Here is a 50,996-nt window from a genome sequence, read left to right as displayed (position 1 = left end):
CCGCAATCGCGAGCAGGCTCGCTCCTACAAGGGATTGTGTGATCTCCGAAAATCACTTCGGCGCCAATTGCCCCACCAGAAACTCGATAAACGCCCGGGTCTTCTGCGGCACCCGCCGCGCCGACGAATACACCGCATTGATAGTGATCGCCGGAGCCTGCCATTCGCACAGCACTGGCACCAGCCGCCCGGCCGCCAGCGCATCTTCGACGATGAAGTCGGGCAGCAGGGCGATGCCCATGCCGGCTTCGGCGGCCTGGGCGAGCAGGTCGCCGTTGTTGGCGTGCAGTGGGCCGGTGACGTTCACCCGTTGGGTTTCCCTGCCATTGCACAGTTGCAGGCTGACACCGCTCTGCAGATACCCGTAGTTCAAACATTGATGGGCGCGCAGATCCTGCGGAGTCTGCGGAACGCCCGCGCGCTCGAGATAAGCAGGGGACGCCACCATGATGCGCGGTGCGGGCGCCAGTTGCCGGGCGATCATCGTCGAGTCGGGCATGCTGGCGATGCGGATGGTCACGTCAAACCCACCCCGCACGGGGTCGACCTGCTGGTCGCTGAGCACCAGTTGCAGCTCGATGTTCGGGTGCTGTTCATGAAACAGCGGAATCAACGGCCCCAACCGCCGAAGACCGAACGACATCGGCGCATTGACCCGCAACACACCGCGTAACTCGCCGATGCCGTCACGGGCGCGTTGCTCGGCCTCGTCCAGTGCCGCCAACACCTCTCGTGCTGCATCGAAATACTCGGCCCCGGCCTCGGTCAGGTGCAGGCTGCGGGTGGTGCGTTGCAGCAATTGCACACCGATGGCTTCTTCCAGCGCCTGAATCTGTTTGCTGACTTTCGAGCGCGGCACGTCCATGGCCCGGGCGGCTGCGGCGAAGCCGTTCTCGCCGACCGTGACGACGAAGGCGCGCATGCATTCGATGCGATCCATATTGTCCCTATTTTAGAATCAATGATTCTCGATTTTAGGTAATTGTCCCTTTTATCGCCAGCCCCTAAAGTGACATCCAAGCCGACAACAACGCCGCTGAAGGCAAGGTCGACTAACCCCTTATCCATTCGAAGTATCGACATCAAAAGGAACGCGCCATGTCTATTCGTGAACTGCTCAACCCTACCAACTCCGCCCTGATCCTGATCGACCACCAGCCGCAAATGGCTTTCGGCGTGCAGTCCATCGACCGCCAGACCCTGAAGAACAACACCGTGGGCCTGGCCAAGGCGGCGAAGATCTTCAACGTACCGACTATCTACACCTCGGTCGAAACCGAAAGCTTCAGCGGTTACATCTGGCCCGAATTGCTGGCAGTGCACCCGGAGCAAAAGCCGATCGAGCGCACCTCGATGAACTCCTGGGAAGACAAGGCACTGGTAGACGCGGTGAAAGCCACCGGTCGCAAGAAGCTGATCATTGCCGCGCTGTGGACCGAGGTCTGCCTGACCTTCCCTGCGTTGGAAGCCCTGGCTGAAGGCTACGAGGTGTACATCGTCACCGACGCCTCCGGCGGCACCAGCAAGGAAGCCCACGACATGTCGGTGCAACGGATGATTCAGGCCGGCGCGRTACCGGTGACCTGGCAGCAAGTGTTGCTCGAATACCAGCGTGACTGGGCGCACAAGGATACTTACGAAGCGGTGATGGAACTGGTGCTGGAACACAGTGGCGCCTACGGCATGGGCGTGGACTACGCCTACACCATGGTGCACAAGGCGCCGCAGCGGCAGGTGAAGTAATCCGCAAATTCTGAAAACGATGTACCCCCTGTGGGAGCGAGCTTGCTCGCGATAGCGGACAGTCAGACGACACATATGTTGACTGACACGCCCTCATCGCGAGCARGCTCGCTCCCACATTTGTTTTTTGTGGGGTTACACCCTGCGTTTTTCAGCTTCGGGAAAATGGCTCGCTCCCAGCACCGCCGGCAATATCCCCGCACGCAAATCCGATCCGCTGGGCTGCTGATACAGGTTCAACCCAAACTCCGGCAGCACCGCCAGCAGGTAGTCGAAAATATCCCCCTGGATCCGCTCGTAGTCGGCCCACGCCGTGGTGCGGGTGAAGCAGTAGATTTCCAGTGGAATGCCCTGGGCCGTGGTCTGCATCTGGCGCACCATGCAGGTCATGTTCGGCTGGATCTCCGGGTGACTCTTCAGGTAGGCCAGCGCATAGGCGCGCAAAGTGCCGATATTGGTCATCCGCCGACGGTTGGCGGACATGGCCGCGACGTTACCCTGGGCTTCGTTCCAGGCCTTGAGTTCGGCCTGTTTGCGGGTCATGTAGTCGGTGAGCAAGTGCACCTGGGACAGCTTCAGCTCTTCGTCGTCACGCAGAAAGCGTACGCCGCTGGCGTCGATGAACAGACTGCGTTTGATCCGGCGGCCACCGGAAGCCTGCATGCCGCGCCAGTTCTTGAATGACTCGGACATCAGGCGCCAGGTCGGGATCGAGACGATGGTCTTGTCGAAGTTCTGCACCTTGACCGTGTGCAGCGTGATGTCCACCACATCGCCATCGGCGCCGACCTGAGGCATCTCGATCCAGTCGCCGACCCGCAGCATGTCGTTGCTGGTCAACTGCACGCTGGCGACGAACGACAGCAGGGTGTCCTTGTAGACCAGCAGAATCACCGCCGACATGGCACCCAGACCCGAGAGCAGCAACAGCGGCGAGCGGTCGATCAGCGTGGCGACGATGACGATCGCGCCAAACACGTACAACACCATTTTCGCCAGTTGCACATAGCCTTTGATCGAGCGGGTGCGCGCGTGCTCGGTGCGGGCGTAGATGTCCAGCAGGGCATTGAGCAGGGCGCTGACCGACAGCAGCAGAAACAGCAAGGTGAAGGACAGCGCGACGTTGCCGAGGAAATTCAGACTGGTCTTGCTCAGGTCCGGCACCAGATTGAGACCGAACTGGAGCACCAGCGAAGGCGTGATCTGCGCCAGGCGATGGAACACCTTGTTCTGCAGGAAATCATTGACCCAGTGCAGGGCCGGCTGGCGGCCGAGCATTTTCGCCGCGTGCAGTATGAGGTAGCGCGCCACCCGTCCGAGGAACAGCGCAATTGCCAGCAGCAACAACAGCGACAGGCTGGAATGCACGAGCGGGTGCTGGTCGAGGGCGCCCCAAAGGTCCAGGACGTTGGTCCAGAGCTGTTTGATATCCATGGTCGAAAACGATTCTTCTATAAGGCGCGAGAGGGGATTAGAGCATTTAAGACGCTTTGTATTACGTTTGAAGAAAAATCAGGCAACAAAAAACCAACTGTTTACCGCCATTTGTATAAAGAAACTCGGCCTGAGCGCTCGAAACCGTTACCCTATGCAGCTGTTTTTTTGCATTTCTTCGAGGTAGCACCCGTGTTTTCCCAATTCGCCCTGCACGAACGCCTGCTCAAAGCCGTGGCCGAGCTGAAATTTGTCGAGCCAACGCCTGTGCAAGCCGCGGCCATCCCGCTGGCGCTCCAGGGGCGTGACCTGCGGGTGACGGCGCAAACCGGTAGCGGCAAAACCGCTGCATTCGTTTTGCCCATCCTCAACCGTCTGATCGGCCCGGCGAAAATCCGCGTCAGCATCAAGACCCTGATCCTGCTGCCGACCCGCGAACTGGCCCAGCAGACCCTGAAAGAAGTTGAACGCTTCTCGCAGTTCACCTTCATCAAGTCCGGCCTGATCACCGGCGGCGAAGACTTCAAGGTCCAGGCCGCCATGCTGCGCAAGGTGCCGGACATCCTGATCGGTACGCCGGGCCGGATGATCGAGCAACTGAACGCCGGCAACCTTGACCTCAAGGAAGTCGAAGTGCTGGTGCTCGACGAAGCCGACCGCATGCTCGACATGGGGTTTGCCGAAGACGTGCAGCGTCTGGTGGACGAGTGCACCAGCCGCCAGCAGACCATGCTGTTCTCCGCTACGACCGGTGGTTCGGGCCTGCGCGAGATGATCGCCAAGGTCCTGAACAACCCTGAGCACTTGCAGCTCAACGCAGTCAGTCAGCTGAACGACACCACCCGCCAGCAAATCATTACCGCTGACCACAACCAGCACAAAGAACAGATCGTCAACTGGCTGTTGGCCAACGAGACCTACCAGAAGGCCATCGTGTTCACCAACACCCGGGCCATGGCCGACCGTATCTACGGCCGCCTGGTGGCGCAGGAATACAAAGCGTTCGTGCTGCACGGCGAGAAAGATCAGAAGGATCGCAAACTGGCGATCGACCGCCTGAAGCAGGGCGGCGTGAAAATCCTCGTGGCCACCGACGTCGCCGCTCGCGGCCTGGACGTGGACGGTCTGGACCTGGTGATCAACTTCGACATGCCGCGCAGCGGCGACGAGTATGTGCACCGCATCGGTCGCACCGGTCGCGCCGGTAACGATGGCCTGGCCATCTCGCTGATCTGCCACGGCGACTGGAACCTGATGTCGAGCATCGAGCGCTACCTCAAGCAGAGCTTCGAGCGTCGTACCATCAAGGAAGTCAAAGGCACCTACGGCGGACCGAAAAAGGTCAAGGCTTCGGGCAAGGCCGTCGGCGTGAAGAAGAAAAAGACCGACGCCAAGGGCGACAAGAAGAAAACCGCCGCCAAGACCCCGACCAAGCGCAAGAGCGCCAACCGGCCGAAGACCGATTCGCTGGTCAGCAAGGACGGCATGGCCCCGCTCAAGCGCCGCAAGCCGGAAGCGCCAGCGGCTGAGTAAGCCGATGCCGTGACCAAAAAAAACCGGACTGATGTCCGGTTTTTTATGTGCGCCCAGCCCGCTCCCACAGGAGCCTGGTGTGAACACATATCTTGTGTACGACACAAAATTTGTGGGAGCGTGGCTTGCCCGCGAAGGCCGCGCCTCGGTGTCTGGGGCTAACCACCATGACAGCAGCTTGACTTCTCCTGTTCCTCATATTTGTCGTGATGCCGCACCCATTCCATGATCTCCTCCTCATTGCGGCCCTTGGGCGTCAGGTCGAGGTAGTTGTAGGCGCCGACCAGCATGTCCAGGCCCCGGGCATAGGTGGAGTAGGTATGGAAAATTTCGCCGGCGTCATTGCGATAAAACACGCTGAGACCAGGGAGTTCCTCCTCGGCGCCGTCGGTTTTTTCGTAGTTGTACGTAGCCTTTCCAGCGACTACGTCTTCGGCCCGGGCACAGACGCCAAAGTCGTAGTTGAAATCGCAGCCATCGGACGACACCCAGTCGAACTTCCAGCCCATGCGCCGCTTGAAGGCCTGGAATTCGGCGAACGGTGCGTGGGAAACCGCCACCACGGCCACGTCATGGTGGGCCAGGTGCTGATTGGCGCCGTCGATGTGATCGCTCAGGTACGAGCAACCGGGGCAGCCCTCGTCCCAACCCTCGGCGAACATGAAGTGGTAGATGACCAACTGGCTGCGGCCGCCGAACAGGTCTGCCAGTTTCAGTTCGCCATTGGGCCCCTGGAAGCGATAGTCCTTGTCGATTTTCACCCAGGGCAGGGCGCGGCGTTCGGCGCTGAGTCTGTCCCTTTCCCTGGTGAAGGCTTTTTCGTGGGCCAGGTGTTGTTTGCGGGCGGCGAGCCATTCTTCCTGCGATACGACGGGATGGTGCTGAATGTTCATGTTGTTTTCTCCTGCGTGGGGCGGGGAGGTGACTTACACAGCCTAGTCGTTTGGCTTGCGTGGAATTCGACATGCCGCCTGTCAGTCGTCAGCAGAAGCCCGGCTGAAGGCTTCACCTCAACCATAGGGTCTCCCACAGGGGAATTGTGTGGGGCTTAACTTTGTTTCGCCGTTTTTAAACACTTCAAGTCGCTGAAGTCCTTCCTCACACCTTCAATTTTCTTCAGCAAACGCGCGCGCTGGTTCGGTGTGCTTTCAGCCATCAGATCCACGAACAGTGAACGCGCCTGGGCCTCGGTGTTGGCAAAGGCCTGACGATAGGCGGGCGTCCACAAACTCTCGCGATTGACCAGAAGTGTCTCGATGCGTTGTGGGAATTGGGGGCTCTGGCGTTGGGCAACAGCTGCGCTGAACTGCTTCTGCCAATGGACGCGGTTGGCAAGCCACTGGGTGTTCTGCTCGCCCAAGGCGCTGGACCATGTGGCTACCCGCTGTTGCTGGGCGGTGCTCAGTGGCCCGAGCCAGTCATTCAAGCGCTTCTCCATGCGCGCGCCGCGCTCCTTGATCTGCTGGTCGAGGGAAGGCTTGAGGTATTCTTCCTGGCGTTTGCGCTGATCCCTGGCAAAGGCTTGGTTCATTTCGGCGACTTGTTTGTCATCCAGCCCTTGCAGCAACTCGATGGCCGACGGGGTGATCTCCCGTGCGATCTCGGCGATCGCCTGCTCGGCTTCACGGGCGCGGGCCTGCAAGGCGGCATCGGTAACCTGATTGGTGGCGATCATGGTTTGCAGGCGGTCCAGCCAGTCGAGGTAGCCGGGCAATTGAGTGGTGCAGTGCCAGCTCAGGTGTTCCTTCAGGCGTTCGTTCAGCCAGCTTTTTTGCTCGCCGTTCATGTCCAGGTAGTCGCTGAGCGTCCACGGGATGATCACATCGAGATTGCGGTAGGCCAGGCCCACGCGGCTGCACGCGCCGAGGGCGAGGGCAATGGTCAACACAACCGCGATATGTTTGAACCAGCGGGACATGGACGAATCCTTGCGAAAGCCAGCTTTCGGGGGCTGATTCTCATGTGAACCCGGGAGGAGTCCGGCAGTTCAGCCGATCAATAGAACGCGTGTTCGGCCTTGAGCGTCACCAGCCCGTCGCACTGGCTGTTGTGCCCGGCATAGGCCGAGCAACCGCTGCCGCTCAGGCTGGAGTCACTGTAGATCAGGTCGAGGTCGATGCCCATGAACGGGCGGGACAATTTCAGCGACCAATCGGTAAAACTGCCTACGTTCCCTCTATCCACCGCCACTGGCGTATTGAATTGGTGGGTGGTGTATTTCAGGCTGATGCCGACACCGAACGGTTGATTGCCGCTCAAGTCAGCGAACAGGGTGTTGTTCTGTTTGTCCGGGTCATTGCTGAAGGCGATGCCGAAACGGCTGCCGAGCAAGGTCAGGCCGCCGAACAGTTCCTGGCTGTCAGGGGTCGTAACTTCGGGGTAGCTGTAGCGGATCAGGCCCACTTCGTAGCCGAGGGTTTGGTCGAAGGGTTGTTTAAAGCCCATGTAGGAATCGAGCTCGAGGTTTTTGCCCGGGCTGATGCCCATGCTGGGCGACCATTGGCCCACGTAGAAACCGCTGTCGTGGCTCAGGTCCAGGCCGCCATGAAACGAGCCGACGGCCGAAGGTTTGACCAGGCCCTGGGCCATGCTGCGGGTGGGGGTGGTGCCGAGCTTGAGGTCGAAGCCCCCCAGCTCACGCTGAAAGATTTGTGCGTGGGCTACGGAGCAGGCCAGCAGGCTGGCGAGCAATGCCGAGAGATAGAAAGGTTTGAACATGCGTCACTCCATGAACCGCGAAGGCAGGCTGTTGAGCCCGCTGGAACGCTTGATCCAGACGCGTGCAAGGATACCGGCGAATGATCGGCAATGAAGGCCGTTCGTCGATTTCCAACGGATTTGATGGCGTGGCGCAGGGGAGAAACGAGGGTTCCAGTCCAAGCGCTTCGAAGCTCAAAGCGCTTTGGGACCAGGTGACGCGAGGGTATTACTTTTTGCCCAGGGTGATCTGCTTGGACGGGCCGAATGTCTGGCCGCTGACGCCTTTGGCAATTTGCTGGATTTCACCGCCGGACTTGAGGAACGCAGCGATCTGGCTGTTGATCGATTCGCTGGTTTCGACGGCTGGAGCTGGCTTTGCTTTGCTGGTGGATGCTTTTACGCGCATGGCGGCCATTAACCTGTAGAAAATTAACTTGGCCAGGCATCGTACAGGAATTACCTGATAATTGCTTGGCAAATATCCCCTCGGCATATTCGTGAGGACGGGGTAATCAGTCGCCGGCCAATATTCGAAATATGCACCTAAGCCGCTGTTTTAACTAATAACATTGCCTGACAAAATACCGCGTCACGCTTGCCAGGGCATGGCGTAAATGCCCGGAACGGCCTGACGAGCGGCCGGGCGCGGGATGAAAACCCGGAAAAATTAAGGGTTTCAGAGGATTTTCTCGCGCCACCGGGCCGGCTGCCGAACGCGGCGCCTAAAACCGGGTAGAATGCCGCCCACGCAATGAGGGTATTGGACATGGCTTTAGTCGGGCGTTACAACAGTTTGCAAGTGGTTAAACACACTAACTTCGGTTTATATCTGGACGGTGGTGCGGATGGCGAAATCCTTCTGCCTAATCGTTATATTCCAAAAGATATTCCTAGCGAAGATGAAGACTGGCTCAACGTTTTTATTTATCTGGACAGCGATGACAAACTCATCGCAACTACTGAAAAACCGAAAGTTCAAGTCGGTGAATTCGCCAGTTTGAAAGTTGTTGAAGTCAACAGCATCGGTGTATTCCTGGACTGGGGGTTGCCGAAAGACCTGTTGCTGCCGTTCTCCGAAGAGAAGCGCCAGATGACGGCGGGCGAATATGTGGTAGTGCACGTCTATCTCGACAAACACACCCGTCGCATCACCGCGACCGCGCGCCTGGACCGCTACCTGGACAAGACCCCGGCCAATTACACCGCCGGTCAGGAAGTGGACTTGCTGGTGGCCGAAGCCACTGACATGGGCTTCAAGGCCATCATCAACAACAAGCATTGGGGCCTGATCCACAAGAATGAAATCTTCAAGTTCATGCGCGCCGGTAAAGAAGAAAAGGGCTTTATCAAGGAAGTTCGCGCCGACGGCAAGATCAGTCTGAGCCTGCAACCGGTCGGCCAGGAAGCGGCCACCAGCCTGAACTCGAAGATCCTCGCCAGGTTGCGCGAAAACAACGGCACCCTGGCGGTCAGCGACAAGAGCGATCCGGCGTTGATCAGCAGCCTGTTCGGTGTCAGCAAGGGCAACTTCAAGAAGGCCATCGGTGCGTTGTACAAGAATGGCCAGATTGTCATTCATGCCGATCGCATTGAGCTCAGTTGATGCGCTGACAAGACAGAGGGCCAGGATGGCGCAAGCAGAGAAGTAGAGGTCTCTGGCGGGCGGCATTTTCTGGCCTTCTGGTTAATAATCGACAACATGATTTTTCGCCCCGGTGTGTTCTTTTCAACGAGAAGGCCGGGGCTTTGCTTTTACTGCCGAGTCGTTGCCATGGATTGTGTCTTCGAGGTGTTCCGGTGAGCGCCACCCGGCGCAGCGCCGACGGGTTTGCCCTGCAAGTGATGGTCGGGTTGTGCCTGGTCTGGGGCGTTCAACAAGTGATGATCAAGTGGGCGGCGGCCGATATCGCGCCGGTGATGCAGGCGGCCGGACGTTCCGGCATGTCGGCGTTGCTGGTCGGGTTGTTGATCTGCTGGAAGGGCGGCTGGAGCCAGGTGGGTACGACCTGGCGCGGCGGCTTGTTGGCCGGTGCCTTGTTCGCCCTGGAGTTCTTCTTCATTTCCGAAGGCCTGCAACTGACCACGGCGGCGCACATGTCGGTGTTCCTCTACACCGCGCCGATCTTTACCGCATTGGGTGTGCACTGGTTGCTGCCCAGTGAGCGTTTGCGCCCGTTGCAATGGCTGGGGATTGTCCTGGCTTTTATCGGGATTGCCATCGCGTTTGCCGGCGGGGTGTCCTGGGACAACCTTGATTACCGCATGTTGATGGGCGATGCCCTGGGTGTGCTGGCGGGCGCGGCCTGGGGCGCGACCACGGTGGTGGTTCGCGCCTCGCGCCTGTCGGAAGCGCCAGTGCCCCTGACGCTGTTCTATCAGTTGATAGTCGGTTTCTTCGGATTGTTGTTGATTGCGCTGCTCAGCGGCCAGATCACCCATGTCAGCCTGACCACTGTAGCGGTCGCCAGTGTGCTGTTTCAGGGCGTGGTCGTGTCGTTCTTCAGTTACCTGATCTGGTTCTGGCTGCTGCGCCGGTACCTGGCGGCGAACCTCGCAGTGTTTTCGTTCATGACGCCGTTGTTCGGCGTCACGTTCGGTGTGGTGCTGCTGGGCGAGGTGCTGAGCCTGAACTTCGTCATCGGTGCAGTGCTGGTGTTGGCGGGCATCACCTTTGTCAGCGCTGAGCAGTGGTTACGCCGTCGTTTGCGCAAAGCCCTCGGTCAGCACTGAACGGCGCGAGCAACAGACCGCCGGCGATCAGCAAGCCGCAACCGGCGACCACCAGCGCCGGTTGTAAACCGCCACTGAAATGACTGCTCAGCGCCGCCAGCAATGGCCCGCTCAATTGGCCCACGGCGAAGCAGGCCGTCAGCAGGCCGGCATTGCGCTGGGTAGCGTGGGGCGCCAGTTCCCGGGAGCGTTGCATCACCAGTTGCATGCAGGCCAGGAATGGCGTGCCGCACAGGATCACACCCAACGCCAGACCTGGCCCGTTGCCCAGCAGGCAGGCGAACACGCCAGCGGCTTGCAGCCATAACGTCGCCATCAACCAGTGGCGCGTTGCTCCCGGCCTTTGGCGACGCAGACTCACCAGCAGCACCCCCGTGGCAGCCGCCAGGCCAAAGCACGGCCAGAACAGGTCGGCCTGCCATTGGCCATGGAATTGTGCGTTGGCCATCTGCGACAGAAAGGTCGCCGGGATGATGTAGCCCAATCCGTACAAGCCGTAGATCCAGCCCAGACGAGCGATGCCTTGGGTGTGCGATGCGATGGCGCTGGGCGCAGCAGTCGCGGTTGCGCTCGGTTGTGGCAGGAACGGCAGGATCCCCAGCAGCATCGCCAGCCCTGCGGCGGCGTACACCAGCCACAAGGTAGCGGAAGTCTGGCCCAGCAGATTCGAGCCCAGAGCTAGCAAGCCGGTCAGAAAAATTCCCAAACCCGGTCCGGCGAAGACCAGGGCGCCTAATCGTGGGCGACCGGCCGCTGCCGCGAGCGGCTGGCTCAGGGCGGTGATCATCACCAGCACCCAGGCGCTGGCCACACCGGTGCCGAAGCGCAGCAGCAGGTGCGACCAGAAACCATTGGCCCAGAACGACGCCAGGGTCAGCAGTACGCAGAGCCACAATCCGCCGAGCAAGCGTCGGTGCACTTGCGCGGGACGCCGGGAGAACATGGCGTCCACCGCGCCGATGAAATAACCGAGGTAATTGGCGGCGGCAATCAGTCCGGCTGCGGTCAGGTCGATCTGACCCTCGCTGAGCAGGTGCGGCAGTTGCGGTGTCAGGGCAAAACGGCCGATGCCCATGGCCATCATCAGGGCAACGAAACTGGCGGATAAGCGAATCAAGGGAGACATGGTCTGGATTCCGTTTAGAGGATCGATGACCGTCAGGCTAGGATTGATTGACTTTCTTTAAAAATGAATAATAGTGAGTAACTTGTTCTTTTTTGGAGAATGCCGTGGAATTCAGCCAATTGCGCATCTTCCAGGCGGTGGCGGAAGAAGGGTCCATCACCCGGGCCGCCGAACGGCTGCATCGAGTGCCGTCGAACCTGTCGACCCGGCTCAAACAGCTGGAAGAGCAACTGGGTGTCGAACTGTTCCTGCGCGAACGTCAGCGCTTGCAGTTGTCGCCTGCGGGAAAAGTCCTGCTGGACTACACCGCCAAGCTGTTTGCCTTGCGCGACGAAGCCAGCGCGGCAGTGCAGGGCGGGCAACCGGCGGGCGACTTCGTGCTCGGCACCATGTACAGCACGGCGGCGATTCACCTTCCGGGGCTATTGGCGCGCTACCACCGTTTGTATCCGGCCGTGAACCTGCAAGTGCAATCCGGACCCAGCGGTGAATTGCTCGAAGGCCTGCTCACCGGACGACTCGATGCGGCGCTGGTGGATGGCCCCATGGAACTGGCCGGGCTCGACGGAGTGCCTTTGTGCGACGAGCGGCTGGTGCTGATCAGCGAGGCCGATCATCCACCCGTGCGCAGCGCGCTGGATGTGCAAGGTCGTTCGGTGTTCACCTTTCGCCAGGGCTGCTCCTACCGCATGCGCCTGGAGGCCTGGTTCGCCCATGACCACGCGGCCATGGGCCGGGCCATGGAGATCGAGTCCTATCCGGGGATGCTGGCGTGTGTGATTGCCGGTTCCGGTGTGGCGCTGATGTCGGAGTCGATGCTCGCCAGTTTACCGGGCCGTGAGAGTGTGGCCGTGCATCCGTTGGCCGAGCCGTTCGCCAGCGCTACCACCTGGCTGATGTGGCGCAAGGGCATGGTCGGGGCCAACCTGAATGCCTGGATCGAGCAGCAACAGGTGGTTTTTCCACCGGCACGGGTACAGGCGCGGGAAATTGCCTGAACACAGGCTGATTGTGATGGATTCAGTAACAGATCGTTGCGACTTTGCGCGAGCATTGCGTAGGACTTCGGACTATTATCTGTGCGAAGGGGCTACAGAATTTTGGCCGCTCGGCACTACCCTGAAGGGGGCACCATGAAAGAGAAAATTCAAAACTGGCTGCATGACCTGGGCGTGGCTCTCGGTTTGATCGAACCGCCTCTGCAACCGGTGCCTGTTCGCACTGACGACGAACAGCGCCGACGTCAGCAGCGTCGCCGGTAATGGCAGATAACACCTGACAGGTGAAAGGTGTTTCCGTGGCGAGGGAGCAAACTCCCTTGCCGCTTCGTGTACGTTTGATCACCCGCCTTAGTACCGCCCAATCTCCAGCAAAAACCGGCTCAAATCATTCGCCGTCCTGGCGGTCTTGAGCATCTGGTCTTCCTTGGCGGTAAACGCCGTCACACCCAGTTCATCTTCCAGATGGAAGATCAGCTCTTCGATATCTTCTTTATCCAATCCCAACTGCGCCAGGCTGGCGTTGTCGTCGAAGTCATCCCGGCCTTCCAGCAGGCGGCTGATGTAGCGGTGCACGACAGCACGAACGGCAGCTTTTTTCATGAGCGTTCTTCGAGGAGGAGGCGGTTTTGTTCTCCGTGCCGGAGCAGTTCCTGTCGTTGAGTACAGCAGGCTTTAGCCATGTGAGCGCTGCCATTGGTCAATCATGCTGCGCAAATACTCCCCGGAAAAACTGCCGAAATGCCCGCCATGCACCGTGCGGATCGACAACTCACACAAGCGTTGCAGGCTGTGGGCGTAATCATCGAGGTTGGAATGGTAGGCGTCTTCGATCAGCGGGCCGTCGTAGATGATGTCGCCGCTGAATAAAGTCTCGGTGGCGGCTTCGTACAGGCAGATGCCACCCGGCGAGTGTCCCGGTGTGTGCACGACCTGCAATACCCGGTTGCCCAGATCCAGCACATCGCCATCTTCGACAAACCCCGTGGCCGGTGCGGCTTTGACCCGGTATTCGGCGTAGCACAGCGGGCAATCAGGGTGGGCTTCGAACATGTCGTCGCCGACAAAGGCTTTGCTCAGGTCGTTGTCGCCGTCCGGTGCGGCAAGAATGTCCGCTTCAGCCGGATGCACCAGTCGTTCAGTGAATTCGTGATGACCGGCGATGTGATCGAAATGGCAATGGCTGGCCACCGCCACCAGCGGCCGTTCGGTGATCCACGGCAGTTGCTCGCGCAGGCTGACCAGGCCCGAGCCGCTGTCCAGCAACAGGTCTTTGTCACGGCCCTGGATGTGCCAGAGGTTGCAGCGGTAGAAGGGGCGGATGTACGGCTCGTGAATCAGGCGGATGCCGTCACTGAGCGGTTTCACTTCGAACCACTGGTCGCGGCTGACGATCTTCATGTGCAGTTTCCTTCAGACGAAAAAAAACGGGTGTGGCAACCGACGCCACACCCGTCGAAGAAAGCATCAAGTCGTTATGTTCAGCTTAGGCGGCGCTGACCACTGCTGCCGTGCGGCGGGACATCAAACTCACCACCACGAAACTCACCAGGCCTACACCGAGGCTGTAATAGATCGGGGTGTTGGCGTCCAGACCGTCCTTGAACATGAACAGCAGCGCAGTGGCGAAGCCCATACCCATGCTGGCGATGGCGCCAGCAGTGGTGGCGCGCTTCCAGAAGATGGCGCCCATCAGCGGGATCAGCATGCCGCCTACCAGCAGGTTGTAGGCCAGGGTCAGGGCGCTGATCACGTCGTTCACGATCAGGGCGATGCCCAGTACCACGATGCCGGTCAACAGGGTGAACAGGCGGTTGATCGCCAGGCTCGACTGTTTGCCGCCACGCAGTTTCGGCAGCAGGTCTTCGGTCAGGGTAGTGGCAGCGGCCAGCAGGCCGGCGCTGGCGGTGGACATCATGGCGGCCAGTGCGGCGGCGATCACCAGGCCACGGATACCGTCCGGCAGGGACAGTTTCACAATCGCGGCGAAGGCGTTGTTGACGTTGTCCAGATCCGGGATCAGCACGTGGGCAGCCATGCCGATCAGGGCGCAGGCCAGGCCGTAGAGGATGCAGTAGATACCGGCGGCGGTACCGGCAACCTGAGCCACTTTGGCGGTCTTGACGGTGAACACCCGTTGCCAGATGTCCTGACCGATCAGGATGCCGAAGAAGTAGATCATGAAGTAGGTGATGATGGTGTCCCAGCCGATGGTGGTGAAGCTGAAGCTCGCCGCCGGCAGTTTCAACACCAACTCATCCCAGCCGCCAACGCGGTACAGGCAGATTGGCAACAGGATGAACATCAGGCCTACGGTCTTGATCACGAACTGGACGATGTCGGTCAGGGTCAGGGACCACATGCCGCCGATGGCGGAGTAGATCACCACGACGCCGCCACCGAGCAGGACCGAGATCCAGAACGGCAGGCCGAACAGCACTTGCAGCACGGTGCCGATCGCCAGGATCGAGGTCACGCCGATCATCAGTGCGTAGGCCAGCATGATCACCGCGCTCGCGGAGCGGGCCATCGGGTTGTAGCGTTTTTCCAGCACCTGGGTAACGGTGTAGATCTTCAGTTTAAGCAGCGGTTTGGCGAGAAACAGGTTCAGCGCCACGATCCCGCAACCCAGGGCCGCACACAGCCAGAAACCGGAGATGCCATGCACGTAACCCAGACGCACGGTGCCCACCGTGGACGCGCCGCCCAGAACGGTGGCAGCCATGGTGCCCATGTACAGGCTTGGGCCGAGGTTACGACCGGCGACCAAAAAGTCTTCGTTGGTCTTGGCCTTGCGCATGCCGTAGTAGCCGAGTATCAACATCGCGGCGGCGTAGATGAGTACGACGAATAAATCCAAAGCCATTGTTGCGTGTCTCCGATTGTCTTTTTTATGGTGGAACAAAATTGGTTCGATGTAGCTGCTTTCTGTGGGAGCGAGCTTGCCCGCGATAGCCGTGTGTCGGTCACATTGATGTTGAATGTGCCGCTGTCATCGTCGGAACGCCGCCCGGAGCAAGCTCRCTCCCACAGGGAGAATGCGTCAGGCCGTCTGACGTAGTTCTGGTTTCGCCGTGATGCTTGCGCTCTGGCTGCGAGGGTCGTTCGGGCCGAACACTGCGCTCGATTCCGGGAACAGGCTCAGCAGAACCAGGTACACCACCGAGGCCAGGCCCAGGGTCACCGGCAGGCTGATGTCGATACCACCGGCCATTTCGCCCAGCGGCCCGACAAACTGCCCCGGCAGGTTCACGAAGCACAGGCCGACGGCCGCACTCGGGATCCAGGCACCCAGGCCACGCCAGTTCCAGCCGTGGGTGAACCAGTAGCGGCCACCTTTCTCGCCGCGGGTGAACACTTGCAGGTCATCCGGGCAGTAGAAGCCGCGACGCACCAGCAGGCCGATGATCATGATCACCATCCACGGGGTGGTGCAGGTGATGATCAGCACGGCGAAGGTCGACACGCTCTGCACCAGGTTGGCCGCGAAGCGCCCGATGAAGATGAAGGCAATCGACATCACACCGATCAGCAGCGTGGCCTTGACCCGCGACAGCACTCGTGGGAACACGCTGGACATGTCCAGGCCGGTGCCATAGAGCGAGGTGGTACCGGTGGACATGCCACCGATCACCGCGATCAGGCATACCGGCAGGAAGAACCAGCTCGGCGATACCGCCAGCAGGCCGCCGACATAGTTGTTGGCCGCGATGTAGTCCGGCGCCTTGATCGCTACGATGGTCGCGGTGGTCAGGCCGAACAGGAACGGGATGAACGTTGCGATCTGCGAAATCACCACCGCCGCCATGATGCGGCGCTTGGAGGTGTCACGGGGAATGTAGCGCGACCAGTCGCCGAGGAACGCACCGAAGGAAATCGGGTTGCTCATGGCCACCAGCGCAGCACCGATGAACGCGGCCCAGAAACCGGGTTGCCCCATGTTCACGGTGCCGGCGTAGTTCACATCGAAGGGACCKGCGAAGGCGAAGGCGCCCAGCAGGAACAACAGGCTGGCACTCCATACCGCGATCTTGTTGACCCACAGCAGGAAGCGGAAGCCATAGATGCACACGGTCAGTACCAGGATCGCGAACAGACCGTAGGCCAGGCCCAGGGTCAGGTCGGTTTCCGGCAGGCCGATCAGGCGTTTGGCGCCACCGATCAGCGCATCACCCGAACTCCACACCGAGAGCGAGAAGAAGGCAATGGCGGTCAACAGCGACAGGAACGAACCGACGATCCGCCCGTGCACGCCGAAGTGCGCACCGGAAGACACGGCGTTGTTCGTGCCGTTGATCGGGCCGAACAGGCCCATGGGCGCGAGGATCAGCGAACCCAGCAACACGCCCAGCACAATCGCCCAGACGCCCGCCTGGAAAGACAGGCCGAACAGTACCGGGAAGCTGCCGAGGACGGCGGTGGCAAAGGTGTTGGAACCACCGAAGATCATCCGGAACAAGTCCGTCGGGCCTGCGGTGCGTTCGTTGTCCGGGATCTGTTCGACCCCGTGGGTTTCAATTTGCGTAAGGCTTTGGTCTTTGTTGTTGTTATTCATGATCAGCTCCGATCATAAAGGCGCGCTCATCGTGCGTGAGCGTCACCTGTGTTGGCTAAGGGGGTGGCAGCCCTTCCGGCATCGCGGACAAATGTTCGTGGCAGGCCAGCCATAGGCCTTGTTGTTCTTGGCCAGACGCTTGTTTCTTGAAAACAATCGTCTCGCGCTCCTGGCTGAAGTGTTGCTCCCCTTGCATGCGCAACTCAGTGGCTACGTCATGGATGAAAATCGCCACGTCACCCTGCAGGCTGACGAAAGCGTTGCTCGAGGTGCACGAGAGCACCTCAAAGCCATCCTCGGCGCGCCAGCTGTCCCACATCGCCTGATAGGCGTCGCGCGACAGCAGGGGCTGTTCGAGGGTGTAGAAGACGAAGCTGGCATCGGCACTGAAAGCGCCGAAGTAGGCTTCGCGATCGTTACGGGCAAAAGCGGACACCAGATCGGCGGCGGTTTTCAGAACCTGATCACGTTCGTTCACGAGCATTCCTCAGCGGTGGACTACGCCAGGCAGTACGCAGAGCATTTCGTACAGCAGGTTGGCGGCCAGCAGTGAGGTGTTACCGGTGGTGTCGTAAGCGGGCGAGACTTCTACCAGATCGCAACCGACCAGGTCGAGGCCTTGGCAGCCACGAACGATCTCGATCGCCTGAATGGTCGTCAGGCCGCCGATTTCCGGAGTGCCAGTACCCGGTGCCCAGGCAGGGTCGATGCCGTCGATGTCGAAGCTGAGGTAAACAGGACCGCCGCCGACTTTCTCGCGGACTTCAGCCATCAAGGGCTCCAGCGATTTGTGCCAGCACTCTTCGGCCTGAACCACACGGAAGCCCTGGTTGCGGCTCCAGTTGAAGTCGTCAGCGGTGTAGCCTTGGGCGCGCAGGCCAATCTGCACGACACGGTCCGGATCCAGAAGACCTTCTTCAACGGCGCGACGGAAGGTGGTGCCGTGGGCGATCTTCTCGCCGAACATGTGGTCGTTCACATCGGCGTGAGCGTCGATGTGCACCAGACCGACCTTGCCGTGCTTCTTATGGATGGCACGCAGGATCGGCAGGGTGATGGTGTGGTCGCCGCCCAGGGTCAGGGGGATCACATCGTGTTCGAGGATGTTGTCGTAGGACTCTTCGATGATCCGTACGGCATCCAGCAGGTTGAAGGTGTTGATTGCGATGTCGCCAATGTCGGCAACCGACAGCGAGTCGAACGGTGCAGCACCGGTGGCCATGTTGTACGGGCGGATCATGACCGATTCAGCGCGGATTTCGCGAGGCCCGAAACGGGTGCCAGGGCGCAGCGAGGTACCGATGTCCAGTGGCACACCTACGAAGGCAGCGTCCAGGCCGGCAGCGGTATTCAAATGGGGGAGTCGCATCATGGTGGCGATGCCGCCGAAGCGCGGCATTTCGTTGCCGCCCAGTGGTTGGTGAAGAATCTTGTCCACGGGTAAAGGCCTCATCGTCGTTGTTTTATTTATTCAGGTAAGCCGTTCACGAGAGTACGGGCGAACCTTGTGGCGCCGATTCTGCGAAATGTAGTGGCCGGGAAGAATCGCTACGGGCAAATACTTAGTTCAGATTTTTCTAAACTAATGGCTGGGACAGCGATAGACTTCACGCCATACGCTAAGCCCGATGCCAGGAGCAAACCTTGTGGGAGCGAGCTTGCTCGCGATGGCGGCGGGGCAGTCAACATTGATGTCGATTGTCATGCCCTCATCGCGAGCAAGCTCGCTCCCACAAGGTTCTTTATCGACTGGAGCACTGCGCGTCACCTCGTTATCGGAGTCCGACATGGCCAACGCTTTACCCGACCTGAAACTATTGCGCATTTTCGTCAGCGTGGTGCGCCATCAGGGGTTCGCCAACGCCCAGCAAGAGCTCAATCTCTCGACGTCAGCCATCAGCACCTACATGAGTCAGCTCGAAGCGGCCCTTGGCCTGGTGCTGTGCCATCGCGGCCGTGGCGGTTTCAGCCTGACCAGCAAGGGCGAGCTGTTCCATCAGGAAACCCTGCGTCTGTTGGGCGAACTCGAAGGCTTCGAGCAATACGCCGCCGCCCTCAAGGGTGAGTTGCGCGGTACCTTGAACCTCGGGGTAATCGATTCCACTGTCAGCGACAAGGCCCTGCCGTTCGCCGAAGCCATCGGCGCCTACAGCCAGGAACACCCAGCCGTGCACTTGCACCTGTCGGTGATGAGCCCTTACGAATTGCAACTCGGCGTACAGGACAACCGCCTCGACCTGGCCATCGGTGCGTTTTCCACGCGCATGAGCGGTCTGGTGTACATGCCGCTGTACCGTGAACAACACTGGTTGTATTGCAGCACGCGGCATCCACTGTTCAACGAGCGGCGCATTCCCGAACAAGTCATCACCCAGCAGCGCATGGTCGGCCGTGGCTACTGGAGCCAGGCTGAACTGGCGCGTCACGGCTTCAAACACAGTGCCGCGACCGTGGAAAGTATGGAAGCCCAGTTGATTCTGGTACTGTCCGGCGCCTACATCGGTTACCTGCCGGAGCACTACGCCCAGGCCTGGGCCGACAAGGGTGACTTGCGGGTGTTGCTGCCGGCGACCTTCGGTTATCAGGCGCCGTTCTCGATGATCGTGCGGCGGGGGCGTAGCCGCGAGCCGCTGATCCAGACGTTCCGTGATCTGCTCAAAGCACAACTGAATCAGGCGTAAAGACGATGTCCAGAATTCAATGTCCGCGCTGCCTGCGCCCGCAAACTCATTGCCTGTGCCCGTTGATCCCGAGCCTCGACAGCCGCACCCGGGTGTTGCTGTTGCAGCACCCGAGCGAAGTGAATCATGCGTTGAATACCGCGCGCCTGGCGGCGCTTGGGTTGAAGAATGCCGAGTTGATCGTCGGCGAGGTGTTCGAGGATTTGCCGGCGCTGTTGAGTCAGCCGGGGTATCGGGCGCGGTTGCTGTTTCCCGGCGAAGATGCCCAACCGATGCAGGCTTGTGCCGCGACAGACGAACCCTTGTTGCTGCTGGTCCCCGACGGCACCTGGCGCAAGGCGCGCAAGATGTTGCACCTCAATCCGCTGCTGGCGGCGCTGCCGAGGGTGACGCTGGCCGAGGGCGGTGTGTCCCGCTATCGCCTGCGCAAGGCGCCGGGGCCGGGAGCGTTGTCGACGGTGGAGGCGATTGTGCAGGCGCTGGAAACCCTCGAAGCGCCGACTTCGTTTGCGCCGTTGTTGAAGCCGTTTGAAGCGTTGATCGAGGGGCAGATTGCGGCGATGGGGGAGGAGGTTTTTCAGCGTAACCATGGGCTGAAATAGTCGTTGTGTTTGATGCCCCCATCGCGAGCAAGCTCGCTCCCACAGGTTTGCGTTCGACGCGGACACTGTGGGAGCGAGCTTGCTCGCGATGGCGGTAGTAAGATCACAGCAGATGTTTGAAGAAAACTACCTTTCCCGCATCGCCTCGGTCCGCGCCTTCAACACCGGTTTAAGCAAGTAATCGAGCACCGTTTTCTCCCCGGTAATGATGTCCACCGTCGCCACCATCCCCGGGATGATCAGTAGCGGTTTCACGTCCCCACCCAAATGGTTTTTGTCAGTGCGCACCTGAATCAGATAGAAGCTGTTGCCCTTGTCGTCGGTGATGGTGTCGGCGCCGATCAATTCCAGTTTGGCACTCAGGCCGCCGTAAATGGTGTAGTCGTAGGCACTGAACTTGACCATGGCTTTCTGGCCCGGATGCAGGAATGCAACGTCCTGTGGCCGCACCTTGGCTTCGATCAGCAGGTTGTCTTCCAGCGGCACGATTTCCACCATGTCGCTGCCGGGCTGGACCACGCCGCCGATGGTGTTGACCTTCAACACCTTGATGATGCCGTGAACCGGCGAGACCACGGTGGTACGGGTCACGCGGTCGTCGATGGCGATGCTCGATGCCGTGATTTTCGACAGGTCGGTGCGTTTCTCGTTCAGCTCTTTGGCGGCTTCGGAACGGAAGGTCTGTTCCGATTCGTCAATCTTGCTTTTGATCTCGTTGATCGCCGATTCGGCCCGGGGAATGGCCAGGGTGGTGGCGTTGAGCGAGCCGCGAATCTCCACTGCGCTGCGTTTGAGGCGCAGGATTTCCACCGGTGACACCGCACCCGTGCCCACCAGCGGTGTGGACATGTTCATTTCCTGTTGCAGCAGCGCCAGACTGGAGCTGAACTGCCCCTGTTTCGAGCGGAACTCCGCCAGCTCCTGGGTTTTTTGCCGAAGTTGCTCGGTCAGGGTGCGCTGTTCGCTGGCCAGTCGGCGTTGCCGCTGCTCGTACAGCGAGCGCTCGTCTTCAGCCACTTGCGGAGCTTTGGCGATCACTTCTTCCGACAGTTTGAACGGCCGGCCTTCGGCTTCGGCCGAAAGCCGTTCGACTTGTGCGGTCAAGGCATAGCGATCGGCTTCGCTTTCGCCCTTGTTCGACAGGTAGCGGGTGTCATCCAGGCGCAGCAAGGTGTCGCCCTTGTTCACCATTTGTCCTTCACGGACGAAAATTTCAGTGACGATACCGCCCTCCAGGTTCTGGATCACCTGGACCTTGCTCGACGGAATCGCCTTGCCTTCGCCCATGGTCACTTCCTGCAACACGGCGAATCTGGCCCAGACCAGTGCGCTGATCAGCAGCGCGGCCGCCAGCCACACGGTAATTCGCGACCAGCGCGGCGAGTCCTGCAACGACGCACCGGCGGTTTCCGGCATGAACTCGGTTTCGGCACTTTTGTTGAAGCTGTCGAAGTAGCCACGGGATCCCTGATCGGCAGACATGGACGACTCCTAGACGGCCGCAGAGCCGACACGGCCCTTGCGCAGTGCATCGATGACCGCTTCTTTCGGACCGTCGGCGACGATCCGTCCGTTGTCCAGCACCACCAACCGGTCCACCAGGCTCAGCATCGAGGTGCGGTGGGTCACCAGCAGGATGGTTTTGCCCTGGACCCAGCCGTGGAGTTTTTGCCGCAGGACGTCTTCGCTGCTGTTGTCCATGGCGCTGGTGGGTTCGTCGAGCAGCATGATGGGCGGGTCGAGCAACATGGCCCGGGCCATCAATACCGCCTGGCGCTGGCCGCCGGACAGCAATTGCCCGCGTTCGCCCACGGGCCGGTCGAAGCCTTGCGGGTGTTGCCGGGCCAGCTCGGTGACGCCGGTCATTTCCGCCACTTCGAGCATGCGTGAGTCGCTGATATAGCGCGCGCCGAGGGTCAGGTTGTCGCGCAGGCTGCCAGCCAGCAGCGGCAGGTCGTGGGCGACGTAACCGATTTGATGGCGCAGGTCGGCGACGTCCAGTTGTCGCAGGTCCAGGCCATCGAGCAGTAACTGGCCTTCATCCGGTTCGTAGAAGCCCATCACCAGTCGCGCCAGGGTGCTTTTGCCTGAGCCGCTGCGGCCGATGATGCCAATGCGCTCGCCGGGTTTCACACTGAAGCTGATGTTGCCCAGGGCAGGAGCACTCTGGCCGTTGTAGTGGAAGGTCACGCCGACAACATCCAGCGCGCCTTGCAGTTGGGTGCGCTCCAGCGGCCGTTGTCTGGCGTCGCGCTCCTGGGGCAGGCCCATCAGCGCGTCGGTGCTTTTCATGGTCAGTTGCGCTTGCTGGTAGCGGGTGATCAGGCCGGCGATCTGTCCCAGTGGCGCCAGCACCCGACTGCCGAGCATGTAGCTGGCCACCAGGGCACCGACGCTGAGGTTGCCGGCGATGATGCTGTAGACCCCGGCGACAATGGTCGCCATGCCGGACAGTTGCTGGATGAACAGCGTGCCATTGGTAGCCAGGGCCGAGAGGTTGCGCGCGTGGCTGTCGAGGCGGGTGAGGGCGCCGTGGGTGCTTTCCCATTTGTGCTGGCGTTCGCTTTCGGCGCTGCAGGCCTTGAGGGTTTCCAGGCCGCTGAGGGTTTCGATCAACAGTGCCTGGCGTTCGGCGCCGAGGCTGAGGCTCTTTTGTACGGTGTCGCGCAGGCGTATCTGGATCACCATGGCGAAGACGATGGTGATGGGGAACGCCAGTGTCGGAATCACCACCAGCCAGCCACCGAGCAGGCCGATCACCAGCAGCATCAGCAGGCAGAAGGGCAGATCGATCAGGCTGGTGAGGGTCACGGCGGTGAGAAATTCCCGCAGGCCCTGGAAGTCATGAATGCTTTGGGCGAAGCCACCGATGGTCGCCGGCCGCGCTTTCATCGCCATGCCGGTGATGCGCTCGAACAGAGTGGCCGACAGGATCACGTCGGTTTTCTTGCCGGCGGTATCCAGCAAGTGCGCGCGCACGACCCGCAGCACCAGCTCGAATGCGGTGCCGATCAGCAGACCGATGGCCAGCACCCACAAGGTCGAAGTAGCCTGGTTTGGCACCACGCGGTCGTAGGTTTGCATCACGAACAGCGGCACCATCAGCCCCAGCAGGTTGATCAGGAAACTCGCCAGGATCGCATCGCTGTACAGCCATTTCGACAGCTTCAGCGTATCGCGAAACCAGGCCTGCACCCGAGGCACCAGCGGCGAGCGCAAGTCTTCGAGTTCGTGGCGTGGCCGGGCAAACAATGCCTGGCCACTGTAGTGTTCGGCCAGCTCCTCAGGGCTGAGCCATTGTTCGCCGCCGTCGGCCTCGCTGGGCAGGATCAGCACCTTGCCGTCCTCGCCATAACGGCGCAGGACGGCCGTGCGGCCATTGTCGAGCAATAGCAGCACAGGCAGGTTGAGCGGGGAGATGTCTTTGAGGTCACGGCGCAGCAAGCGCGCCTGTAAACCGGCCCGGGCCGCTGCACGGGGCAGCAGGTCCAGGCTCAGGCGTTGGTGTGCCATGGGCAGCCCGGCACTCAGGCTGGCGCGACTGACCGTCGCGCCGTGGAGTTTGCAAAGGATCAGCAGACCGTCCAGAAGCGGGTCATCGAAGCTCAGGCGTGGATCGACACCGGTGTTGCCGGGTTCCATGCTGGTCATTGAACCCTCCCGGGCACTACTTCATTTCAGGTAGTCGAGCTTCGTTTTTCACTTCGGTCTGGGCGATCGCGTCGGCGGGCAGTACGACCCGTTGTTTGCTCAACAATTGGCCCATGTTCGCCAGGACTCGGTACATCGAAAACTCTTCGGTGTAGCGCACTTCGGTGTAGCGACGGTTGGCGTTGTAGAGTTCGTTTTCACTGTCGAGCAGGTCCAGCAGGGTCCGTTGACCGAGGCCGAACTGATCCTGATAGGCGATGCGTACGCGTTTGCTGGTGTCGGCGTATTCACGGGCGGTCGGGGTTTGTTTCTTGGCATTGACCATAGCGTTCCAGGCCAGGTGAATGTTCTCATTGAGCTGGCGCAGGGCATTGTTACGGATGTCCATGGCCTGGTTGATCTTGTGCGAGTCGGAGGCCAGGCGCGCTTTGTCGCTGCCGCCGCGGAACAGGTTGTAGTTCATGATCACGCCGACCCGCCATTCATTGTCGTGGCCTTCATCACCCTGCACGTTGTTGTTCGCGCCCACGGCGGCCTCGGCATCCAAGCGCGGGTAGAACGGCGACTTGGCGACTTCGTACTGGCTTTCGGCCGATTGCACGTCGGCCTGGGCGGATTTCAGGTAAGGGTTGTTTTCCACCATGCTCTGCTGGGCTTCGGGCAATGAGGTGGGGACTTCGCCGCGAATCGACGGCGGGGTTTCGAGTTCATCGGGCATACGCCCCACAACGGCATAGAAGTTTGATTCGGCATCAGCCAGATCGACTTCGGCGGTGTCGAGGTTGTTTTCTGCCAGTGCCCGGCGAGCCGCGGACTGGTCGGCATCGGCGTTGCTGCCCACGCCGCGCTGGGTGCGCAGGCCGATCTGGTCGTTGACCCGCAAGTGCGCTTGCAGGTTGTTCTTGGCCAGTGTCACCAGTTCGCGACGCTTGAGCACTTCGAGGTAAACCTCGGTGGTGCGCAGGGCCAGGTCCTGAGCCGTACCTTGAGCGTAATAGGCTCGTGAGTTGACCACGCCCTGGGTGCGCTGGACTTCATTGGCGGTGTTGAACCCGTCGAAGAGCATTTGCCGCAGGCGCAATTCCGACTGGGTGTAGTTCAAGGTTTCGGTGTTGTGCCCACTGGGGGTGAGCGCCCGGGTATTGGTGTTATCGCTGTACGCGCGCCCGTAGGCGGCGTTCAGATCAACAGCTGGATAAAAGCCCCCTTTGGCGACCTTCACGTCCTCATCCGCCGACAGACGGCTGTCCACCCGTGATGCCAGCTCCGGGTGGGTCGCGATGGTGCTCTGGATTGCCTCGGTCAGCGTCATGGCCTGAGCCTGGGACGAGCAGGCCATGGCCAAGAGAACCGCGCTGTAGAGGGGGGCTAATAGGCGCATGTTGCATCTCCCTGATTCCTGATGGTGCTTATCAGTCGCCAATTATTTGACGACATTTATAGGTAAAGTTGTTTCACATCTTTAACAAAAGAGCTAAGAACATTCTGGAGCGTAGCTAAGAAATTTTTTTCATAACGTGTATGCCAAAAAAAACTTATGCGCCCTGCAAAATCCAGCACATTGTTCAATGCGAAAGCCCTTGTTTTATGGGCGTTATGGCGCTTGTCGGGGTTTGAGGAAAGTTCCAATCCACTTATCGACATAGAGCGAAGAAGTGCTGGAGGGGAGGGACGCGAGCGATCTGGTGGCGACGGTTTTTTGTCACTTGAGTGGTTCAAGATCGTTACGCATTGCTCACAGGCAAGGTTGTTGCGAACAGGGATCCGATGCCATTGATTGCAGAGGGTTTTTCCCAAAATCGTAAACAGCGCCGTGAGCGACTGGCTGGGCGAGATCGTTGCCGGGGCCACGGCTTACTCACGTGAACCGGTACCTGGAACACGATCCGCCAGACAACCCGCTCGAGCCATGCGCACGTTCTTCGCACAAACAGGCTGCCGATAACGGTTGGCAGCGGAGGAAGTGCACATGGCTACGCTCATCGGTATCGTCAGTAAGGTCATCGGACAGGTGTTCGCGGTTGCGAGCGACGGCACCCGGCGCGCGCTGGTCGAGGGGGACCGGTTGTTCGCCGGCGACCAACTGAGCACCGGCGCCGAAGGCGCGGTGGCGGTGCATCTGCAAAATGGCCAGGAACTGACCCTCGGGCGCGGCAGCAGCATGCAGATGACCCCGCAGTTGCTCGCCAATCAGATTCCCCATGTGGAATCGTCTGAGGCGGTGACGCCGAGCGAAGCGCAGCTGACGGATGTCGAACGGCTGCAAAAAGCCATTGCGGTCGGCGACGACCCGACCCAGACCGCTGAAGCTACCGCTGCCGGGCCTGCCACGACTACCGGTGTACCGGGCGGCGTCCAGGGCAGTGGTCATGGTTTCGTCCTGCTCGAAGAAGTCGGCGGGCGAGTCGACCCGGTCATCGGCTTCCCCACTGCCGGTTTCAATGGCATTCCTGAGCTTCCGGAAGAACGCCTGAACGCTAATCCGGACATCGCTGTAGCGGCCGATGCTCCGGTGGTGCCGCCGGTGGTTCCGCAAGTGCCGAACAATCCGGTCACCTTCGACGGCCTGTCGGAGCAGAACGGCGAGCGGACCGTCAATGAAGCCAACCTGGCCGACGGTTCGGCGAGGAACGCAGACTCGCTGACGCGAAGCGGCACCTTCACCATCAATGCGCCCGACGGGCTGAGCAGCTTCAGCATCGGCGGGATCAACTTGATCAGCGGCGGTGTGGCGGCAGATTTCCCGCAGTCGATCACCTCCCCGCTGGGCAGCACCCTGACCGTCACCAGTTACGACCCGGCCACGGGCGTGGTCAGTTACAGTTACACCCTCAACCGTGCCGAATCCCACGCAAGCGGCGAGGGTGCCAATAGTCTTGCCGAACACGTCACCGTGGTGGCCATCGACAGCAATGGCGACAGCGCTACCGGTACGCTGGATATCAGCATCATCGACGACGTGCCCAAAGCGGTCGATGACAACAATGGCACCGCCTCGGAAACCCTGCTGACCCTCAACGGCAACGTGCTGAGCAACGACGTGCAAGGCGCCGACCGCGTGCCGCTCGGGGAAAACGCCGGCCCCATCACTCCCGGCACCTTCACCGGCACCTACGGCACTTTGGTGCTGAATGCCAACGGCACCTACACCTACACGTTGAATACCAGCGATGCGGATTTCATAGCCCTGCATGGCGGTGGCAATGGCACTGAAACCTTCACCTATACGCTGACGGACGCCGATGGCGACAGCAGCACCGCGGACCTGGTGCTGCAGATCCACAACAACGATGACCCGATCGCGATTGGCGGATTGAACGTTGGGGGTGGCGAACTCACGGTCTTCGAGAAAAACCTCAGCGACGGCAGCGCACCGGATGCCACCGCACTGACCCAGAACGGCACCTTCACCGTCAGCGCGCTGGATGGCGTCACGAGCCTGACCGTGGGCGGCATCGCCGTGGTCAGCGGCGGCGTGGCCACCGGCTTSCCGCAATCGATTACCACGCCGCTGGGCAGCACCCTGACCATCACCGGGTTCAACGCGGCGACCGGGGTGATCAGCTACAGCTACACCCTGAATGACAACGAAGCGCACCCAACCGCCAATGGTGCCAATACTTTGCCCGAGCAGTTCGCCGTGACCGTGGTCGACGACAACGGCACCACCGCGACCGGTTCACTCGACGTGACCATCGTCGACGACCTGCCCAATGGCGTGGACGACAGCCATGCCGGTACCGCCTCGGAAACCCTGCTGACCCTCAACGGCAACGTGCTGAGCAACGACGTGCAAGGCGCCGACCGCGTGCCGCTCGGCGAAAACAGCGGCCCGATCACTCCCGGCACCTTCACCGGCACCTACGGCACCCTGGTGCTGAACGCCAACGGCACTTACACCTACACGTTGAATACCAGCGATGCGGATTTCATAGCCCTGCACGGCGGTGGCAATGGCACTGAAACCTTCACCTATACGCTGACGGACGCCGATGGCGACAGCAGCACCGCGGACCTGGTGCTGCAGATCCACAACAACAATGACTCGGTGACGATTGACGGTTTGAATGTTGAGGGCGGCGAGTTGACCGTCTTCGAGAAAAACCTCAGCGATGGCAGCAGTCCGGACGTACCAGCCCTGACCCAGAACGGCACCTTCACCGTGACCGCGCTGGATGGCGTCACCACCCTGACCGTGGGCGGTATCGCCGTGGTCAGCGGCGGCGTGACGGCGGGCTTGCCGCAATCGATCACCACGCTATTGGGCAGCACCCTGACCATCACCGGGTTCAACGCGGCAACCGGGGTCGTGAGCTACAGCTACACCCTCAACGATAACGAAGCCCATCCGACTGGCAACGGCGCCAACACCCTGCCGGAGCAGTTCGCCGTGACCGTGGTCGATGACAATGGCAGCACCGCGACCGGTTCACTGGACGTCAACATCGTCGACGACCTGCCCAATGGCGTGGACGACAGCCATGCTTCAACGGCTTCGGAAACCCTGCTGACCCTCAACGGCAACGTGTTGAGCAACGACGTGCAAGGCGCCGACCGGGTGCTGGTCGGCGAAAGCGCCGGGCCGATCACCCCCGGCACCTTCACCGGCACTTACGGCACCCTGGTGCTGAATGCCAACGGCACCTACACCTACACCCTCAACACCAGCGATGCCGACTTCAAAGCCCTGCACGGCGGCGGCGACGGCAGCGAAACCTTCACCTACACTCTCACCGACTCTGACGGCGACACCAGCACGGCCAACCTGGTGCTGAATGTCTACAACAACGATGATCCTGTGGTCCTCAACGGCCTCAACGTGTATGGCGGTGAGCTGACGGTTTATGAAAAAAATCTCGGCGATGGCAGCAGCCCCAACACCTCGGCACTGACCCAGAGCGGGACTTTCACGGTGGCCGCGCTCGATGGCCTGCAAACCCTGACCGTCGGCGGCATTGCCGTGGTCACCGGTGGTGTGGCCRCCGGCTTCCCGCAATCGATYACCACGCCGCTGGGCAGCACCCTGACCATCACCGGGTTCAACGCGGCGACCGGGGTGATCAGCTACAGCTACACCCTGAATGACAACGAGGCGCACCCAACCGCCAACGGCGCCAACACCCTGCCCGAGCAGTTCGCCGTGACCGTGGTCGACGACAACGGCACCACCGCCACCGGCAGCCTCGACGTGACCATYGTCGACGACCTGCCCAGTGGCGTGGACGACAGCCATGCTTCAACGGCCTCGGAAACCCTGCTGACCCTCAACGGCAACGTGCTGAGCAACGACGTGCAAGGCGCCGACCGCGTGCCGCTCGGRGAAAAYGCCGGCCCSATCACYCCCGGCACCTTCACCGGCACCTAYGGCACYYTGGTGCTSAAYGCCAACGGCACYTACACCTACACCCTCAACACCAGCGATGCCGACTTCAAGGCGTTGCATGGCGGCGGCGACGGCACCGAAACCTTCACCTACACCCTCACCGATGCGGACGGCGACAGCAGCACCGCCTATCTGGTGCTGCAGATCCACAACAACGATGACTCGATCACGATTGGCGGTTTGAATGTTGAGGGTGGCGAACTCACCGTATTCGAGAAAAACCTCAGCGACGGCAGCAGTCCGGACGCACCGATGTTGACCCAGAGCGGCACGTTTACCGTGACCGCGCTGGACGGCGTCACGAGCCTGACCGTCGGCGGTATCGCCGTGGTCAGCGGTGGCGTAACCGCCGGCTTCCCGCAATCGATCACCACACCACTGGGCAGCACCCTGACCATCACCGGGTTCAACGCCGCGACCGGTGTCGTGAACTACAGCTACACCCTCAACGACAACGAAGCGCACCCGACTGGCAACGACGCCAACACCCTGCCTGAGCAGTTCACCGTAACCGTGGTCGACAACAACGGCAGCACCGCGACCGGTTCACTGGACGTCAACATCGTCGACGACCTGCCAAAAGCCGTGTACGACAGCAATGTTTCAACGGCCTCGGAAACCCTGCTGACCCTCAACGGCAACGTGTTGAGCAACGACGTGCAAGGCGCTGACCGGGTGACGCTCGGAGAAAATGCCGGCCCGATCACCCCCGGCACCTTCACCGGCACCTATGGCACCCTGGTGCTCAACGCCAACGGCACTTACACCTACACCCTCAACACCAGCGATGCCGACTTCAAGGCGTTGCACGGCGGCGGCGACGGCACCGAAACCTTCACCTACACCCTCACCGATGCGGACGGCGACAGCAGCACCGCCTACTTGGTGCTCAACGTCTACAACAACGACGATCCGGTGACCCTCAACGGCCTCAACGTGTATGGCGGTGAGCTGACGGTCTACGAGAAAAACCTCAGCGACGGCAGCAGCCCGGACGCACCAGCCCTGACTCAGAGCGGCACGTTTACCATCACCGCGCTGGATGGCGTCACCACCCTGACCGTCGGCGGTATCGCCGTGGTCAGCGGTGGCGTGGCCGCCGGCTTCCCGCAATCGATCACCAGCCCGCTGGGCAGCACGCTGACCATCACCGGGTTCAACTCCGCCACTGGCGTGGTCAGCTACAGCTACACCCTGGTGGACAACGAAGCGCACCCAACCGCCAACGGCGCCAACACCCTGCCTGAGCAGTTCGCCGTAACCGTGGTCGACGACAACGGCACCACCGCCACCGGCAGCCTCGACGTGAACATCGTCGACGACCTGCCCAATGGCGTGGACGACAGCAATGCTTCAACGGCCTCGGAAACCCTGCTGACCCTCAACGGCAACGTGCTGAGCAACGACGTGCAAGGCGCCGATCGGGTAGCCGTGGGTGAAAACGCAGGCCCCATCACCCCCGGCACTTTCACCGGCACCTACGGCACCCTGGTGCTCAACGCCAACGGCACTTACACCTACACCCTCAACACCAGCGATACCGACTTCAAGGCGTTGCACGGCGGCGGCGACGGCAGCGAAACCTTCACCTACACCCTCACCGATGCGGACGGCGACAGCAGCACCGCGAACCTGGTGCTCAACGTCTACAACAACGATGATCAGGTGACCCTCAACGGCCTCAACGTGTATGGCGGTGAGCTGACGGTCTACGAGAAAAACCTCAGCGACGGCAGCAGCCCCAACACGCCTGCTCTGACCCAGAGCGGCACCTTCACCGTGACCGCCCTCGACGGCGTCACCACCCTGACCGTGGGCGGCATCACTGTCGTCAGCGGTGGCGTGGCCGCCGGCTTCCCGCAATCGATCACCACGCCACTGGGCAGCACGCTGACCATCACCGGGTTCAACGCGGCGACCGGTGTCGTGAGCTACAGCTACACCCTCAACGATAACGAAGCGCACCCAACCGCCAACGGCGCCAACACCTTGCCCGAACAGTTCGCCGTGACCGTGGTCGACGACAACGGCACCACCGCCACCGGCAGCCTCGACGTGAACATCGTCGACGACCTGCCCAATGGCGTGTACGACAGCAATGCTTCAACGGCCTCGGAAACCCTGCTGACCCTCAACGGCAACGTGTTGAGCAACGACGTGCAAGGCGCTGACCGGGTGACGCTCGGAGAAAATGCCGGCCCGATCACCCCCGGCACCTTCACCGGCACCTATGGCACCCTGGTGCTCAACGCCAACGGCACTTACACCTACACCCTCAACACCAGCGATGCCGACTTCAAGGCGTTGCACGGCGGCGGCGACGGCAGCGAAACCTTCACCTACACCCTCACCGATGCGGACGGCGACAGCAGCACCGCCAACCTGGTGCTCAACGTCTACAACAACGACGATCCGGTGACCCTCAACGGCCTCATCGTGTATGGCGGTGAGCTGACGGTCTACGAGAAAAACCTCAGCGACGGCAGCAGCCCCAACACGCCTGCCCTGACCCAGAACGGCACCTTCACCGTCACCGCGCTCGATGGCCTGCAAACCCTGACCGTCGGCGGCATCACTGTCGTCAGCGGTGGTGTGGTCGCCGGCTTCCCGCTGACGGCCGTCACGCCACTGGGCAGCACCCTGACCATCACCGGGTTCAACGCCGCCACCGGAGTGATCAGCTACAGCTACACCCTCAACGATAATGAGGGGCACCCGACTGCCAACGGCGCCAACAACCTGACCGAGAACTTCAACGTCGTCGCTACCGATACCGATGGCGACCCGGCGACCGGGCAGATCAACGTCAACATCGTCGATGACCTGCCGAGCGCCAAACCTGACTCGTCGTCGGTAGTGGAGGGCGGCACCGTCAACATCAGTGTGCTGGGCAACGACATCAGCGGTGCCGATGGTCCGGCGACGGTGGTCGGCGTGCGCGCCGGTAGCAATACCTCGACGTCGGCCATCGGCGGGTTGGGCAACCAGATCAATGGCACCTATGGCTACCTGACCCTCGATGCCAACGGCAACGCGGTGTATCACAGCAACCCGGGTTCGGTCGGCGATGCGGGGGTGACCGATACGTTCACCTATACCGTGCGCGATTCCGATGGCGATGAAAGCACCACCACCATCACCATCGACGTGACCAACAGCATTATCAAGGCCAACCCCGATAGCGACGTGACGGTCTACGAAAAAGCCCTCGACCTGAGCATGGATGGGCAGGACCTGGCCGTCGCTACGGTCACCGGCAGCGACCCGGGCAACACGGGCGAAACCGCGTCCGGCACCCTGGTCGGATCTGTCTCGGGTGGCAGCGGTGCGCTCACCTACACCCTGGTCGGCAGCGCCACCGGCACCTACGGGCAAATCCTGCTCAACCCCGACGGCACCTACACCTACACCCTCACCTCGGCGCCGAAAACCTCGCCGAATGCCAACGACGGGCCGAACAGCCTGAGTGAAAGCTTCACCTACAAGGCCACCGATGCGCTGGGCAACAGCAGCACCAGCACCATCGTGGTCAACATTGTCGATGACGTGCCCAAGGCAGTGGCAACGGATCGCTCGGTGGCGGCGGTGGAAATCGATTCCAACCTGCTGATCGTGCTCGATGTCTCCGGCAGCATGGCCGACCCTTCCGGCGTGTCGAACCTGTCACGGCTGGATCTGGCCAAGCAGGCCATCAGTGCCTTGCTGGATAAATACGACGACCTCGGCGATGTGAAAGTGCAGCTTGTCACCTTCAGCAGCAGCGCCACCGACATGACCTCGGTGTGGGTCGATGTAGCGACCGCCAAGACACTGCTGGCCGGCCTCAGCGCGAACGGCAATACCAACTACGACGCGGCCGTGCTGACCATGCAGACCGCGTTCAACACCTCGGGCAAACTGACCGGTGCGCAAAACGTCGGCTACTTCTTCTCCGACGGTAAGCCCACCACCGGTCAGGAAATCGGCGCTGCCGACGAGACCGCTCTGAAAGCCTTCCTCGATGCCAACGACATCAAGAACTACGCGATCGGCCTGGGCAGCGGCGTCAGCAACGCCAACCTCAATCCACTGGCCTATGACGGCAGCAGCCACACCGACACCAATGCGGTGGTGGTGACCGACCTAAACCAGCTCAACTCGGTGCTGTCCGGCACTGTGATCGGCGCACCGGTAACCGGTTCGCTGCTGGGCGAGGGCGGTACCTTCGGCGCCGATGGCGGCTTCATCAAAACCATCACGGTGGACGGCACCACGTACACCTACGATCCGAGCGGCAACAGCAATCAGGGCGCGCTGAGCTTCAGCGGCGGGCTCAACCACGGCACGTTCAACACCGTGGACAACACGTTGAGCATTGCCACCAGCAACAGCGGTACCTTGCAGATCAATCTCGATACCGGTGAATACGCCTACATTTCGCAGAAAACCACATCGGTGTTGATCACCGAAAACATCGCCTTCACCGCCAGCGACAACGACGGCGACCTGGCCAGCGCCACCCTGACGGTCAAGGTCATACCGAACGCACCGCCAGTGGCCGCCGATGATAACGTCATCACCAACGTGCTCTCGGGCACTGTCGTGGTGCCGGGCGAACTGTTGCTGGCCAACGACACTGACCCCAATGGGGATCAACTCTCGGCGACACCGACCTCCTTCAACACCGGCTGGATAGCCAAGGGCGCGGACTTCACCGGCACCGGCGCGATCAACTTCACCGGCACCAACAACAACCCTGCCAACCAGAGTCTGGCAGACGTGCGCAATGCCTTTGCGGCCAACACGGCGACCATGACGGCGCTGCTGGTGGTCAGTGGCTATCTCGACAAAGCGAACAGCTCCAATGGCAACAATGAAGACCTCATCACGGTCAAGCTGAAACAAGGTGAGACGCTCAACCTCGATCACAACCTGGACCCCGGGCACGTCACGATGGAGTATTCGCTCAACGGCGGGGCGTTCGTCAGCATCGCCGATGGCGGTACCATCACCGCAAGCGCGGATGGCACTTACCAGATCCACATGACCAACATCACCGACCCCGGTAACGGCAATACGAATGCGGCGGAAAACTATCAGCTAACCATGACCGTCAACTACGCCGGGGCACACGACGTCACCCCGGACTACCACGACACCTACACCGCCAACGACAACCATGGCGGCAGCGACTCGGCCAACCTGACCATCAGCTATCAGGACGGCCACACCCTCACCGGCACTAGCGGGGATGACGTACTGGTGGCAGGCACGGGTAACAACATCATCAATGCCGGCGACGGCAACGATGTGCTCACTGCCGGCTCCGGCAACAACGAGCTGCACGGCGGCACCGGCAATGATTTGCTCTTCAGCGGCCCAGGCAATGACATACTCGATGGCGGTACGGGCATCGACACGGCCAGTTACGCCCACGCCACCGCCGGAGTGACGGTCGACCTCAGCCTGCCCGGTGGGCAAAACACCCTGGGCGCGGGCTCGGACACCCTGACCGGTATCGAAAACCTCACAGGTTCGAACTTCAACGACACCCTGACCGGTGACAACAACAGCAACGTGATCAACGGCGGCCTGGGCAACGACATGCTCAACGGCGGAGGCGGCGATGACTGGCTGATCGGCGGCCTGGGCAACAACACCCTGACCGGCGGAGCCGGGGTCGACACCTTCCAGTGGCTCAAGGGCAACAGCAGCCATGACTTGATCACCGACTTCACCCCCGGCACCGACAAGCTCGACCTGTCGCAGCTGCTGCAAGGGGAGAGCGGCACCACGGCTTCACTGGATGACTACCTGCACTTCACCGTCACCGGCAGCGGGCCGTCGACGGTGACCAGCATCGACGTCAGCGCCATGGCCGGCGCCGCGCCGAACCAGACCATCGACCTGGCTGGCGTCAACCTCGCCAGTCATTATGGTGTAACGCCGGGGGTGGGCGGGGTGATCGCGGGCGGGCATGACACGGCGACCATCATCAACGGCATGCTCAACGATCATTCGTTGAAGGTGGATACCGTGTGAACTGAAAGCCCACTAAAAACCCGCCATCCCTGTGAAGGGGGCGGGTTTTTTGTTGTCCGGGTCAAAGGCCGATGTCCTATCGGTGGCTACAGAACCTCGACGTACCTATCATCACATCGGCTCTGGCGCCCCGATCAACCGCCCCATGGCCCCGAATACACCCAACTCCCTGATTGCTTCCAGTTCCCCGCGTGTCTCGACCATCTCGGCAATCAGCGGCAAATCAATGCTGTGGGTCGCGCGAAAGATCGCTTCGATGAACATCCGCTTGTCTGTCTGCTCGTCGATGTTACGAATGTAGGCCCCATCTATTTTCAGGTACGCCAACCCCAATTGGGTCAGGTTGCCGATCTGACTGAAGCGCCCACCGAAGTGTTGCACGCCGATGCGATAACCGGTCTTGAGCAGGCTGCTGCTCAAGCGTTGTAGTGCTTCGGGTGACGGCAATTGGCGCTCGTCGATTTCCAGGGTCAGCAGTGGTGCCAGATCCGGGAGGGAGTCGAGCAGGTCGAGGATCGTCTGCCACTGCACTGGATCGCCCAGGGTGCGATCGGACAGGCTCAGTGCCAAAGGCCTGCGGTTGACTACCAGGTCGTCCAGCGCGGCCTCGAGCATCACCAGGTCAAACCGTGCCGACCAGCCGAGACGCTCGATCCACGGCAGGAAATGCCCGGCGGCAATCGCCTCGCCCTGTGGGTCGAGCAGGCGTGCGAGCACTTTGTGATGCAGCACCTGGCRGGTGTCGGCGCATTGCACGACGGGCTGGAAGTACAGCTGCATTTTGCCTTCGGTCAAGGCATCGTCGATCCAGGTGCGCCAGTCATGCTGGGAGTGATTCGGCGCGGTGTCACGATGGCTCAAATGCACCCAGGGTCGCTCGGGATGCTGCCGGGACTCGGTCAGTGCCTGGTCAAGGCGCAGGAGTACAGTGCTGATCGGCTCCCCGGGGCGATAGGCGACAACGCCCAGATGGGCGACGGGCATGCAGTCGCTGGCTCCGGTCAGGCGCAGGTTTTCCAGGCTGACACTGACATCGGAGGCCAGACGCGCTGCACTTTGGGCGTCCAGACCCGGCGTCAGCAGACTGAATTCGCCGCCACGATTGCGTGCCGCCAGCCAGGTGCGACGCTCCGGCAATTGAGTCAGGCGCTTGAACAATTCGCCCACGGCACTGATCAGCGTGTCAGTTCGTTGGCCACCCAGTCGCTGGTTGAGCCCGTTCAGGTCGTTGATCCGCAGCATCAGCAAATGGCCATCGCGGCTCTGTTCGCACACGCGTAAATGGTCGGCCAGTTGCTCGTCGAGCAGGCGCCGGTTGGCCAGGCCGGTGAGGCTGTCCAGATAGGATTCGGCCCGCAGTTTTTCGCTGCGTGCGGCTTCTTCGGCGAACAGCGCCTTGAGCTTCTCGACCATCTGGTTCATCGCCAGCACCACCCGTTTCAGTTCCGGTGTGCGCGGCAGTTTTGGCAGGCTGAGAAACTCGCGTTTGCTGATGGCTTCAGCTTGTCGGACCATGCTGTCGAGTGGACGAAATTGCCTACGCAGCATCCATCCTCCAATCACCGCACTGAACAGCCCGCACAACAACAACCAGATCAGGCTGCCGAGAGTGCTGTCCCAGAGCTTGGCCAGGGCAAATTGCGGATTGCTCAGCACTTCGACCCGTGCCAGTTGTTCCCAGCCGCGCATGATCAAGGCATCGCCACCTTCCGGGCGCAGGTCGACCAGGTTGACGAACCAGTCAGGCGCACCGTCGATTTTCGTCGGTGCGCTGCGCTCCGCCAGGGTTTGCTGATCCTTGAGCCTGATGACGCGGATGCTGCTGAAGTAGCCACTGTCGAAAATCGAGCTGACCATCAGCTCCATCATGGCCGGGTCATCGACCTGTGCGGTCAGTGACAGCCCCAGCGCGGTGGCTGCGTCCTGGGCGTGGGCGCGCAGCTGACTGAGGGTTTGCTCGCGGGAGCTTTCCAGGCTGGCAAAAAAACTACCGCTGAACGCCACCAACAGGAACAGGCAGATGGCCAGGAACAGCTGTTTACGCAGTGTCATACATCGCTCCTTGCCATGGCGGTCAGCCGTCCCCTATGTCGAAGCCTTCGGCCTGCATCTTTTTCAACACGTCCTGCCAGCGCGACAGCTTTTTCGGGTCGTTGCTGCGCTGGCCGCCGTTTTTGCCCGGCAGGTACAGGCCTTCGGCATTGAAGGCGTACACCGGTAGCAGGTCTTTGCGTTGGGACGCGGGGCGGATATCGCCGATCAGGTTGTCCAGTACCAGCGGGTCGGTCGTGGGGGTGCTGTAGAACGTCAGCACCATATGCGCCTGGTTCTGACTCAGGGCCTTGACGTAGGTGATGCGCAGTTTTTCGCTGGGAATGCCGAGTCGGCGCAGGCTGAAGTATTTCGCCAGGGCATAGTCTTCGCAGTCGGCGGCGCCCTTGATCAGGGCTTCGACGGGGGTGGCCCAATAATCGGTCTGTTGCCAGATGCGCGTGTCGTCCTGAAAGTTCAGCTGTTGATTGAAGAAACGGTTCACCGCGTTGAGTTGCTCAGGTTCAGGCGCGCCGCGTGTGCTCTGCAGCATTTGACTCCACGCTTCGATCCGGCCTCGCGCCGGTCCCGGCGAGCCGTAGCGTTGTTCAATGGTTTGCAGAATCTGTGAAAAATCCCGGTCGGCACGGACCCCGTTGAATGCAGTCAGTAGCAAACCGGCCAGCAGCATCCAGCCGCCGAGCCGAAGTCGGAGCGCTGGCCATCCTGGACTACGCAGACTGCGGGCCATGTCTGGCTGCTCGAGTGTGGATGGGTGAAGTTTAGGTGGAGTTTTTGCGGGGGGAGGGCAGGTCGTCGGCCGACAGGCGCTCACCGAGCTTTTTGTGGTCAGGATTTGCGCAGGGTTTTCTGATTGAGGATGTAGAAGGTCACCAGCACCGCACTGGTCAGCATGAACCCCTGTGCCCAGGGACGCGGCACCAGATAGCAGGAGAACAGGATGCTCGCCCACATCAGGCCGATGGCGTAGGCCTTGCCCTTGAGCGGAATGCCATTGCCGTTGAGGTAGTCGCGAATCCATGGCCCCAGCCGGGGATGCTCAACCAGCCACTGATAGAAGCGCGGGGAACTGCGGGCAAAGCAGGCCGCCGCCAGCAGCAGAAAAGGGGTGGTGGGCAATACCGGCAGGAAAATCCCGATCACCCCCAGCGCTACGCTCAGCCAGCCGATGGCCAGCAGCACGTAGCGCAACATCAGGGGGCGGTTGCCTATGGGGTTGTCCATAGGCAGAACCTTAGTGGTGACGTGGCTTGAGAATCGCCGGTTTTTCGTCTGGCGCGTTGCACAGCAGGTACAGCGCGGTCAGGGCTTCCGGGATCTGCACGATCATGTCGTCCATCAGGTTGGCATCGGCGGCAATGTCGGAGAACTCCGGTTGCTCGTCGAACAGGCCCGAACCGACCATGATCGGCAGCAGCATTTCGCTGACTTCGTCTTCGGCGGTTTCGAACCAGGCTTCTTCACGCAGGAACACGCCTTCCATGAAACCGATGCACCAGCCGCGCAGTTCGGAATCATCCGGATCGTCGCCCAGGTCAAGGTCGCACGGCAGCTCGAACTCTTCGTCGGAGGCCAGTTGGCGGGCGATGTGGGCCTTGAGGCCGATCAGCGTGGCTTCGATCTCTTCGCGCTGGGCTTCGCCGCTGTAGTGCGGCTCTTCGGCGAAGAGGGCGTCGATCCATTCACGGTCGGGAACCACTTCGGAGCAGATCGACAGCGCGGTGAGGTAGCCGTGGGCGGCCACGTAGTCCAGCGCCTCGTCATGCAGTTCATCAGCGTCGAGGAAGACTTGCAGGCGGGTTAGTTGCTCAGCGAAGGACATTAAAGGACTACCTTGGGGAATGTTCGATGCGGGAATTCTAGGCCTTCTTGAGCACTTGGGCCAGCCGCACGGCATATTTGCCCGTTTGTGGGCGCTGCCCCCCATACAGTTCGGTCAAGCGGTATCTCTGTGGGAGCGAGCTTGCTCGCGATGGCGGTGGTTCAGGCGAAATCAATGTTGACTGTGATGGCCTCATCGCGAGCAAGCTCGCTCCCACAGGTTTCCCACAGTTTTTTTGCAAATCAGGTTAGCCGGTGTCTTATCAGCGGCACCCTTTGCCGGACGGGGCTCGGGTATACTCGCGCGTTTTGTGATGCCCTGCTGGCGTCACGGCTGAGATGTGAAGCGTCATGCAATGCGCACTTACGATTTGTCGGTGCAGCATCGCGGGTTCTGAACCAGCCTTGCAGGGATGTTTCGGTGATTTTTGGAGTTTCTATGCTCGAACAGGCTCAACGCGTCCTCAAGGACATCTTCGGCTACGACAGTTTCCGTGGCCGCCAGGGTGCAATCATTGAGCGTGTGGCCAGTGGTGGCGATGCCCTGGTCCTGATGCCTACCGGTGGCGGCAAGTCCTTGTGTTTCCAGGTCCCGGCGCTGTTGCGCGAAGGCCTGGCGGTGGTGGTCTCGCCGCTGATCGCACTGATGGACGACCAGGTCGCCACCCTCGAAGAGCTGGGGGTGGCCGCCGCCGCGTTGAACTCCACCCTCAGCGCCGAGCAGCAGCGCGACCTCGCCGCCCGTATCCGCCGCGGTGAAGTGAAAATGCTCTATCTGGCACCGGAACGACTGGTCCAGCCGCGCATGCTGTCATTTCTGCAGGGGCTGGACATCGCCTTGTTCGCCATCGACGAAGCACACTGCGTGTCGCAATGGGGCCACGATTTCCGTCCGGAATACCTGCAACTGGGCCAGTTGGCGGAAATGTTCCCCGATGTACCGCGCATCGCCCTGACCGCCACGGCCGACAAGCGCACCCGGGAAGAAATCGTCACCCGTTTGCACCTGCAAGACGCCGAGCGCTTCCTGTCGAGCTTCGACCGGCCGAACATTTTTTATCGCATCGTGCCCAAGGAGCAGCCGCGCAAGCAGTTGCTGGCGTTCCTCGCCGAGCGCCGTAGCGATGCCGGCATCGTGTATTGCCTGTCGCGCAAGAAAGTCGAGGAAGTCGCCGCGTTCCTCAGCGAACAAGGCTTTCCGGCGCTGCCGTACCACGCTGGTCTGCCCAACGATATGCGGGCCTACCATCAGAAACGCTTCCTCAATGAGGAAGGCCTGATCATGGTTGCGACGGTGGCGTTCGGCATGGGCATCGACAAGCCCAACGTGCGTTTTGTCGCCCACCTCGATCTACCGAAATCCCTTGAAGCCTACTATCAGGAAACCGGTCGTGGCGGCCGTGACGGTCTGCCGGCGGATGCCTGGATGGCCTACGGCCTGCAAGACGTGGTGATGCTCAAGCAGATGCTGCAGAACTCCGAAGGCGACGAGCGCCACAAGCGCCTGGAGCAGCACAAGCTAGACGCCATGCTCTCGCTGTGCGAAGAAACCCGCTGCCGTCGGCAAACGCTGCTGGCCTACTTCGACGAAGACATGCCCGAGCCTTGCGGCCATTGCGACAACTGCGTCGACGGCGTGCAGACCTGGGATGCCACCGAGCCTGCGCGTCAGGCGCTGTCGGCGATCTACCGCACCGGTCAGCGCTACGGGGTCGGGCACCTGGTGGATGTACTGCTCGGCAAGGACAACGAAAAGGTCCGCAATTTCGGTCATCAGCATCTGTCGGTGTTTGGAGTCGGCAAGGCGAGGGCCGAAGGCGAGTGGCGCTCCCTGTTCCGCCAATTGGTGGCTCGCGGGCTGGCCGATGTCGACCATGAGGGCTATGGCGGACTGCGCCTGAGCGACAGTTGCCGGCCGTTGCTCAAGGGCGAAGTGACCCTGGAGCTGCGCCGCGACCTCAAGGCGCAAACCGTGGCGAAAAGCAGCAAGAGCCAGGCGAGCCAGCTGGTCCGTGGCGAGGAGCGCGAACAATGGGAAGCCTTGCGCGCCCTGCGACGCAAGCTCGCCGAAGAACATGGCGTACCGCCGTACGTCATCTTTCCCGACTCGACCCTGCTGGAGATGCTGCGCAGCCAGCCGACTTCTCTGGCGGAAATGGCCCGGGTCAGCGGCGTCGGCGCGCGCAAGCTGGAGCGCTACGGCGAGGCCTTCCTCGAGGTGCTCGGCGGCCAGGTCGAGGCGCCGAAAGCGGTGGCCGACGTGCGTCACGAACTGATCACTCTGGCGCGGGCCGGGATGACGCCGGTGCAGATCGCCGGTCAGTTGCAGTGCTCGGAAAAGAACGTCTACACCATGCTGGCCGAAGCGATTGGCAAGCAGCAGTTGTCGTTGGAACAGGCACTGGATCTGCCTGAAGACCTGATGGGTGAAGTGCAGGACGCCTTTCTCGACGGCGAAGGCGAATTGCCGGCGGTTTCCGAAATCGCCGCATTGTTCGCGGGCAGGGTACCGGAAGGGGTTTTGTACTGCGTTCGTGCTGCCTTGCAGTCGGAGTTCGAGATTTGAGACATCTGTAGCGCTGATGTAACGATTCAGTACAGATCAAGCCTTGCCTCAAGTCGAGGCTCATGCTTAGCTGACTAATAATTAGTTTTTATTTATTTCAGTCTAATCTTGAGTGTTTTATGCCGTTAACCGATCAACACCGCTTTGGCATGCAATTGGCCCAGATGTCCCGCGGCTGGCGTGCCGAACTGGACCGCCGTCTGGCGGGCATGGGCTTGTCCCAGGCGCGCTGGCTGGTGCTGCTGCACCTGGCACGTTTCGATGAAGCACCGACCCAGCGAGAACTGGCACAAAGCGTCGGCGTCGAAGGCCCGACCCTGGCCCGTTTACTCGACAGCCTGGAAAGCCAGGGCCTGGTGCAACGCCAGGCCGTGCTGGAAGACCGTCGGGCAAAGAAAATCGTGCTCTGCGCGCCGGCGCGTCCCCTGATCGAACAAATTGAAACCATTGCCACGCAACTGCGTCACGAACTGTTCGAAGGCGTCGATGAAGCGGACTTGAAGGTGTGCATGCGGGTTCACGGGCACATCCTGGGCAACCTTGAAAAGTCTTGAGGCATAACCGAACGCCAGGTTTTTGAGAGACCGCATTGGGCAAACTATAAGAACTACTCGGCGATATCGTGTTCGTAACGGATGTACGAATGCGTACGGGTAGTTTCTGTAGATCTCAAGGATGCTCATGCTCAAGTGTTGGCGATTGGTTTTACGCGGTGGTTCTCAGTGGTTACTGGCCGGGGCCGCTGTCACTTATTCGGCATGGGCGCCTGCGCTGGGCCTGGGTGAAATCACCCTGCATTCGGCGCTGAATCAACCGCTGCGTGCCGATATCGCACTGGTGGATGCGGCTGGCCTTGAGGAGAACGAACTGTCGGTGAGCCTGGCAACGGCAGACGAGTTCAGCCGTGCCGGGGTCGACCGGGTATTTTTCCTCGATAACCTGAAGTTCACTCCGGTCCTGCGTGGTAATCGCAGCGTTATCCAGGTGACCTCCAGCAAGCCGGTCAGTGAACCCTTCCTGAATTTTCTCGTGCAGATCAATCAGCCTAATGGGCGATTGCTGCGTGAGTACACGGTGCTGATCGATCCTCCGGGTGCGCCAGGCGTTGTTCCCGCCGCCGATGAACCGGTTTTCCGGTCCCCGACGTCCGCATTCCCCCGTGTCCAACCGGACATGGCGCCGTCACCCGTGACAAAGACGACGCCAGAACCGGACGTCGCCGTGGTTGATCCCGCTGTCGAACAACTGGCCGCCAGCACCCTGCAAAACCACTCGCTGCAAACCACTGTCGATGAGCTCAATGCGAAGCTTCAAAGCCAGGATGAGCTGATCGCCGACCAGAAAAAACAGTTGGCTGAACTGCACACCCAACTGGCGGAGCTCAAGAAGGTAAAGACGCAACCCGTTGCTTCCGATGCGGTGACGCCACCCCCCGCCATTGCTGAAAACCCCGGGATTGGCTGGCTGCCGATTGCCGGCGTGTCAGCGCTGATGGCGTTGCTGTCGCTGGGCTGGTTTTTTCGCCGCTGGCAGCATCGAGACACAGTGTCAGAGGCTGTGCCGTCGCAGCATGAACCGCTGGCTGAGCTCTTTACCGAGCCAGTGATGTGGCCCCCCGTCATGCAACCGGCCGCAGTGCATCGCGGCGGGGTGCCGGCCAACGATGAGCTTGAACGGGTCGATAGCCGTCATTCCATCCCGGTCGCTGCTGCGGTGGCAGTGGTTGCGGATTTGGCGATGTCTGGCGAATCCGTCGCTGACGATGAGTACCGGCTCAACCTGGAGGAGTTGTCCATGGTGTCGAGTTGGGACGTGATCAGCCCAAACGAGAACCAGCAGTCGGCTGCTCTGGCCATGATCGAGCCTGCGTTCGAATTGGAGGCGCAACCCGCTTCGCCGTCCCGGCAGCCTCCGGTCGGGCTATCATAGCGGCGTCGTCAAACTCTGGAGTTACGCCCCATCATGACCGTCAGCAAACCGGAAATTGTCATCACCTATTGCACGCAATGCCAGTGGCTGTTGCGTGCGGCCTGGCTGGCCCAGGAACTGCTCAGCACCTTTGGTGATGACCTGGGCAAAGTCTCCCTGGTGCCAGGCACTGGCGGGGTCTTTCATATTTACTGTGACGCCGTGCAGATCTGGGAACGCAAGGCGGACGGTGGCTTTCCTGAGGCCAAAGTGCTCAAGCAGCGGGTCCGTGATCAGATCGACCCGGACCGCGACCTGGGGCACAACGACCGCACTCAGTGAGACGCGGCCTCGGCTGTAACGGCTTTCTTGCTTGTGCCAGTCGAGAACCTGCTGGACACCACAATCGCCACAATGATCAGCGCGCCCCCCAGCAACATGCGCAGGGTGGGGTTTTCGTTGAACAGTAGCCACGCGACGGTGATGCCGTAGACCGGCTCCAGGGCGAACACCACGGCGGCGGTGCGTGCCTTGATCACCGCGAGGCTGGCGACGAACAGGCTGTGGGCGACACCGGTACAGAACACACCGAGCAGGCCGATCCACAGCCAGTCGATGGCACGCACTTCGCTCAATTGAGGCGCCGCCACCGGCAGCAGGCACAGGGCAACCACCACGTTCTGGCACAGCGCTGCCTGCACGGGCGGGACGCGCCCGGAGCTGGCACGGTTGGTCAGCGACAACAGGGCGAACAACAACCCGGAACCCACGGCCCACAGCAGACCTGTGGTGGCGCCGCTGGCCAGGTCAAAATCAGGTGTGACCAGCACCAGCCCGATACTCACCAGCAGCACCAGCACGATCTCATTGGCGCGAATGCGCTCGCGGAAGATCAGCCCTTCGAGGATCACGGTAAAGGCCGGGAAACTGGCGAAGCCAAGCGTCGCAATCGCCACGCCTGCTACTTTCACCGCAATGAAGAAACTCACCCAGTGCCCGGCCAGCAACAAGCCGCTGAGCAGCAGTCGACGCCAGTCCACGGCCTCGAGTTTCTGCCAGCGCGTCTGGCTGGCGAACCGTGCAAAAAACGCCAGCGCGAGCACGGCAAAAGCGGCGCGGCCGAAAACGATGATCGCCGGTGACGCGGCGGCCAGTTTGCCGAACACGCCGGTCAGACCGAACATCAATGCGCCGATATGCAAGGCGCCAAGGGCGGTACGGGGAGTCATTGCAATCCTTGACGACAAATGAACAGAGGCATCATTGAAGCGCGTAATCGCCCATCAAGTCTGTCGGCAAACTAGCGATTTTTGTCGCCAGCCTCGCGCCGCAGTTTCCCGGGCGATGCCCCGAACTCGCGCAACACCGTCGCCGCAAAGGCACTCTGGGAGCTATAGCCGACGCGGCTGGCAATCTCGCCGATGGGCAGCGCCGAGTTGCGCAGCAAGCCCACCGCGATGTGCAGGCGTCGGCTGCGGATGTAGTCCATCGGCGTCTGCCCGCATTCGGCGACGAATCGAGCATGCAATCGGGCACTGGAAAGGCCAGCCACCCGGGCCAGATCGGCCACTTGCAGTGGGTACGCCGCGTACTGATCGATGTGTGCATTCAGCGCGGCATAGGGCAGGCGCCGGCCGCCGACGGCCTCGGGCCTGGCGTTATTGAGACTGGCCAGTAGCAGCACCGCGCCTTGTTGTGCAATCAGCGGATCATCGACCGGACTGTTCGCCAGCCAACTGACCAATTGGCTTTGCCCGGCATCCAGTGACAGGCGGCCGGCGTTGTCGAGCAAGCGCCGGCTGGACTCGGCGTGATCGCCCAACGACTGGGCAACCCATTGTTCGCCGGGCACATCCAGCACCAGGCAGCGGCTGCCATTGGGGCTGCCGCACGCATGATGAGCGCCTGACGGTATCACCACGAAACTCTGCTGCACCACCTGACTGCCACGGCCGTCAACCTCGAAATCCAGGGCGCCCGAAAGCCCGAACACCAATTGCGCGTGGTCGTGGCTGTGGACGATCAGGTCGTGGCTGTATTGGCGGAGCGTGAGGATCGGTCTCATCGCGGGTCTCCCGTATCAGGCCGCCAGTCTACACCCGGGCAGGCTGATAAGCGCTGTCACACGACTGACTTGGTGCTGTCATGGACCATTAACTCGACCAGCGCAAACTTTACAAAACATGTCCAGAGGGTTGCCCATGACCAGCGCCGAGGTTGCCAAACCCACCCGTAAGCAACGTGTGCGGACGCTATGGATTTCCGACGTGCATTTGGGCACGAGGGACTGTCAGGCTGAACACCTGTCGCAGTTTCTCAAGGGTTATCACGCAGACAAGATCTATCTGGTCGGCGACATCATCGACGGCTGGAAACTGCGCGGCGGCATGTACTGGCCGCAAGCGCATACCAACGTGATCCGTCGCCTGTTGACCATGAGCAAGCGTGGCACCGAGGTGATCTATGTCACCGGCAACCACGACGAATTCCTGCGCCGTTATTCGAAACTGATCCTGGGCAATATCCAGTTGGTGGACGAAGCAGTGCACGTCACCGCCGACGGCCGGCATCTGCTGGTAATCCATGGCGACCAGTTCGATGTGATCACCCGTTACCATCGCTGGCTGGCCTTTCTCGGTGACTCGGCCTACGAATTCACCCTGACCCTCAACCGCTGGCTCAATCATTGGCGCGCACGATATGGCTACGGCTACTGGTCGCTGTCGGCCTACCTCAAGCACAAGGTGAAAACAGCGGTCAGCTTCATCAGCGACTTCGAAGAAGCCATCGCCCATGAATGCGTCAAACGCGAACTGCACGGCGTGGTGTGCGGGCACATTCACCATGCCGAGATTCGCAAGGTCGGCGAGGTGGACTACCTCAATTGCGGCGACTGGGTGGAGTCGTGCACGGCGCTGATCGAGCACTGGGATGGCACGATCGAGTTGTATCGCCTGGCGGATGCTCAGGCGCGGGAGGCGCAGATGAAGGCGGCCAAGGTTGCGGAGCTGGCTTGATAATCACTGTGTCCCTGCGGGCCTCATCGCGAGCAGGCTCGCTCCTACAGTAGATTTTTGGTGAATACAGAATCTGCTCGCGCCGCAAAACCCTGTAGGAGCGAGCCTGCTCGCGATGGACCGCGAAGCGGTCCCGCTGGATCTGTCAGGCTGGCAAATGCTCTTCCATCGCCGCCTTGTAAATCGAGCTCCTGGGGTGTGCAAACAACCGCTCCATCATCGGCTCGAAAAAGCTCAATGGCAGCGTGTCATATGCCGGGTCAAACGCCGCCGCATCGTACCTGGCACAGAACTCGACGGTCGCCTGGTACTGCGGATGGTCCTGGAATTGCTCACGCAGATGCCGATCCATGCCCAGGTGATGGAAGAAGTAGTAGCCCTGGAAAATCCCGTGCTTTTCCACCATCCACAAGTTCTCGGCGCTGACGAACGGCTTGAGAATCGCCGCCGCGATATCCGGGTGGTTGTAGGAGCCCAGGGTGTCGCCGATGTCATGGAGCAGGGCACAGACCACGTACTCCTCGTTGCGACCATCGCGCCAGGCGCGGGTGGCGGTTTGCAGGGAGTGGGTCAGGCGATCCAGCGGGAAACCACCGAAATCACCCTCCAGCAGCTTCAGGTGCGCCACAATCCGTGTTGGCAATTGTCTTGCGTAGGCACTGAAGTCCGCGGCAATGATCGCCCAGTCTTCTTGCGTGCCGTCCTTCATGTGGGTGAAGCGGGCATTGGCATTCATCGGCAACTCTCTTGTGACGCAAGTCAGCTAGAACGGAACGCGCCCCATAACCATGTCCCGGTACATGACAAAATCGCCAAGCAGGCTATAGAAGGGATGCTGGAATGTTGCCGGGCGGTTCTTCTCGAAGAAGAAATGCCCGACCCAGGCAAAGCTGTAGCCTGCCAGTGGCAGGGCCCACAACAGCATCCATGCTCCGCGACCGATGGTCAGCGTCAGAATCAAGATAACCAGGGTCGTGCCGATAAAGTGTAAACGGCGGCAGGTGCTGTTGCTGTGCTCACTGAGGTAGTAAGGATAGAACTCTGCGAAGCTGTTGAATCGTTTGACGTTTTCCACGACAGCGATCTCTGTGGTTACTGTTCTTGCTGCAAGTTGTTCTGCGGGTAGCTTATTTGAGTCTAGAGTGATCAATGGCATCAGCCAGTGACAATAGGCGCCACTTTAGTATCCTTCGGTCAATAGCCGTAGCATTCGGCCACCATGTAAGAAAACGCCATGAGCGAACGAACGACTTCTGCAAGCTGGGCGATGGGGATTGTCAAAGCGCTGGAGATGGACGGCCTGGATTGTCGGGTTCTGTTCAAACAGCTGGGGCTCGACTATGCGGCACTGGATGATCCCGATGCACGTTTCCCGCAAGACTCCATGACACGGCTGTGGCAGCGCGCGGTCGAGCTGTCCGGCAATCCGGCCATCGGCCTGAACATGGGCAAGGTGGTGCGACCGGCGCAGTTTCATGTGGCCGGTTACGCCTTGATGTCCAGCCAGACTCTCGCTGAAGGCTTTCAGCGTCTGGTGCGCTATCAGCGAATCATCGCCGAAAGTGCCGACCTGAGTTTCAAGCTGCTGGAAGAAGGCTATGCGCTGATTCTGACGGTGCATGGCGATCATCTGCCGCCGACCCGGCAAAGCGCCGAAGCTTCGCTGGCCTGTGCCCTGGCGCTGTGCGGCTGGTTGACCGGGCGTACGTTGCATCCACGCAAAGTGCTGTTGCAAGGCGCCGAGCCGGTCAACCTTGAACCCTATAAACAAGCCTTCCATGCACCGCTGCTATTCAACGCGCCTTACGATGCGCTGATTTTCGAACGCGCGGACATGGAAGCGCCACTGCCGACGGCCAACGAGGCGATGGCCTTGCTGCATGACCGCTTTGCCGGCGAGTACCTGACGCGCTTTTCCGAAAACCGGGTGACCCACCAGGCGCGGCAGGTGTTGTGTCGCCTGTTGCCCCAGGGCGAGCCCAAGCGCGATACGGTGGCGCAGACGCTGCATCTGTCCCAGCGCACCTTGCAACGGCGTTTGCAGGAAGAGGGCACCAGTTTTCAAGTGCTGCTGGACGATACCCGGCGTGAACTGGCCGAGCAGTACCTGGCACAACCGGCCATGACCTTGCTGGAAATCGCCTACTTGCTGGGTTTCGCCGATCCGAGCAACTTCTTCCGCGCTTTCCGTCGCTGGTTCGACGCCACACCCGGCGAGTACCGGATGCGGCTGATGCAAACATCTGAAGCAGTCAATGACGCCAAAATGCTGGAATACACAGCACAAACACCGTAATGATCTCCAGTCGGCCCAGCAGCATGCCGAACGACAGAATCCACTTGGCGGCATCCGGCAGGGTGGCGAAGTTACCCGCCGGGCCGATGGTTTCGCCGAGCCCCGGGCCGACACCGGACACGGTACTGGCCGCGCCGGTGAGGGCGGTCATCCAGTCCACGCCGAGCAGCGACAGCAGTAGCGCAATCACACAGATGGTGATTGCGAAGAAAAACGAAAAGGTCAGGATCGAACGCACGATTTCTTCGTCGAGGCGGTGACCGTTGTACTTCTGCTTGATCACCGCCCGCGGGTGGATCAGCTGGTTAAGGTTGGCCTTGAGCAGGATATAGGCCACCTGGAAGCGGAAAATCTTGATGCCGCCCGCGGTCGAGCCGGAGCAGCCGCCGACAAACCCCAGATAGAAGAACAGCATCAGCGAGAAATTACCCCACAGGCTGTAGTCCCCCAGTGCGAAACCGGTCGTCGTCACCACCGACGTCACGTTCAGCGCCACATGCCGCAACGCCTCCAGCCAATGCAGTTGGGTCGTCCACCAATACCAGGTGCCGAGCACCAGCCAGGTCACCAGCAGCATGCCGAGCAGGCCTTGAACCTGTTCATCCTTGATCAGCGCCCGACGGTTACCACGCAACATGGCGACATACAGGGTGAACGGCAGGGCACCGAGAATCATGATGACGATCGCGACCCAATGCACCGCAGGTTCCGGCCACTTGGCCAAAGACTGGTCGGAGGTGGAGAAGCCGCCGGTGGAAATCGCCGACATCGCGTGGTTGACCGCATCGAACGGGCTCATTCCGGCCCACCAGAACGCCAGGCTGCCGACAATGGTAATGCCGACGTACGCCGCCACGATCAGGCGCGCCACCATGTGCGAGCGGGGCATGACTTTTTCCGAGCGATCCGACGATTCGGTCTGGAACAGCCGCATGCCACCGATGCGCAGCAGCGGCAGAATCGCCACCGCCATGCCGATGAAACCGATGCCACCCAGCCAGTGCAGCAGGGAGCGCCACATCAGAATGCCGGGGGACATGCTGTCCAGGCCGCTGAGCACGGTCGAACCGGTGGCGGTGATGCCGGACATGCTTTCGAAGAATGAATCGGTGTAACTGATGTGCTGGGTCAGCAGGAACGGCAGCGCGGCGAAGATACACACCACCAGCCAACTGCTGACGGTCAGCAGGTACATGTCCCGGGGGCGCAGGTGAATATGCTCTGGGCGCCCCGGAATCACCAGCGCCAAACCGGCGACAAAGGTGATCATGCTGGCCCAGAGGAACGACGGCAGATCGCTGGTGCGGTCGAAAATGACCAGCGTGGCCATGGGTACGACCATGGAGATCGCCAGCGTGATCAGGAAGATGCCGATGATGAAACCAATGATCCGTAAGGTCGGCAACGCCATGAGGTCCGCTCGGCTGATAGTGGAAAGGGCGCCATTCTACCCGCGAGGCAGGGCATGTAAACCGGCACTACTGCGGCAGTTGCCGCTAGAATAGCCGCACAAATTTTTCAGGAGGTGGCCGATGCAGGCTCTCGACGCTTTGCTCAACCGTGTTTCCGTTCCACGACTGATTGACCCTGCGCCCACTGCCGAACAGCGCGAAGTGCTGTTCGGCGCCGCCATGCGCGCCCCGGATCACGGTCACTTGCAGCCGTGGCGCTTCTTGACGGTGGAAGGCGCGGCGCGCGAGCAAATGGGCGAGTTGCTGGCCGAAGCGGCGAAGCTTTCGGACGCAGAAATCAGCGAAGCGGCCATCGACAAGGCACGCAATGGTCCGCTGCGGGCACCGCTGGTGGTAGTGGTGATTGCGCGGTTGCAGGATCACGTCAAGTATCCGAAGTCCGAGCAGTTGCTGGCGGCGGGCTGTGCGGCCCACGGGATTTTGCTGGCGGCCTATGCGCAGGGCATCGGTGCGGTGTGGCGTACCGGTGACCTGGCTTACTCGCCCCATGTGGCCAAGGGGCTTGGCTTGACGGAGGGGGAACAGGTGATTGCCTTCCTGTATCTGGGCACGCCGCAGAAAGAACCGCGAGTGGCCGAGAAGGTCGACCTGGCCGAATTCGTCAGCGCCTGGCCTGGCAAAGTCTGACACCACAAAACCTGTGGGAGCGAGCTTGCTCGCGATGGCGGTTTTTCAGTCACGTTGATGTTGAAGGTGCTAACGCTATC

The 50,996-nt window shown here is 60.9% G+C and carries 42 protein-coding genes; 16 read left to right on the top strand and 26 right to left on the bottom strand.

Annotated elements, in window-relative coordinates; genetic code table 11:
• Positions 1-52: 52 nt before the first annotated feature.
• On the bottom strand, positions 53-940 hold the full coding sequence (locus tag AC1DRN_RS11335; protein ID WP_223462107.1) for a LysR family transcriptional regulator: 888 nt from the start codon (positions 938-940) through the stop codon (positions 53-55).
• Between the two features lie 158 nt (positions 941-1,098).
• On the opposite strand from AC1DRN_RS11335, the gene AC1DRN_RS11330 reads away from it, so the two are divergent.
• Positions 1,099-1,743, top strand: a complete 645-nt coding sequence (locus tag AC1DRN_RS11330; RefSeq protein ID WP_477786712.1) for a hydrolase — start codon at positions 1,099-1,101, stop codon at positions 1,741-1,743.
• Positions 1,744-1,878: 135 nt separating this feature from the next.
• Here AC1DRN_RS11330 and AC1DRN_RS11325 read toward each other — a convergent pair whose 3' ends face one another.
• Positions 1,879-3,177 carry a mechanosensitive ion channel family protein gene (locus AC1DRN_RS11325; protein WP_223462109.1) on the bottom strand — a complete coding sequence of 433 codons (1,299 nt, stop codon included), beginning with the start codon at positions 3,175-3,177 and terminating at the stop codon, positions 1,879-1,881.
• Positions 3,178-3,369: 192 nt separating this feature from the next.
• On the opposite strand from AC1DRN_RS11325, the gene AC1DRN_RS11320 reads away from it, so the two are divergent.
• Positions 3,370-4,710 carry a DEAD/DEAH box helicase gene (locus AC1DRN_RS11320; protein ID WP_223462111.1) on the top strand — a complete coding sequence of 447 codons (1,341 nt, stop codon included), beginning with the start codon at positions 3,370-3,372 and terminating at the stop codon, positions 4,708-4,710.
• Positions 4,711-4,868: 158 nt separating this feature from the next.
• Here AC1DRN_RS11320 and AC1DRN_RS11315 read toward each other — a convergent pair whose 3' ends face one another.
• From AC1DRN_RS11315 to AC1DRN_RS11300, 4 genes are all read right to left on the bottom strand, one after another.
• A complete protein-coding gene (locus tag AC1DRN_RS11315) occupies positions 4,869-5,603 on the bottom strand; it encodes a DUF899 domain-containing protein (RefSeq protein ID WP_223462113.1) in 735 nt (244 codons plus the stop codon).
• A gap of 155 nt (positions 5,604-5,758) precedes the next feature.
• Positions 5,759-6,628, bottom strand: a complete 870-nt coding sequence (locus AC1DRN_RS11310) for a DUF6279 family lipoprotein (RefSeq protein WP_223462115.1) — start codon at positions 6,626-6,628, stop codon at positions 5,759-5,761.
• Between the two features lie 77 nt (positions 6,629-6,705).
• Positions 6,706-7,428: a TorF family putative porin gene (locus tag AC1DRN_RS11305; protein WP_223462117.1), complete on the bottom strand. Its 723-nt coding sequence runs from the start codon at positions 7,426-7,428 to the stop codon at positions 6,706-6,708.
• Positions 7,429-7,636: 208 nt separating this feature from the next.
• Positions 7,637-7,825 (bottom strand): hypothetical protein, encoded by a 189-nt coding sequence (locus tag AC1DRN_RS11300; RefSeq protein WP_015096330.1) that lies wholly within the window; start codon positions 7,823-7,825, stop codon positions 7,637-7,639.
• Positions 7,826-8,176: 351 nt separating this feature from the next.
• On the opposite strand from AC1DRN_RS11300, the gene AC1DRN_RS11295 reads away from it, so the two are divergent.
• Positions 8,177-9,013, top strand: a complete 837-nt coding sequence (locus AC1DRN_RS11295) for a CvfB family protein (RefSeq protein WP_015096329.1) — start codon at positions 8,177-8,179, stop codon at positions 9,011-9,013.
• 194 nt (positions 9,014-9,207) lie between these two features.
• Positions 9,208-10,140, top strand: coding sequence for a DMT family transporter (locus AC1DRN_RS11290; protein WP_223462120.1), 933 nt, complete (start codon positions 9,208-9,210; stop codon positions 10,138-10,140).
• On the opposite strand, the gene AC1DRN_RS11285 is transcribed toward AC1DRN_RS11290, so the two are convergent.
• Positions 10,085-11,266: an MFS transporter gene (locus AC1DRN_RS11285; protein WP_223462122.1), complete on the bottom strand. Its 1,182-nt coding sequence runs from the start codon at positions 11,264-11,266 to the stop codon at positions 10,085-10,087. The genes AC1DRN_RS11290 and AC1DRN_RS11285 overlap by 56 nt on opposite strands.
• Positions 11,267-11,370: 104 nt before the next feature.
• On the opposite strand from AC1DRN_RS11285, the gene ptrR reads away from it, so the two are divergent.
• Both ptrR and AC1DRN_RS11275 read left to right on the top strand, forming a co-directional pair.
• Positions 11,371-12,264, top strand: a complete 894-nt coding sequence (gene ptrR, locus AC1DRN_RS11280) for a putrescine utilization regulator PtrR (RefSeq protein ID WP_223462124.1) — start codon at positions 11,371-11,373, stop codon at positions 12,262-12,264.
• 135 nt (positions 12,265-12,399) lie between these two features.
• Positions 12,400-12,528 (top strand): PA1414 family protein, encoded by a 129-nt coding sequence (locus AC1DRN_RS11275; RefSeq protein WP_007972508.1) that lies wholly within the window; start codon positions 12,400-12,402, stop codon positions 12,526-12,528.
• A gap of 87 nt (positions 12,529-12,615) precedes the next feature.
• Here AC1DRN_RS11275 and AC1DRN_RS11270 read toward each other — a convergent pair whose 3' ends face one another.
• From AC1DRN_RS11270 to speB, 6 genes are all read right to left on the bottom strand, one after another.
• The gene (locus AC1DRN_RS11270) at positions 12,616-12,867 is read right to left on the bottom strand and encodes an acyl carrier protein (protein ID WP_223462126.1); all 252 of its coding nucleotides are present in this window, start codon (positions 12,865-12,867) and stop codon (positions 12,616-12,618) included.
• A 72-nt stretch (positions 12,868-12,939) separates the two neighbouring features.
• On the bottom strand, positions 12,940-13,665 hold the full coding sequence (locus AC1DRN_RS11265; RefSeq protein WP_223462128.1) for an MBL fold metallo-hydrolase: 726 nt from the start codon (positions 13,663-13,665) through the stop codon (positions 12,940-12,942).
• A gap of 85 nt (positions 13,666-13,750) precedes the next feature.
• Positions 13,751-15,130, bottom strand: a complete 1,380-nt coding sequence (locus tag AC1DRN_RS11260; RefSeq protein ID WP_223462130.1) for a sodium:solute symporter family protein — start codon at positions 15,128-15,130, stop codon at positions 13,751-13,753.
• Between the two features lie 177 nt (positions 15,131-15,307).
• Complete coding sequence (locus AC1DRN_RS11255; protein WP_223462132.1) at positions 15,308-16,819, bottom strand: purine-cytosine permease family protein; 1,512 nt, start codon at positions 16,817-16,819, stop codon at positions 15,308-15,310.
• Positions 16,820-16,874: 55 nt separating this feature from the next.
• Positions 16,875-17,297, bottom strand: a complete 423-nt coding sequence (locus AC1DRN_RS11250; protein ID WP_223462134.1) for a YybH family protein — start codon at positions 17,295-17,297, stop codon at positions 16,875-16,877.
• A gap of 9 nt (positions 17,298-17,306) precedes the next feature.
• The gene (gene speB / locus AC1DRN_RS11245; protein ID WP_007984912.1) at positions 17,307-18,257 is read right to left on the bottom strand and encodes an agmatinase; all 951 of its coding nucleotides are present in this window, start codon (positions 18,255-18,257) and stop codon (positions 17,307-17,309) included.
• Positions 18,258-18,606: 349 nt separating this feature from the next.
• Here speB and AC1DRN_RS11240 point away from each other — a divergent pair, with 349 nt between their 5' ends.
• Together AC1DRN_RS11240 and AC1DRN_RS11235 are read left to right on the top strand one after the other, a co-directional pair.
• Positions 18,607-19,500 (top strand): LysR family transcriptional regulator, encoded by an 894-nt coding sequence (locus tag AC1DRN_RS11240; RefSeq protein ID WP_007972518.1) that lies wholly within the window; start codon positions 18,607-18,609, stop codon positions 19,498-19,500.
• A 5-nt stretch (positions 19,501-19,505) separates the two neighbouring features.
• Positions 19,506-20,102, top strand: a complete 597-nt coding sequence (locus tag AC1DRN_RS11235) for a tRNA-uridine aminocarboxypropyltransferase (protein WP_223462136.1) — start codon at positions 19,506-19,508, stop codon at positions 20,100-20,102.
• A gap of 126 nt (positions 20,103-20,228) precedes the next feature.
• Here AC1DRN_RS11235 and AC1DRN_RS11230 read toward each other — a convergent pair whose 3' ends face one another.
• Genes AC1DRN_RS11230 through AC1DRN_RS11215 form a run of 4 tightly spaced genes read right to left on the bottom strand, consistent with a single transcriptional unit; the run spans position 20,229 to position 25,604 of the window.
• Complete coding sequence (locus tag AC1DRN_RS11230; protein WP_223462138.1) at positions 20,229-21,584, bottom strand: HlyD family type I secretion periplasmic adaptor subunit; 1,356 nt, start codon at positions 21,582-21,584, stop codon at positions 20,229-20,231.
• Between the two features lie 9 nt (positions 21,585-21,593).
• A complete protein-coding gene (locus AC1DRN_RS11225) occupies positions 21,594-23,753 on the bottom strand; it encodes a type I secretion system permease/ATPase (RefSeq protein ID WP_223462141.1) in 2,160 nt (719 codons plus the stop codon).
• 16 nt (positions 23,754-23,769) lie between these two features.
• The gene (locus tag AC1DRN_RS11220) at positions 23,770-25,134 is read right to left on the bottom strand and encodes a TolC family outer membrane protein (protein WP_223462143.1); all 1,365 of its coding nucleotides are present in this window, start codon (positions 25,132-25,134) and stop codon (positions 23,770-23,772) included.
• Positions 25,135-25,190: 56 nt separating this feature from the next.
• Complete coding sequence (locus AC1DRN_RS11215; RefSeq protein WP_223462145.1) at positions 25,191-25,604, bottom strand: hypothetical protein; 414 nt, start codon at positions 25,602-25,604, stop codon at positions 25,191-25,193.
• Positions 25,605-25,722: 118 nt separating this feature from the next.
• Between AC1DRN_RS11215 and AC1DRN_RS11210 the strand changes: the two genes are divergently transcribed.
• Positions 25,723-35,157, top strand: a complete 9,435-nt coding sequence (locus AC1DRN_RS11210) for a retention module-containing protein (RefSeq protein ID WP_477786711.1) — start codon at positions 25,723-25,725, stop codon at positions 35,155-35,157.
• A 111-nt stretch (positions 35,158-35,268) separates the two neighbouring features.
• Here AC1DRN_RS11210 and lapD read toward each other — a convergent pair whose 3' ends face one another.
• From lapD to AC1DRN_RS11190, 4 genes are all read right to left on the bottom strand, one after another.
• Positions 35,269-37,209 carry a cyclic di-GMP receptor LapD gene (lapD, locus tag AC1DRN_RS11205; RefSeq protein WP_477786710.1) on the bottom strand — a complete coding sequence of 647 codons (1,941 nt, stop codon included), beginning with the start codon at positions 37,207-37,209 and terminating at the stop codon, positions 35,269-35,271.
• 22 nt (positions 37,210-37,231) lie between these two features.
• Positions 37,232-37,939 (bottom strand): cysteine protease LapG, encoded by a 708-nt coding sequence (gene lapG / locus AC1DRN_RS11200; protein ID WP_457266081.1) that lies wholly within the window; start codon positions 37,937-37,939, stop codon positions 37,232-37,234.
• 98 nt (positions 37,940-38,037) lie between these two features.
• The gene (locus AC1DRN_RS11195) at positions 38,038-38,433 is read right to left on the bottom strand and encodes a YbaN family protein (protein WP_223461259.1); all 396 of its coding nucleotides are present in this window, start codon (positions 38,431-38,433) and stop codon (positions 38,038-38,040) included.
• Positions 38,434-38,443: 10 nt separating this feature from the next.
• The gene (locus AC1DRN_RS11190) at positions 38,444-39,031 is read right to left on the bottom strand and encodes a UPF0149 family protein (RefSeq protein WP_007975277.1); all 588 of its coding nucleotides are present in this window, start codon (positions 39,029-39,031) and stop codon (positions 38,444-38,446) included.
• 438 nt (positions 39,032-39,469) lie between these two features.
• Between AC1DRN_RS11190 and recQ the strand changes: the two genes are divergently transcribed.
• The 4 genes from recQ (at position 39,470) to AC1DRN_RS11170 (ending at position 43,846) form a co-directional block, all read left to right on the top strand.
• On the top strand, positions 39,470-41,596 hold the full coding sequence (recQ, locus tag AC1DRN_RS11185; RefSeq protein ID WP_223461261.1) for a DNA helicase RecQ: 2,127 nt from the start codon (positions 39,470-39,472) through the stop codon (positions 41,594-41,596).
• Between the two features lie 119 nt (positions 41,597-41,715).
• Entirely contained in the window at positions 41,716-42,150 is a 435-nt protein-coding gene (locus AC1DRN_RS11180; RefSeq protein WP_150724407.1) for a MarR family transcriptional regulator, read from the top strand.
• Positions 42,151-42,277: 127 nt separating this feature from the next.
• Entirely contained in the window at positions 42,278-43,525 is a 1,248-nt protein-coding gene (locus tag AC1DRN_RS11175) for a type IV pilus assembly protein FimV (RefSeq protein ID WP_223461263.1), read from the top strand.
• A 33-nt stretch (positions 43,526-43,558) separates the two neighbouring features.
• Positions 43,559-43,846: an Rdx family protein gene (locus AC1DRN_RS11170; protein ID WP_108218586.1), complete on the top strand. Its 288-nt coding sequence runs from the start codon at positions 43,559-43,561 to the stop codon at positions 43,844-43,846.
• Here AC1DRN_RS11170 and AC1DRN_RS11165 read toward each other — a convergent pair.
• Positions 43,840-44,733 carry a DMT family transporter gene (locus tag AC1DRN_RS11165; protein ID WP_223461264.1) on the bottom strand — a complete coding sequence of 298 codons (894 nt, stop codon included), beginning with the start codon at positions 44,731-44,733 and terminating at the stop codon, positions 43,840-43,842. The two genes, AC1DRN_RS11170 and AC1DRN_RS11165, sit on opposite strands and share 7 nt — an antisense overlap.
• Positions 44,734-44,804: 71 nt before the next feature.
• Positions 44,805-45,569: an AraC family transcriptional regulator gene (locus AC1DRN_RS11160; RefSeq protein ID WP_223461265.1), complete on the bottom strand. Its 765-nt coding sequence runs from the start codon at positions 45,567-45,569 to the stop codon at positions 44,805-44,807.
• A 136-nt stretch (positions 45,570-45,705) separates the two neighbouring features.
• Between AC1DRN_RS11160 and AC1DRN_RS11155 the strand changes: the two genes are divergently transcribed.
• The gene (locus AC1DRN_RS11155; protein WP_223461267.1) at positions 45,706-46,521 is read left to right on the top strand and encodes a UDP-2,3-diacylglucosamine diphosphatase; all 816 of its coding nucleotides are present in this window, start codon (positions 45,706-45,708) and stop codon (positions 46,519-46,521) included.
• 145 nt (positions 46,522-46,666) lie between these two features.
• On the opposite strand, the gene AC1DRN_RS11150 is transcribed toward AC1DRN_RS11155, so the two are convergent.
• Both AC1DRN_RS11150 and AC1DRN_RS11145 read right to left on the bottom strand, forming a co-directional pair.
• Positions 46,667-47,257, bottom strand: a complete 591-nt coding sequence (locus AC1DRN_RS11150; protein WP_223461269.1) for an HD domain-containing protein — start codon at positions 47,255-47,257, stop codon at positions 46,667-46,669.
• Positions 47,258-47,284: 27 nt separating this feature from the next.
• The gene (locus AC1DRN_RS11145) at positions 47,285-47,596 is read right to left on the bottom strand and encodes an Mpo1-like protein (protein WP_223461270.1); all 312 of its coding nucleotides are present in this window, start codon (positions 47,594-47,596) and stop codon (positions 47,285-47,287) included.
• 159 nt (positions 47,597-47,755) lie between these two features.
• On the opposite strand from AC1DRN_RS11145, the gene AC1DRN_RS11140 reads away from it, so the two are divergent.
• A complete protein-coding gene (locus tag AC1DRN_RS11140; protein ID WP_223461272.1) occupies positions 47,756-48,817 on the top strand; it encodes an AraC family transcriptional regulator in 1,062 nt (353 codons plus the stop codon).
• On the opposite strand, the gene AC1DRN_RS11135 is transcribed toward AC1DRN_RS11140, so the two are convergent.
• Positions 48,774-50,228 carry a TrkH family potassium uptake protein gene (locus AC1DRN_RS11135; RefSeq protein WP_223461274.1) on the bottom strand — a complete coding sequence of 485 codons (1,455 nt, stop codon included), beginning with the start codon at positions 50,226-50,228 and terminating at the stop codon, positions 48,774-48,776. The two genes, AC1DRN_RS11140 and AC1DRN_RS11135, sit on opposite strands and share 44 nt — an antisense overlap.
• A 121-nt stretch (positions 50,229-50,349) precedes the next feature.
• Between AC1DRN_RS11135 and AC1DRN_RS11130 the strand changes: the two genes are divergently transcribed.
• Positions 50,350-50,916, top strand: coding sequence for an NAD(P)H nitroreductase (locus AC1DRN_RS11130; protein ID WP_223461276.1), 567 nt, complete (start codon positions 50,350-50,352; stop codon positions 50,914-50,916).
• Positions 50,917-50,996 lie beyond the last annotated feature (80 nt).

The sequence above is a fragment of the Pseudomonas sp. P5_B3 genome, from assembly GCF_056400405.1.
Note: the sequence above shows the minus strand (reverse complement) of the source record. Positions and strands in the feature narration are given on the sequence as shown.

What these genes read in the sequence shown, in the direction of transcription:
- AC1DRN_RS11150 (WP_223461269.1), bottom strand. Translation starts at nt 47,257, where the DNA reads ATGAATGCCAATGCCCGCTTCACCCACATGAAGGACGGCACGCAAGAA.
- AC1DRN_RS11160 (WP_223461265.1), bottom strand. Translation starts at nt 45,569, where the DNA reads ATGAGACCGATCCTCACGCTCCGCCAATACAGCCACGACCTGATCGTC.
- AC1DRN_RS11190 (WP_007975277.1), bottom strand. Translation starts at nt 39,031, where the DNA reads ATGTCCTTCGCTGAGCAACTAACCCGCCTGCAAGTCTTCCTCGACGCT.
- AC1DRN_RS11240 (WP_007972518.1), top strand. Translation starts at nt 18,607, where the DNA reads ATGGCCAACGCTTTACCCGACCTGAAACTATTGCGCATTTTCGTCAGC.
- AC1DRN_RS11275 (WP_007972508.1), top strand. Translation starts at nt 12,400, where the DNA reads ATGAAAGAGAAAATTCAAAACTGGCTGCATGACCTGGGCGTGGCTCTC.
- AC1DRN_RS11170 (WP_108218586.1), top strand. Translation starts at nt 43,559, where the DNA reads ATGACCGTCAGCAAACCGGAAATTGTCATCACCTATTGCACGCAATGC.
- AC1DRN_RS11225 (WP_223462141.1), bottom strand. Translation starts at nt 23,753, where the DNA reads ATGACCAGCATGGAACCCGGCAACACCGGTGTCGATCCACGCCTGAGC.
- AC1DRN_RS11140 (WP_223461272.1), top strand. Translation starts at nt 47,756, where the DNA reads ATGAGCGAACGAACGACTTCTGCAAGCTGGGCGATGGGGATTGTCAAA.
- AC1DRN_RS11180 (WP_150724407.1), top strand. Translation starts at nt 41,716, where the DNA reads ATGCCGTTAACCGATCAACACCGCTTTGGCATGCAATTGGCCCAGATG.
- AC1DRN_RS11220 (WP_223462143.1), bottom strand. Translation starts at nt 25,134, where the DNA reads ATGCGCCTATTAGCCCCCCTCTACAGCGCGGTTCTCTTGGCCATGGCC.
- AC1DRN_RS11230 (WP_223462138.1), bottom strand. Translation starts at nt 21,584, where the DNA reads ATGTCTGCCGATCAGGGATCCCGTGGCTACTTCGACAGCTTCAACAAA.
- AC1DRN_RS11315 (WP_223462113.1), bottom strand. Translation starts at nt 5,603, where the DNA reads ATGAACATTCAGCACCATCCCGTCGTATCGCAGGAAGAATGGCTCGCC.
- AC1DRN_RS11195 (WP_223461259.1), bottom strand. Translation starts at nt 38,433, where the DNA reads ATGGACAACCCCATAGGCAACCGCCCCCTGATGTTGCGCTACGTGCTG.
- AC1DRN_RS11235 (WP_223462136.1), top strand. Translation starts at nt 19,506, where the DNA reads ATGTCCAGAATTCAATGTCCGCGCTGCCTGCGCCCGCAAACTCATTGC.
- AC1DRN_RS11300 (WP_015096330.1), bottom strand. Translation starts at nt 7,825, where the DNA reads ATGGCCGCCATGCGCGTAAAAGCATCCACCAGCAAAGCAAAGCCAGCT.
- recQ (WP_223461261.1), top strand. Translation starts at nt 39,470, where the DNA reads ATGCTCGAACAGGCTCAACGCGTCCTCAAGGACATCTTCGGCTACGAC.
- AC1DRN_RS11305 (WP_223462117.1), bottom strand. Translation starts at nt 7,428, where the DNA reads ATGTTCAAACCTTTCTATCTCTCGGCATTGCTCGCCAGCCTGCTGGCC.
- AC1DRN_RS11285 (WP_223462122.1), bottom strand. Translation starts at nt 11,266, where the DNA reads ATGTCTCCCTTGATTCGCTTATCCGCCAGTTTCGTTGCCCTGATGATG.
- AC1DRN_RS11265 (WP_223462128.1), bottom strand. Translation starts at nt 13,665, where the DNA reads ATGAAGATCGTCAGCCGCGACCAGTGGTTCGAAGTGAAACCGCTCAGT.
- AC1DRN_RS11175 (WP_223461263.1), top strand. Translation starts at nt 42,278, where the DNA reads ATGCTCAAGTGTTGGCGATTGGTTTTACGCGGTGGTTCTCAGTGGTTA.
- AC1DRN_RS11135 (WP_223461274.1), bottom strand. Translation starts at nt 50,228, where the DNA reads ATGGCGTTGCCGACCTTACGGATCATTGGTTTCATCATCGGCATCTTC.
- AC1DRN_RS11310 (WP_223462115.1), bottom strand. Translation starts at nt 6,628, where the DNA reads ATGTCCCGCTGGTTCAAACATATCGCGGTTGTGTTGACCATTGCCCTC.
- AC1DRN_RS11325 (WP_223462109.1), bottom strand. Translation starts at nt 3,177, where the DNA reads ATGGATATCAAACAGCTCTGGACCAACGTCCTGGACCTTTGGGGCGCC.
- AC1DRN_RS11165 (WP_223461264.1), bottom strand. Translation starts at nt 44,733, where the DNA reads ATGACTCCCCGTACCGCCCTTGGCGCCTTGCATATCGGCGCATTGATG.
- lapG (WP_457266081.1), bottom strand. Translation starts at nt 37,939, where the DNA reads ATGGCCCGCAGTCTGCGTAGTCCAGGATGGCCAGCGCTCCGACTTCGG.
- AC1DRN_RS11130 (WP_223461276.1), top strand. Translation starts at nt 50,350, where the DNA reads ATGCAGGCTCTCGACGCTTTGCTCAACCGTGTTTCCGTTCCACGACTG.
- AC1DRN_RS11335 (WP_223462107.1), bottom strand. Translation starts at nt 940, where the DNA reads ATGGATCGCATCGAATGCATGCGCGCCTTCGTCGTCACGGTCGGCGAG.
- AC1DRN_RS11260 (WP_223462130.1), bottom strand. Translation starts at nt 15,130, where the DNA reads ATGGCTTTGGATTTATTCGTCGTACTCATCTACGCCGCCGCGATGTTG.
- AC1DRN_RS11295 (WP_015096329.1), top strand. Translation starts at nt 8,177, where the DNA reads ATGGCTTTAGTCGGGCGTTACAACAGTTTGCAAGTGGTTAAACACACT.
- AC1DRN_RS11270 (WP_223462126.1), bottom strand. Translation starts at nt 12,867, where the DNA reads ATGAAAAAAGCTGCCGTTCGTGCTGTCGTGCACCGCTACATCAGCCGC.
- AC1DRN_RS11155 (WP_223461267.1), top strand. Translation starts at nt 45,706, where the DNA reads ATGACCAGCGCCGAGGTTGCCAAACCCACCCGTAAGCAACGTGTGCGG.